This is a genomic window from Nitrosarchaeum sp. (genome assembly GCF_025699065.1).
Taxonomy (GTDB): Archaea; Thermoproteota; Nitrososphaeria; order Nitrososphaerales; family Nitrosopumilaceae; genus Nitrosarchaeum.
This window is the reverse complement of sequence record NZ_JAILWF010000007.1, coordinates 57,451-115,121: the sequence shown is the minus strand read 5'-3', so window position 1 is coordinate 115,121 and position 57,671 is coordinate 57,451. Positions and strand designations below refer to the sequence as shown.

Below are 57,671 nucleotides of genomic sequence, written 5' to 3'. Positions count from 1 at the left end.
TAATACTGCAAAAGCTATAATGACTGAAATTATGGAGATGATTCAGAATTGACAGATTTACGTAATTATCTTTCTTTGATAAAAAAAAGCGGCGAATTAAAAATCATTAAAAAAAAGGTATCAACAAAATATGAAATTGCAGGAATTACTGCAAAAGTTGATGGCTCTACTGCTATTTTATTTGAAAATATTGCGGAAAGTGACTTTAATTTAGTTGCCAATCTTGTTGGTACCAGAAAAAGATTTGCTCAGGCAATTGGAAGTACGGAAGAAAAAATTCATGAAAATATGATTTCTGCAATTAAAAAAGCAAAAAAACCAAAAGTTATTTCTTCAGGAAAATTCATGGAAAATAAATCAAAAAACATCTCTATTATGCCTATTGTTACGCATTTTGAAAAAGAATCAGGACCTTTCATCACTTCTTCTATTGTATATGTTAAGAATCCTGAAACTGGTGAGCAAAATTCATCTTTTCATAGATTGATGCCTATTGATAAAACTCATTTTTCAATTAGAATGGTAGAAGGAAGACATCTACACAGATGTTTTATTGATGCTAAGGAACATAATGAAGATCTGAAAGTTGCAGTAACTATAGGTGTACACCCCGCAATATCTATTGCAGGTGCATATCAAGCTGAATGGGGTAAAGATGAAATCGATATTGCAAATTCGCTTTTAGGTGGAAAACTTACATTAACTAAACTTCCTTACACTGGATTACATGTTCCTTCAGGAACTGAAATTGTAATGGAGGGAAAAATTCTACAAGATAAAACTCATCAAGAGTGGATGGTAGAAATGCTACAAACTTACGACCACCATAGATCTCAACCAATTTTTGAGTTAGAGTCTTTATACTATAGAAATAATCCTATTTTTCATGATGTTCTTTCAGGCTTCTCTGAACACCGATTACTGATGGGAATGCCAATTGAATCAAAATTAAATGGAGAACTAAAAAAATCATTTCCTCAAACTAAACAAGTATCTATGACAAATGGAGGATGTAACTGGTTACATGCAGTAGTTCAAATAAAAAAGAAAAAAGATTCTGATCCTAAAAAAATAATTAAAAAAACATTTGAATCTCATCGTTCATTAAAACAAGTAACAGTTGTAGATGAGGACATTAATCCTAATAATGCTGAATCTGTTGAATATGCAATGGCAACAAGATTTCAAGCTGACACAGATCTATTGATAATAAAAAATGTACGAGGATCCAGTCTAGATCCTTCTAGTGATCAAAAGAACTTAAAGACTGCAAAAATGGGTATAGATGCCACTAAATCCCTTTCAAAACGTCAAGAGGGATTTGAATTAGCAAAAATTCCAAAAATAAATAAAATTAAACTAAATAATTATTTCAAATAGTAATTCGTATAACTGATTAAATTAAATTAGATTAAATCTAATCTGCCTTATTGCAAAATAACCCTAAAAATGTACCCAAAAAAGAAAAGAGCCCTGAAGAATCTAGTGCGCATGTAATTGTTAGAATGTTTCCTTCAGATGCTAATCCAGCCGGAAATGTATTTGGGGGTGAAATTCTCAAACATATTGATATGGTTGCAGGGATTGTAGCACAAAGACATGCTCAATCAAATGCAGTAACTGTGAGTATGGATAGTGTAAATTTCATAAAACCAGTTTTTGTTGGTAATGTTTTAAAATTAAATGCAAGAATAAATTATGTTCATAACTCATCAATGGAAATTGAAGTAAAGGCAGAAGCAGAAGATATTGTAACTGGAATTAAGACCATTACTGGAACAGCTTTTGTAACTTTTGTTGCATTAGATAAAAATGGAAAACCTACCCACGCTCCAAAACTTTTACTTAAAACCGATGAAGATAGGCAAAAATTTGCAGAAGGGAAAATTAGAATGGAAGAGAGATTAAAAAATCGTAAAAAATCTAGCAAATAATTTTTAGGGAACAGTTTAAGTGTCTCAAAGACAAATATAGTTTATGACCTCTGAAGAAAAATCAAATCATTGGGATTCTCTTTGGCAAGAATATTCAAAATCTCTTGAAAATTGGAAAACCGTATTTGAACAAATACAAAAAGCAACAAATGAAATGCAAGCCAAATTTAATGAGGTTTGGGAAAAAGCAGCCAAAGAATCTAGTGTAGATACTATGAAGGCATTTGGTGAAAATTGGCAAAAATCACTTAATGAAGCTGGAATAAAATCTTTCAAAGAATTTGGAGAAGCTTGGCAAAAATCACTCAATGAAGCTAATGCATCTACATTCAAACAAGTTGCAGAAAATTGGCAACAAACTCTAAATTCGTCTGGGATGGAAAGTATGAAAGCTTATGGCGAGATGATGAAAAAATTTGCAGAAACTTGGAATACTATGTGGCCCAAATACAAATAATCCTTTGAATTAAGAGTTAATCCTATTTTATTTATCAGAAAAATATCTAACAAATTTTTATCGCTGCGACTTTAATAATTATGCCCATCTAGCTAATTCTTTAATTTTCTCTCTAGCCTCAAATACAATCTTTTTCAAAACAGAAATGTAAATTTTAGATGCATCTAAAATATCTACATTTTCATTTCCATCAATATCTAAAAATGTTGAAACATAAACTTGATTTTTATTTATAATTGATTCTTTGAAATTATTTCTTTTGTAATTAATTATTTCTAAAAATATTGGTAATTGCCTTCTAATTTCTATCTGCAGTTCCTCCTTTGATCCTATTTTTCCATCTTTCATATTACATATAATTTCCTGATTAGGATCATTGATGTATCTTTCCTTTGCACTAATCATTATCTTGACTTTCGGAAGTCTTTTACCGTCATTTTGAAACTTGCAGCATTTTTTAATAAAATTTGGATAACCACTTTGATGATATTCATCATACTTTTTTTCAAACCATATGCCAAAACTAAGTGCTTTTTGATCATTTTTTTTATTTGCTTTTTCTAAAAATGCATCTTTAGTATACTCATTAATGAATAATCCAAAATCTCTATTTGCCTCTTCAAAAATTCCATGATATGTATTATTTACTGAAAAAAGATATGAATTAAAATAATAATTTACATAGTATGGATCTGGTTCAAATTGTTTAATCTTTTTTAGAACGGATTCTAACTCTTTGATTTCTTTTTCTATATCCATTATATCTTGCCGGAATTAACTGCAAATTTTGATTGTTTTTTAAGATTTAGCGCAAGTTCTTTAAAGATTTCATTTACACTAACATCAACAAGATTAATTGTTGCGTTTTCAATCACTATCTGTTTTTCAAATTTTTCTTTAATTGCAAAAGATACTGATGACCAATGAAGTATTCCCTTTAATTGTTCTTCAACTGTAACATTTGTTGTTGGAAAATTAGCAGGAGAAAAAACAATTCCATTTGTCCACTGCATTGTTGGTATTGCTCCTCCTGATGATCTGGTACTAAATGCTATTTGCTTTACCCAGTCATCAAATTTATATTCAATAACCTCATGAATTACCAATTTTTTCCAAGGTTCTATTGAAATCTCCATTTACACTCAAATTCAATTAGACCAATTATAATCCTATTTTTTGTGGCTATCATATGTGTAAGTCATTATCTCATACACTCATGCCCCTAAATTCATCAATACTATCTATAATGTATGACTAGAGTCATGATAGTTGATGATTCTGAGGAATCACGTTCACTTCTTAAAGATTTTCTTTTAGCTCATAATCACACTGTTGTATCTGAAGCCAGCGATGGTATTGAAGCAATTGAAAAATATTATTCTAGTAAACCTGAACTTATTTTCTTAGATCTAGTAATGCCTAACCTTGATGGGTTAAGTGTTCTAAAAAAAATTCGATCTCAAGATCATTCTTCAAAAATTATTGTAATTACTGGAAATGATGATCAGGATATTTTTAATGAATGCACTAAGCTAGGAGTACTTGCATTTCTTGTAAAACCATTTAATCTAAATGATGTGCTAGATATCATTTATTTTTCAAATGAAATTACATTAATGAAATAATAAAAAAATAATTAATTTGAATTAAAAAATTTTAAAATTATGTATGGGTATTTTGCCAAGCTTGATTGAATTGTTTTATGGCTTCTTGATACGCTTTAATTGAGTCATCTCCAGATGTTTTTAGAAATTTTTCCCATTGCTCATTGAATTTTTTAATTGACTCAATATTTGTTTCTTTAAAAATATTTTCAATCATTTTGGTTTGTTGCTTAATGTATTCTGGACCAATTTCTTGCCAAGTATTTTCCCAACTAGAACTAACTTTTTTTAATAATTCTGTATCTGACTCTAATGCTCTTTGGCAGGCATCATGATATGTCATCAATGTATCGTTTGTAGCTTTTTGCCATTGGGCAAGTGATTCTTTCCATACACTTAATGCTGAATTGTATTCTTTCCAGGCTTTTTCAAATTCTGGTTTATTTGATTTAGTTTTTGTTTGTTTAATTGGTTTAGAAGTTGCTTTTTTTACTGGTTTATTTTTTGATTTAGTTTTTTTGTTTGTAGCCATAAAATATATTAAAAATAGTAGATGTTAAAGTTTTCAATTATTTTATAACGTGGAAATTATACCTAGTTTGTTTTTTCTTTAAATTCTGATGCCTTGCTAAAGTTTGGTGAGTGTTTTTCGTCCCTATTTTTGAATAAATTATAGTGATATTTACACAAGTTTCTGGTTTCTCTTAATCCTATTCTGATTGATTGTTCAGCTTTACTCTTACATTCTGTTATGCTGCATTTCAATATCCTCCATTGCTCATATTCACTAATAAAATTATATAATTATCATTGAAGCATAATTGTAAATTTATTTTTAAAAAATGAATTGTGTTCATTTAATATCAAGATATTCATGTTAACTTTTTATGATTGTATGATATCAAAAAATTATGTCCGAAGATGAGAAAGGGAAAAGATTTCTTGAGTTAATTGATCAACAAAATAATCTTCAATGGAGTATTGTTACAAAATTAACTACGTTGATTAAATCTAACTGGAATTCATCTAAATTACAACATGAAATTGAATTACTTGTTGAATCTCATTCTGAAATTACAAAAGAGCTAAATAGTTTAGATATCAATAACAGTATTTTATAATGCTGAATCTACCATTAGTGCAATAAACAAAACTGCCAGATATGGACTAGAAAACTTAAACAAAGTCCATGATGCTTTTTCCATTGGTTTTGCAATTACCCATGCTGATAATATTATCATTAAAGCGCCTGAAGCTATGGCAGTCCAAAGATAAACTGGACCTACCATTGGTTCTCCATTTTCTGTTGTTAAAAAGAATGGTGCAATTGAAAAAAGTACCATAACAAAAGTTGATCCTGCTATTGCTCTCGCTGATGTTTTTTCAGATTGTACAGCAGTCAACATTGGAACATTAACTTTATTGTAATCTTCTTTGAAATGTAAAGTCAAAGCCCAAATATGCATTGGAATCCAAATAAATACAAGGCCTGCCATTGCTAACCCCATTGTCCATAAATCTGTCATAGTTACTGCTACCCAACCAATCATTGGTGGAGAGCCACCGCATAAACCTCCTAAAATAATATTTGTTCTAGAGTTTCGTTTTAACATGTATGAATACACAAGAATATTGTTTAACAAACCAAATGCAATAAAGGCTGTTGCCCAAATTCCTTGTTCTAGAGTTGTTGTAAATGAAATTCCGAATGCTAATACAAGCGAGATTCCAGCTAATGCAAGTCCAAAATTTCTTGCTTTCTCTGCTGGATGAATTCTTTTTGAAGGAAGAGGTCTATTTTTTGTTCTCTCCATAATTGCATCTATATCCCTATCATGATAGTTAGTTAGCGTATTGGCTGCAGCAGATCCAGCAGCAACAGAAAATAACATCAATGCCCATGTAGGTAAAGAAATTTCAATTCCGTAAATATTGGATGCTGTTAAAGTAGCTCCAAATGCTGTAAAAACTAACAGATACCAAATTTTTGGTTTAGTTAATTCATAATATACTGCAACACGAGATTCAGATTTTTGCTTTTGCAATGTTAGTCGCTATCCTTTGATGACTTATATGGCATTGCTTTTGAACGTGACTTCATTTCTATAAATGATTCTGATGACTGTATTCCTTCAATACGTCCAATTTTTTCTGATACCATCTTATGCATTTGATCTAATGATTTTGCATACATAGTTACCAGAATATCAAATCTTCCTGTAACTTCGGCAACTTCTCTAACTCCTTCTATTTTAAACAATTCTTCAATTATGTGATCTCGTTTTTTGGTATCCATATTTATCCCAGTTAATGCCTTCACATTATAGCCAAGTTCTGTGTCATTTACGACAATTGTGAAACGCTCAATTAATTTACGTTTTATCAACCGTTTAATTCTAGAGTATACTACCGATGAATTAACATTGATTTTTTTTGATAATCTTGGAATTGAAATTGAAGCATCATTAGACAACTCGGATAAAATTTGCAAATCTAAATCATCAACTTTTACCATTTAAAACTCTCGAAACGATCTAGATTTCTGGTTCTTATAAAGTTATTATTGTAAAAATTTCAAAAAATACTCTAAATTTTACCTTTTTTGTAAAGCATCTCTGCTAATAAAACAGCTCCTTTTGCGGAACCCATTTTTTTATTATGTGAGAATAATACATACTTTAACCCATGATCAAATAATTCTTCTTTTTCAACTCTTCCAATTGTTGTAGTCATACCATCACCCACACTGCGTTCCATTCTTGGTTGAGGTCGTGTTGGATCTTCATGAAATGCATAATACTTTTCAGGAGATGAAGGAAGTCCTACTACAGTACTCTCATTATTAGCATCATCGTAAACTTGTTTGGCACTTTGTGAGTTAATCTCCTTTTCAGTTTCCACAAACACTGATTCTGTATGACCATCAATTACTGGAACTCTAGTACACGTACAACTGACTTTAATGTTAGCATCTTGAATTTTTCCGTTTATCAATTTACCTAGGATTTTTCTAGTTTCAATTCTTACTTTTTCTTCTTCTTTTGCAATGAATGGTATAATGTTATCTGTGATGTTCATTGCAGATACACCCGGAGCACGACCTGCACCAGATATTGCTTGCATTGAGGTCATCATCACTTTTTTTGCACCATATTTTTCATAAAGTGGTTTTAAAGTAATTGCTAAACCTGTAGTGGTACAATTTGGGAGAGGTGCAACCCAACCCTTCCAATTTCTATTCTTTTTTTGTATTTCTAATAATTCTGATTGTTCATCATTAATTCCAGGAATTAGAATTGGTACATCCTCTTCATAACGATAAGCTGAACTAGTTGAAATAACTGGTAATTCTGCTGCTATCTGAGTTTCAATATCTCTAGCTGCCTTTGATTCAACTGCTGAAAATACCAAGTCTAATTGAGTTAAATCTAACTCGCTAATATTTTTCACAGTCATTTCTTTTATGTATTCAGGAATTTGTCCGTCTACTTCCCATGAAATTATTCCACTATTGGGATCTCTAATTGCTTCAAGATATTTTTTTCCAGCAGATCGCTCAGATGCTGCTATTTGTGTAACTTGAAACCAAGGATGATTATTTAATGATAATACAAATTCTTGACCTACTGATCCTGTAACTCCTACAATTGCAACTCTTTTCTTATCCATGATCTAAAAATCTATTCATACAATTAATAATCGTTTTCTGAATTTAACCAAAACATACTATATTAGCACAGAATATTTCAAAATATGAGGCTTAATCCCTACATCTCTGAACATAAACGAATTCAACATGGTGGCCCATTTTCAATAAATAATCCTAATTCTGATATTGTGGATTTTAGCTCAAATATCAGCCCCCTTGGAATTCCTTCTATTGTTCGTAAAACAATAAAAAATCATATTGATTCAATACAAATCTATCCTGACTCCAATTCTAATCAACTTAGAAAAAATCTAGAACGTTATATCAAAATACCATCATCACAAATTGTTGTAGGAAATGGTGCTACAGAAATCATTTATAATTTCTGTAGAGCTTTTATATCTAATCAAACACCTGTTTTGATTCCAATTCCAACATTTGGTGAATATGAATCTGCAGCAAAACTATGTGGGGCAAAAATTACGTTTTTTAAAACAATGGATCTAGGAAAAAATATTGACAAATTTATTTCTAAAATTCCAAATAATGGATGTATCTTTATTTGTAATCCAAACAATCCAACTGGGAATCTACTATCAAAAAAAATATTACAAAAAATAATCATATTAGCAAATAAACAGAAAACTTTAGTTTTTGTAGATGAATGTTTTATTGAATTAGTCCCAGATTGTGATGAATCCGTAATTCATCTCATTAGAAAATATAACAATTTGTTTATTTTAAGATCTTTGACAAAATCATTTGCATTAGCTGGAATACGAATTGGTTATGGAATAGGTTCTAAACAAATGGCTTTGGTTTTAAATAAAATCAACATTCCTTGGAATATTTCTGGATTAGCACAACAAGCAGCATCTGCCGCTCTTTCGGATATTTCTTATTTAAATAAAGTTAAAAAACTAATCAAAAAAGAATCTTTGTATCTCATAAATAGTATTTCTAAACTAAAAAATTTTCAATGTATTGATACCTCTACAAATTTTATTTTAATAAAAACAAAAATAAAGTCAAATACGTTACAAAAAAAACTACTTGAAAAAAAAATTTTAGTTCGTGATTGTAGAACAATTCGGGGATTAAATAATAATTACATCCGAATTGCTGTAAAGACAAGACAAGAAAATCAAAAATTAATCAATGCTTTGGAGAGATTATGAAAACATTAATGATACAAGGTACATCATCTGGTTCTGGAAAAACTACACTTGTTACATCTCTATGTAGAATTTTTTCAGATAAGGGATTTTCAGTAGCCCCATTCAAGTCTCAAAATATGTCCAATTACGCATATAAAACAAATAATTTTGAAATATCTCGAGCTCAAGCAATCCAAGCAATAGCAGCTAGATGTGAGATTACACCTGATCTAAACCCAATTTTGTTGAAACCTCTAGGAAATTACTATAGTGATGTATACCTCAATGGAAAACGGTTTAAAAAAATGCATGCTTCAGAATATTATAAAAAATTTGTAACAACTAAAGGACTAATGATTGCTACCAAATCATTAAAACATCTTCAAAAAAATTATGATTTGATTATTTTGGAAGGAGCTGGTTCTCCTGCTGAAGTTAATTTACAAAAATTTGATATTGCAAATATGAAAATGGCAGAAATATCAAATTCTTCAGTATTATTGATTTCAGATATTGATAGAGGTGGTTCATTTGCTAGTATTGTAGGCACTATGGCTCTTTTAGAGAAAAAATATCAAAAGTTAGTCAAAGGTTTTGTATTTAATAAATTTCGAGGTGATATCAATATACTAAAACCAGGTTTCAAAAAAATTAAAGAAATGACAAATTGTCCTGTAATAGGGACTATACCTATGATTAACTTAGATTTACCTGAGGAAGATTCTTTGAATGTTAATGCCAAGAATATGACTTGGAATAAGAAAAATCTTGTTAAAATAGAAAATGAAATTGATAAACTTAGTAAATTAACAAAATCAAATTTGAATATTACTGAAATTGAGAGGATGATCAGTTGCTAACTGAATCAATTCTTATTGTATTTTTTGCACTCATATTAGATTTCACAGTGGGAGATCCAAGAAATAAATTTCACCCTACTGCTTGGATTGGATCATTAATTGCAAAATTAACCCCTCACGCAAAAAATTCATCAGAAAATTTAGAAAAACTCGGTGGTATTTTCATTATTTTAATTTCTATTGGAATATTAATTTCATTAATTATTTTTTTGGAAATTGGAATCAACTTAATTTCTATAGATCACATCTACATAATTATTTCAATAATTGTAGGTGGCGTATTGCTAAAATCAACTATTGCAATAAAAGGAATGGAAAAACATGCAATAGCAGTTGTTACTGCACTAGAGCAAGATAATATTTCTTCTGCTAGAGATAATTTATCAATGATTGTAAAGCGAAATACTAAGAATCTTGATAAAAATCACGTATATTCAGGCATACTAGAAAGTATTAGTGAAAATACGGTTGATGGTATAACTGGACCTCTTTTCTATTTTGCATTTTTTGGTTTGCCTGGTGCCTTTGCTTATCGGGTAGTTAATACCGCTGATTCTATGATTGGGTACAAGACAGATATCTTCAAAAATATTGGGTGGTTTGGAGCAAAATGTGATACAATTTTGAATTACATTCCATCAAGACTTACTGGATTTATCATGGTAATTAGTGCGATGATTTTAGGAAATAACTGGAAAAAATCTTTTGAAATAATGATTCGTGATGGAAAGAAAACTGAAAGTCCAAATGCTGGTTATCCAATGGCAGCTATTGCAGGAGCATTGGGAACAAAATTTGAAAAATTAGATCATTATTCATTAGGTGATGGAAGTATTTCATTTACTAGAGAACATGTCAGATCAGCAATTTTAATAATGAAAGTTACATCGATATTGTTTTGTGTAATGGTTGTAATTCCATTACTTTTACTTTTATCATATTTAGGTTGGTGGATTCATGCTTAAAGAAATTGGTTCTGTTTTTTCATTTCTAACTATCATTCCAATTGGCAATTCAAATCTCGAAACAATTGCAAAATACATGTATATTTTTCCAGTTGTAGGAATTGCAATTGGTTTAATTGTTGGATCAATAGGATTTGGGCTTTCATTATTTTTAGATCCATTGATAGTAAGTTTACTAGTTGTTACTTCATTTGCAATACTTACAGGCATACATCATACTGACGGTTTAGCAGATTTTGCTGACGGTTTAATGGTAAAAGGTACAAAAGAACAAAAACTTGCAGCAATGAAAGATCTCTCTACTGGCTCTGCAGGAATGGTGACAATAGTTTTGCATATTGTGGGATTGTTAATCGTGATATCATTATCTACTGGATACCAATTATTTTTAGCAATTTTACTAAGTGAAATCATTGCAAAATTTTCAATGGTTTTAATGGCAAGTATTGGAAAATCTGCCTCTCTAGGTTCCAATTCTCCTTTTATAGAGATGATGAAAAATAAAAATAAATTATTAGTATCTGCTATTATTACTTTAATCCCTATAATTTTGCTTGGTGGCCATACGGGTTTACTTGTATTTGGAATAGGCGTGACTTTAACTATGTTCCTAGTTATTTTGAGTACTCGTAGCTTTGGAGGAATCACTGGAGATGTTTTTGGAGCTACAAATGAATTGACACGACTAGCATCCCTTTTGGTATTTGTTTCAATATGATCGGTATTGTGATGGCAGGTGGCAAAGGAAGTAGAATGAGCTTAAGTGGAGAAAAACTCCTTCTAAAATATAAAAAACCAATGATACTTCATGTCCTTGATGCTTTAAGAGATTCTAACTGCTTTTCAAAAATACTGGCAATAACTAGCTTGAATTCCCCACAAACAAAGAAATTTTTAGAAGAAAACAATATTGAACTTTTTGATACTCCTGGAGATGGTTATGTAAATGATCTTAATTTAGTTCTTAAATCATTAAATGATTTTGTTTTGATTACATCAGCTGATTTACCATTTTTAGATGGTGATATTATTAAAAAAATCACAACTCAATGTAATTTAGAAAATGTTTGGACTGCAATCATTATTACAAAAAAATTTCTTGATTCTTTACATCTTTCATCTGATTATTGGTTTGAGTTTGAGAATCAGCAATGTTGTTATTCTGGAATTTCATTAGTAAATGCAAAAAAAATTTTAACTATGGAGAATATATCTGAAAAATTTATAATAATTGATGACAAAAGAATTGCTTTTAATCTAAATACAAAACAAGACTATGATCTACTCGGCACTGCCTGAGATCTTACCATTAATTTTTGCTTTAGAACCTGTTGGTTCTGCAATATTATTACCACAAGAATTGCATACGACAACTTGTGACGCATGAGAATATACGACTTGTAATTCACCGCATTCATTACAATTAACTTTCTGGAATTTACTTGATGGTTTTGGAATTTCAACGTGATCTTTTTTCATGCTGCCATCAACTCAAATTTTCTAATTCTAATACCTATTTTATTATATTTCTTTTTGCAAACTGTACATGTCATTATAGGAGTCACTTTCTTTGTAGTTTTTGCAGGTTTTGCAAGTTTTGGGAATTTTTGTCCACCATACCCTTGTTTACGCTCAGCGTGTCTACGTTCTCCTCTTGCTGAACCTCTCCTTTTTCCAGCTTTGTATATGGAGACCTTTTGTTCAGTATGTGTTTTACATTTTGCACAATACTTTCGCATAACCTTGGGTATGTTCATATGAAAAAAACCGCCTCAACGGTAATTTAAGCATTGAATCTATAATAGGTGCATAATCTAAGAAAATCTGTGACTTCGAGCCTAGCAAATTCGATTTCTTCATTAAATTCAGTAGCTATGGGCGACAAAAAAGCAGATCTTGTGTTAAAAAATTGTTCATTGGTGTCTGTTTATACTAGAGAAATTATTCCAAAAATACAGATCGCAATAATAGATGATCGTATAGCATATGTTGGACCAAATGCTGGACATGCAGTTGGATCAAAAACAACTATTATTGATATTGAAGAAAAATACGTAGGCCCAGGTTTTGCTGATCCGCACTTACACATAGATCAATTTGTTTTACCATCTGAACTTGCAAAAAAATCATTATTATGTGGTGTAACATCTCTTTTCTCAGATCCAATAGACATCGTTAGTGTGTCTGGATACAAAGGATTTCAAGAATTCCTAAAACTTGGCGAAAATTTACCAATTAGAATATTTCAAGTTGTTCCAGGAGGTCTACCAGTAGATAGAAAATTTAGTAATAGCAAAACTTTATCGTTACCACAAGAAAAATTAGCAGTCAAGCATCCTCATGTTTTAGGACTAGGAGAAGTTTTTTCATGGACCAAAGTAACTTTACGAGATTCTAAAACAATGAAATCTTTGAGTGCTATGTTGGAAGGTGATTGTATCATTAATGGACATACTGCTGGTGCAAGTGACAAAAAACTTAATGCATACGTTGCATCTGGAATTCTATCTTGTCATGAACCTATCAATTTTGATCAGGTTTTAGAAAGATTACGTCTAGGAATGTGGATTATGATTAGGGAAGGATCAATTAGACGTGACTTAAAAGAAATTATTCCACATGTTTTGTCTCATGGAATTAATCTGGATAGGCTGATGTTTTGTTCTGATGGACTTGATCCTACAGACTTGGTACAGTATGGCCATATTGATCATTGTGTAAGGGAATCCATCAAACTTGGCCTAAACCCCATTGATGCTATTTCAATGGCTTCAAAAAACTGCTTTGATTATTACAACATGAATAAAGACCTAGGTGGTATTGTTCCAGGAAAGCTTGCCGATATCTTAATTTTTGATGATTTAAAATCTGTCAAGCCTAACAAAGTCTTTGTAGGTGGAAAATTAGTTGTATCTAATGGCAGTATTGTTACTTCGGTAAAGAAAAAAATAATTCCTCCATGGATTAAAAAAACTATCAAATTAAAAAAACTCTCTCCCAAAGATTTTGTTATCAAGTCAAAAAAGAAAAGCGTTATCGCAAATACTATTTTTATGCAAACTGAAATTATAACAAAACCTGGTTCTGTTGAATTATTTACTGAAAATGGAAATATTTTAACCTCTTTGGATAAGGATGTCTGGAAAGTAGCTTCTTTTGATAGAATTCATGGAACTAACAAACATGTTATAGGATTTCTTGAAAATTTTGGAGCAGATATAGGTGCATTTGCATCTACTTGGAGTTTTCATGAAAATGACATGATTGTAATTGGTTCTAATGATTCTGATATGTCTATAGCAGCAAATATTCTTATCAAAAATCAAGGAGGACTTGTCGTAGTAAAATCTGGAAAAGTTGTTGCATCATTACCATTACAATTGGCAGGAATTATTTCTACTGAATCGTTTGAAAAAGTTTTAACTAATTTTCAGCAAATAAATAATTCTATAATAGATTCTGGATGTAAGTTTTCAAGACCACATTTGATCCCACTTTTCTTACCATTTCTTGCTCTTCCCTCCATTCGTATACTTTCTGGAGGTATTGTTGATGTAAAGAAACGATCTTACATTAACCCAATCTGCTAAGTAATGTTAAAAAGGGGGATCACGAGGATTGTAGTTTATCTAAATGGCATCAATTCAACAAACTCCAAATGGACCAGTTTTAGTTCTAAAAGAGAGTGCGTTACAACAAAAAGGTAAGGACGCTCAACACAACAATATTGCTGCTGCTAAACTAGTTGCTGAATTAGTTAGAAGTAGCTTAGGACCACGAGGCTTAGATAAGATGCTAGTTGATTCTTTAGGCGATGTAACTATTACTAATGATGGTGCAACCATCTTAAAAGAAATTGATGTTCAACATCCGGCTGCCAAAATGATGGTAGAAATTTCAAAAACAGTAGATAATGAAGTAGGAGATGGAACCACATCCTCTGTAGTTTTCGGGGGAGCTCTGTTAGCTAAAGCAGAAGAACTTCTCAAAAAAGAGATTCATCCTTCTGTAATCATTGAAGGTTATCAAGCAGCAGCAGAAAAGACATTGGAGATCTATTCTCAAATGGCAAAAAAAATCCTACCTGATGATAGAGAAACACTTCTCAAAATTGCAACAACCAGTATGCAGTCTAAATTAATCTCAGAAGATAGTGATGTTCTCTCTAAAATTGTAGTCGATGCAATCTTAAAAGTTGCAACAAAGAAGGCAGAGACATATTCAGTTGATCTTGAAAATATTAAAGTTGAAAAGAAAGCTGGTGGTTCTATTACAGATACTCAAATTATCAAAGGCATTGTTTTAGACAAAGAAGTAGTTCATAGTGGAATGCCAACCAAAGTTGAGAAAGCAAAGATTGCATTGTTGAATTCTGCCTTAGAAATTGAAAAGACTGAGATGAGTTCAGAAATTAGAATCACCGATCCAACACAAATGCAAATGTTTTTGGAAGAAGAAAATAGAATGCTCAAAACAATGGTTGACAAACTTCACAATGTTGGCGTTAATGTATTAATTTGTCAGAAAGGCATTGATGATATTGCACAACACTATTTAGCAAAATATGGCATCATGGCAGTTAGACGTGTTAAAGAAAGTGATATGATAAAACTTGGTAAAGCAACCGGTGGACGTGTTATTTCTAACCTCGATGATCTTACTGAAAAAGATCTTGGTACTGCAGATATTGCTCATCAAAAGAAAGTCGAATCTGATAAATGGGTATTTGTTGAAGGTTGTAAAAATCCACAATCTGTTACTTTGCTTATTCGGGGTGGTTCACAAAGAGTTATTGATGAAGTTGATCGTTCCATACATGACTCCTTAATGGTAGTAAAAGATGTAATTGAAAAACCAGAAATTGTTGCAGGTGGTGGAGCCCCAGAATCATATGCGGCATCTCAACTTAAAGAATGGGCCGATAGTTTTGATGGTAGAGAACAACTTGCAATCAAAAAATATGCTGAAGCCCTTGAAATTATTCCTCTTACAATAGCAGAAAATGCTGGAATGGATCCTATTGATACAATGGCTACATTAAGAGCAAAACAAAATCAAGGTCGTAAATGGACTGGAATTGATGCGAGAAATACAAAAATCGCTGATATGCTCTCTATAGATGTTGTAGAGCCACTTGCAGTAAAAGAACAAATAATTAAATCTGCAACAGAAGCAGCATGTATGATTCTCAGAATTGATGATGTTATTTCTGTTTCTGGTGCACGATAAACCAAATTAACAAATTTAGCTAAAACTTAAGCAATCCCAACTGTGTTGAATTATTGTTGTACAAACTAGGAATAGATCTTGGTGGTTCCAAAACAGAGGCAATTCTACTAGATGAAAATCTAAACATTATTCAAAGAAAACGAGTTCCAACCCCAAGAAATGATTATTCTCAAATTCTAGAAACAATCACTTCATTGAGTTCGGAACTTTTAACAAATGTGAAAAATTATTCTATAGGATTATGTTCCCCTGGTGCAATTTCAAAAAAAACCGGTTTAATAAAAAACAGTAATACTCAATGTCTTATTGGGAAATCACTCAAAGAGGATTTAGAAAAAAAATTAGGTCAAAAAATATCTATGGAAAACGATGCAAATTGTTTTGCAATGGCTGAATCTACATTAGGTGTTGCAAAAGAATTTGACGTAGTTTTTGGTATTATTATGGGGACTGGTGTAGGTGGAGGAATAGTTATCAATGGAAAGATTCACCAAGGTAGGACAAATATTGCAGGAGAATGGGGACATCATACATTACATCAAAATGGAAATAATTGTTATTGTGGAAAAAAAGGTTGTGTTGAGACATACATTAGTGGTCCAGCGTTAGAAAAACGATGGAAAGAACTTACTGGAAAATCACAAAACATACCTGAAATTTTACAAAATATCAATAATTCTAAACGATGGAAAGATGAGTTTTTGGAAAATTTTGGATTTGGATTGGCCAATGTTATTGATATTTTGGATCCTGATGTAATTGTCTTAGGAGGAGGCTTGTCTAATATTGATTTTTTATACACTGAAGGAAAAGAATCAGTATATCAGAAAGTTTTTTCAGATTTAGTTGATACGCCCATTTTACAAAACAAGTTGGGTGATTCTGCTGGAGTTTTTGGTGCAGCATTATTATAAAATTTTATAATCAATTCTTACATTTGATTATTTTTTAAATTGTATTCTTTTACAATTTTCCATTTTTTTATATCTGGAGAAAATTTTTGTATTGCTAGTTTGTTTACTTGAAATTCATTTTTAATATCCAATTTATTTATTATTTTTATTTTTTCTTCAATTGATAATATTTTATAAATTAGACTTATGTGTGGTTTGAACTCATATTTTGATACATTATCACAATATTTTTTAAAATTTTTATGAATTAATTCCATCTGCTCATTTGATTTTAATTCAATGAATACTGTCTTCCATATTTCCTCAGTCTGCAAAATTTCTGATTTTTTAACAAAAAATGAATTTTGATTTAAAATAACTTCTTTCGCAATTTTATCAATTTTATCAATTTCTATATCAGTTAATCCATAAACTGTAATGTGTGGTTCAAATTTTGGAGCCTGATATTTTTCTGATAGTTCATCAATTATATTTTTTAGAGACTCTCTATCGTTTTTCGAAAATGTAAACCAAATTGCATGCATAATTTTTCATATTTTATTTGGGGCAACCTTCCATTTTTGCAATAAAATAGCCATTTGTCATTATCTCAATTTCTATTTCTTCAGATACTGATTGTGTGTGGCAAAATCTACACTCTTTTGTTGTAACAACCGCATCTTTTTCTCCAATGCTATGTAGCCATTCTTTTGCAAACATGATTGCGTTTTCTATATTATTTTTGTCAGTTATTACATCAAAATGCATAGTGTGCCCATCTTTAGATTTGACATATGTATCAAATACATGAAAACTCATACCACTCTAAAAAAATTTGATTATTAATGGATTACTTTTGAAACAATTGAGTTGAATCTACATCCGAACCTATGCACATATCACTAAATTCATCTGGATTTAATGAGTAACATACTTTTGGCTCAAACCGTATGACTTGAACTTCTATTTTTTCACTCAATTTTTTTATTTTCTCTGATGAATTTTTTTCTAATATTTTCTTGATAATTGATTCTTTGATTTCTGATTTTGCTGGCTCATCTGTTATAAAATTTACAATCCCTCTAAATTGAAATCCTTTCAAATCTTCTTTATTAAAAACAGAGATAGTGACCCATGGATTTACTTGTATATTCTTGTAAGATTTATGTTTAAAAAAATCTAACCAATAGATAACATTTTCATCAACCCTAAAAAAAATTCTTGGAGAAATATTTGGTATATTATTTACTCCAGTAGTTCCTACTGCAAAAATTCCTTGTAACTCAATAAACTCTTTAATTTCACTTGGAATTACTATCATGAATTAATTATAATTATTTTATATTAAAAAGGTCTTTTGAACATCAAACTTGAGAATAATCTTGAGTTGGTTGAAAGCATGTGGTATTTTATTGTGGCTCAATTGTTGCAGGAGGTTTACTTGAAATAGCATATGTTACCCATGTTACATCTTCTACCTCATTTGTGATTCTATTGCTGATTTTTTCTAGTAATTCATGTGGTAATCTTGTCCAATCAGCTGTCATTGCATCAATAGAGTCTACTACTCTAATCATTACGATGTTTCCATATTTTCTCTCATCACCAACTACCCCTACTGCTTTATCGTCACCTACCGCTGCATATGCTTGCCAAACTTTGCCATAAAATCCAGATGCTATCAATTCATCTTCAACAATTTTACTTGCTACTTTTGATATTTGCAGCTTTTTTGGAGTAACTTCACCGATAATTCTTACAGCAAGCCCAGGTCCTGGAAATGGATGTCGCATGAAAAGTTTTTCTGGAACGCCTAAAATTTTAGCAATTTTTCTAACTTCGTCTTTGTATAACTCACGTAATGGTTCTAAAATTTCCAAATCAAGCCAATCTGGCAGCCCTCCAACATTATGATGAGATTTTATCACTGCAGCAGGACCTTTTGAAACTCCACTCTCTATTACATCTGGATATAACGTCCCTTGTGCAAGCCATTTGAAAGGCCCTTTATTTTTTGCAAAATCTGTAAAAACATTGATAAATTCTTCACCTATGATCTTCCTTTTTCTCTCAGGGTCTTCAATGCCTTTTAATTTACTTAAAAAATCTTGAACAGCATCAACCATTGTAAAATTTACATTAAAATTTTTTTCAAACATCTCTTTGATTTCTATCTCTTCGTTTAATCGTAATAGACCATTATTTACAAAAACACATTTTAGTCTATTGCCTATTGCCTTGTGAATAAGTAAAGCAGCTACTGTAGAATCTATTCCACCACTAACACCGCATAAAACATCTCCTTCGATTTTTGAAATTTTATTCACAGCAGAATCTATGAATCCCTCCATTGTCCAATCTTGTTTCGCTCCGCAAACTTTCAAAACAAAATTTTTGAGAATTTCAGTTCCTTGTTCTGTGTGAACCACCTCTGGATGAAATTGAATTCCATAGATTGATCTTTCATCTGAAGCAATTGCCGCAGCCTTTGCACTTTTGGTATGTCCTATTACTTTGAATCCTGGTGGTATTTGCTCTGCCTCATCGCCATGACTCATCCATGCTCTGACTGAACCTCCAATTCCGTTTAACAGATTTTTATCGTTATCAATTGTTAATAATGATGAACCGTATTCTTTGTTAGCCCTTTTTACCTTTCCTCCAAACTTATTTACAATTAATTGATGTCCATAACATATTCCTAGTAATGGAAGATTCATGTCAAAAATTTTATTTTCAGGAACTGGAGCATCAGAGTTATAGACACTTGATGGACCCCCAGAAAAAATTATTCCTTTAGGATTGTGCTTTTGTAATTCTTCAAGACTGATATCAAAGGGGACTAGCTCTGCATACACTGAAAATTCTCTTATTCTTCTGCAAATCAAATGACTATATTGAGATCCAAAATCTAAAACTATTATCTTATCCATAAAATCACTTTTTGATTTTTTCAAGCATTCGTGTAAGTGACCATCCTGCAGTGTTAATTATTTCATTTACTCTTTCTTTTTGTCTATAATTTTTAATGATTATTTCTCGTATATCTGAACCATTTTTGTTAATAATATAATCAATAACTGATTCTTTCTGAATTTTACCGTTTTCTGCTTCAACAGAATCTTTTCGTTTCATTTCTCCAATGATTCTATCGATAAAAAATGATTTGAAAGGTGGAGTATCTGCATTTATTTCCATATTTTCTGCTAAAATTATTGAAACTTGATCAGGAGTGATGTAAGCATTTGCAATAATCTTACCATCACTTCCACTAGTTATTGGAATTGTATTTTTTTCTAATTTTTCAGTAGGCTCAATATGGGTATTTTTTGATGATTCAGATGGTTTTGTTTGTTTAATGGCAGAAGCTTTCGTAAAACTAGATTCTTTTAATATTGAATCTAAAATTGCCAAATTTTTCTGTAATGTTTCAATAGCATTCTGATGCTTATCCATTTGTTTGACGATGTTGTCTCTCATGGCAATAATGTCTTGTATTTGTTCATCTGAAAACTTCATAATTTCTTTGATATGTATATGGGTATTAAATGCATTCTAGGTAATTATAATATCAAGTTCATCATATGATATTTTTTGAAATCCATTAATTTGGCTTGATGTTGTAAATAACTGCGATCTTGAATTTTCTGATAGCCATTCCAAAAGCAATCTAGCTCTTCTTAATTTCTTTAATTTGATTTGTCTTTCTGATGCTTTTGTTTGAGAATATTTTCCAATTTTATTTCCAAAATCCATTCCAAATAATATAATTTTCTTTGCTTCAAAATGATTTGCAAGAAAAACACTCCTATCTCCATCAGTAAAGCCACCAAAATTTTGTATTTTTTTAAATGGGCTTGTTTGTGTTGTTCCAATACAATTTTTAAAATTTTCAGCAAGTTGTAATTTACTAATGTTATCACCATGTGCATGAACCACAAAAATTGAATCTGTTTTACCAATTTTTTTCAAAGAATATTCATCTCCATCCAAGTCTGTTACAACAATGTGTGGTTTGATTCCATTCTCTATCAATGGCTTTACTGCGCTATCGGCTACAATTTTTACAACTTTTTTAAATTTTTTTAATTTTGGTATGGCTAATGACAATGAAGGTCCAGCACCTATTACAAATACAGTTTTACCGGATATTTCATCTCTAATTTTTTTATTAGAAATATTTTTCCTTAAAATTGAATCTAAAATTATTGCTGATTCTCTATCTTGTTCTTTACTATATTTGAATTCTTTTCGAATCGTTGCATATTTTTCATTCCACCCGGCAATCACCATATGACTCAAATTGACATGGTTTATGATAAATCATGTGACTAAGCTTGGAAATATAGGCATAGGAGGGAAGAATCCGGTCCGAATAATGGCAATTTTAAACACTAGTCCTGAGTCATTTTACAAAAAATCAATTAAAGTAACAAAACAACAGATTGCAAATACAATAAAACAGATGGAAATTGATGGTGCAGATTTTATTGATGTTGGAGGAATGTCCACTGCACCATATCTTTCAACATTAATATCTGAAAAATTAGAAACCAAAAGAATTCTAGATGCAATTAAAGTTATTCAAAATGTATCTAATCTGCCAATATCGGTTGATACATGTAGGGCTAATGTTGCCAAGTCTGTTTTAGAATATGGAATTGAAATAATTAATGATATTTCTGGTTTAAAGTATGATGATCAAATGATTAATGTGATCGAAAATTATTCTCCATCACTTGTTTTATGTGCCTTTGATTCAAAAACAGTATCTGGAGATCCTCAATCAACTAAAAATCTTTTAAAAGATAGTATTCTACTTGCAAAAACTGCTGGTATTCCGTCAAGTAAGATTGTTTTAGATCCTGCTATCGGTTTTTTTAGAAAATCTGGTAGTGGATCCTTTTTTACAAAAATTAGATCTGATTGGATAGAGAGAGATCTCTCAATTATTCAAAAATTAAAATCTATTAAGATGGGGTATCCAATTTTGATCTCAGTTTCAAACAAATCATTTATTGGAAAACTTTTGGGTAAGAAAAACACATTCGATCGATTAAATGGTTCTCTTGTAGCAGAAGCCATTTCTGTTCTAAATGGTGCTAATATTATTCGTACTCATAATGTGGCAGAAACAAAAGATGCCATTACCATTGCATCAAAACTGTCTAGGTGACACAAAGGCTTATAATCCATCTTAGACCATCTTTACAAGGTTTCATTGGAATTCAAAGAAGGATTAACTTTTGATGATGTTCTTCTCGTACCCAAATATTCAGACATCACTAGCAGATCTCAAACGGATTTAAAAACAAAATTATCACGTAATATTTCAATTAATATTCCATTTGTTAGTGCAAATATGGATACGGTAACTGAATCTGCTATGGCAGTTGCTATGGCCAGAGCTGGAGGAATAGGAATCATTCATAGGTTTTTGACAATTAAAGAACAAGCAAATGAAGTTCTAAAAGTAAAGCGTTCAGGAAGCGTAATGATTGAAAATCCATATGTAATTAATCACGATAAAACTATTCAAGACGCAATAAATTATGCTGAAGAAAAAGAAATTTCTGGTCTTTTAGTCATTGACTCAAATTCCAAATTGGTTGGAATAGTTACAGATAGGGATCTTTTGTTTGAAACCGACACTACTCATCTTATCAAAGATGTTATGACCAAAGATGTTGTAACTGCTAAACTAGGTGTAAGCTTGGATGAAGCAAAGAAAATTTTACATCAACATAGAATTGAAAAATTACCAATAATTGATGAAAATGGTTCGATTAAAGGTTTGATTACAAGCAAAGACATTACAAATATTGAAGATTATCCTTCTGCATCAAAAGATAAGAAAGGAAGGCCTCTTGTTGGTGCTGCAGTAGGTGTAAAAGGCGATTTTATGGAAAGATCAGAATCTCTACTAGAGGCAGGTGCAGATGTACTAGTTGTTGATATTGCACATGGTCATAGTGAAAATGCAATAAGCACAATTCGTAACATCAAAAAGGCATTTCCTAAATGTGAATTAATTGCTGGAAATATTGCAACTGCACAAGGTGCTGAGGATCTAATTAAGGCTGGAGTAGATGCAGTAAAGGTCGGTGTAGGGTCTGGCTCAATTTGTATTACTAGGGTAATTACTGGTTCTGGAGTGCCACAATTAACTGCAGTAATGGATTGTGCAAAGATTGGAAAAGATTATGGCATCCCAATTATTTCTGATGGTGGCACTAGAACATCGGGTGATGCTACAAAAGCATTAGCTGCAGGTGCATCTTCTGTAATGGTGGGAAGTATGCTTGGAGGTACAGATGAATCTCCTGGTACTGTATTGACTAAAAATGGCAAACGATTCAAGATATATCGCGGAATGGCTTCACTTGGAGCTTCATTAGGGAGAAAATCAAAAGAAACAGGTTCAATTTCACTTGATGAAGATCTTAATGATTATGTTGCAGAAGGAGTTGAAGCAATGGTTCCATACAAAGGAACAGTGACAGATATTTTAAAACAATTAACTGGTGGCGTTCGTTCTGGTCTGAGTTACTGTGGTGCACACACAATTCCACAAATGCAAGCAAATGCAGAATTTATCAAAATGTCTAGAGCTGGATTTGCTGAAAGTCAACCACATGACGTATCTCTAATGTAATTGATTTTTTTTAAATCTAATGCTAAATTAAAAAAATAAATATGAAAAAGGATCAAAAAATATTATCCTAATTTGTAGAGTTTTTTCAAAGCTTGTTTTGCATATGCCTCTGCGTAAATTTTCTTATATGCCTTAACTTCTTCTTTTTTTATTCCATCAAAGATATTATGTTTGATGTTTTGTGAATCCATTGTTGGTATCTTATCTTTTATTTTTACACCGAACGATTTTGGTTTTAATTTTTCAGAATTATCAGCTTTTACTGGGTAAGCATGTGCCTCTTGTAATGCTGGAGCAATTAAACCAGTTACCAAGATAGCCATTAAGGATATTCCTAATATTGTTTTCATTCTTTTCAAATACACCTCCTCTTATTTTGATAAGCATAATCATATTCTTCATCCATAACTAGACATGATAATCCCATCAAGTCTGGATTAATTTTTACTTCACTAGTTAGAAGAGCGTGTTTGGGCTCTCTTCTAACTAGGATTGATGACATGTATGGCTCTATGACGGTTTTGCACTGGGTTGCAGTTTGCATGATTTAGTTATGTCTGAAAGATATTTGTCCATGTCTTTCTTTTTGTGGCATGCTAAAAATTGATTCTCCATTCCGGTAATTTTTTAAACTGCATTTCAAATCATTCATTTGTGCTATCCAAAAGAACTATCATTGGAATTATTGTCGGAAGTACCATTATTGGAATTGGGATTTATTCTTTAATTTCTGATATTGGATTGAAAACAATTGAGGTTAATGAAACGTTTGGAGTAGGCGAAACTACCTCATACCAAATTCGTGCAAGTGATCATGCCAAACAACATATGAAAATTATAGGTGAAAAATTTGATATTTCATTAGCTAGTCCTGGTTTAGGCCTTCAGATTCCAAAAACATCTCATACTAAAGAAGTTACTTTAGATTGGGTCCATCTTGAAGATGGCGTAACTGTAATACATCTTCAAAATACCGGTTCTTCTGAATTAAAAGTAGAAGCAACGTTAGAAATAACAACAGATCCTATTTTGTTTACATACCACATTATTGTTATCACTTCTGGAATGGTAATTATTGGATTTAGTATGGGTTTTACTTTAAGAAAGCCCAAAGGATTCTAGTTTAACTTTGCAGAAGGATAAGATCCAAGTATTTTCATAAATAATGTTTCATCTTTGATTTTTACTAACATCTCTGTAATCTTTGGATTTTTTGCATGTCCTTCAAAATCCACGTAGAAATTATATTCCCATGTATTTGCTTTGGTAGGCCGTGATTCAATTTTTGTTAAATTAACATTATAATTGTAAAATTTTTCTATAATTCTATGCAGAGATCCAGGTTCATGTTTTATTGAAAAAATTATTGATGTCTTGTCTTTTCCAGTTTCTTCCTTATTGTTTTTTGATAATATCAGAAATCTGGTATAATTATTCAAATTATTTGCAATGTTTTCTGATATTACAGGCATATTGTAAATTTTAGATGCATCTTTGCTTGCAATACAGGCTATGTTTTTTTTATTCAATTCTTTGATTATCTTTACACTTCCTGCAGTATCATACGAAGGTACTGTCTTCATGTTGTGCTTTTCGATAAAATTCCTGCACTGTCCCAATGCTTGTGGATGAGAGTAAACAGTATCTATCTCTTCTAATGAACCACTTCCTATCAAGCAGTGTTCAATTCTATGATAGATTTCGCCAATGGCATTAAGTGATGTTGAATACAGTAAATCATAACTTTCTCCAATACTTCCTTCCAATGAATTTTCTACTGGTAAAATAGAATACTCTGTTTTGTCTTGTATTGTATTTTCTAAAACTTTTGCAAAGGTTGGAAGGGGTACTACATTAATCTCTGTGTTGAAAAATGCCTTAGCTGCTGCTTCACTATATGCCCCTCGTTCACCTTGGAACGAAACACTTGTCATTTCTTACTCTCTCAGCTTTACGAAATCACTATTACCATAATTTGTTGAAAGTTTTCTTTCATCAATCCAAGAACATTCTGTACATTTTATGGCATCGCGCATCTGGACTACTTTTTTACCACATTTTCTACATTTTGTAAATAATACCCCTAAATGTGGTTCCTCAATTGAAGCATGAATTGTACCATTTAGATGATTCAAAATTTTTAGTGTAACAATATCGTTTACCAAAGCAACATTCTTTTTTCTAAGATTTCTAGTTGAGCAAATACATTCAACTTTAGAAGTCGTTGGTTTACCATTAATGTAATCAATTGATACTGCGATCATAGAAGACATTACTGCAGCTACTGTTCCTATTATGATGTCTCCCACTTTAGGAATTGATATTATTTTTGGATGTTTTATGTTTGCAACTCTAGCTTCTTTGTCCAGTTCTGTCTTACCTACAGTTGATGCACGTACCATATCCCCGTCATCAAAAGTATTGTAACCTGTTTCATATTCTTCAATAGATGCTATTTTGTCTCCTGGAAGTGCAGCAATTTCAGACATGTTGTATTTTTTGGAGTTATGATTATAATTGTTTGTGGTTTGAGCCTAATTTGACAAATCATATAACCGGAAAAAGTTTGCAATAATCATGAAAGCCCTAGTATATGATAATTATACTACAGATGATGATTTTTCAAAAATTTTAAAAATTAAAGATATTCCTGAACCTATTCCAAAACCAAACGAAGTTGTTTTCAAAGTAAAATGTGCCTCTTTGAATTATGATGATATTTGGGGGATGAGAGGAAAACCTTTAGCTGTACCATTGCCTCACATTTCTGGTACTGATGCTGCAGGAGAAGTAATTGCAATAGGTGAAGATGTAAAAAATATCAAAATTGGTGATAGAGTCGTATCTCATGGAAATATGTCATGTAGAGTTTGTAAATTATGTACAAGTGGAAGAGAATATGATTGCAAAAAGAGAAAAATTTGGGGATTTGAAACTGGTCCACTTTGGGGTGGATACTGTGAAGTTACACATTTGCCAGAAGTAAATGTTGTAAAAATACCTGATAATGTAACGTATGAATCCGCAGCTGCAGCTTCTATGACTTTACTTACATCGTGGCATATGTTAGTTGGTAGAGCAAAGATTCAACCTGGACAATTGGTGTTGGTTATGGGTGGCAGTTCAGGTGTTGGAAATTATGGAATTCAGATAGCTAAATTATTTGGTTGTACTGTAATTGCAACTGCTAGTCCTGACAAATTAAATCAATTATTAGAACTAGGTGCTGATTATGCAGTCGATCATAGAAAAGAAGATTGGCATAAAGAAGTTCGCGAGATCGCTAAAAAGATTATCAAACCATTTGGTGATGTTCAAGGACTAGATGTAATTTTTGAGCATATTGGTGGTTCACATTGGAATAAAGAATTAACTTTGTTAAAGTATGGTGCAACAATTGTTACAACCGGAGCAACAACTGGATATGATGCTAAAACCGATTTACGACATATTTTTTTCAAAGGAATTAATATTTTGGGCTCAACTCAGGGAACTAGATCTGAATTAGAACAGGCTCTATATTGGATGTCACAGGGAAAAATAAAGTCAATTATTGACTCTGTTTATACATTTGAGCAAGCTGCAGAAGCACATACTAAAATGTTAACTGGCAAAGGCCTCTTTGGTAAAATCTTAATGAAACCATAATTTAGAGTCAATTATGACTGGTAATCCAAAAATTGATTCGCTTCTTGATGAAGCCAACAGATTATTTTTAAAAGGAAAATTACAAGAAGCAATTGTTTATTATGATAAAATTTTAAGTGAGGATTCAAATCATATTGCATCGCTTAACAATAAGGGATACGCACTAAATAAATTAAAAAATTATGACGGTGCAATTCAATGTTATGATATTGCATTAAAATTAGATCCGAATGATCTATCTGTTTTAGTAAACAAAATATCTTCCTTAAGAAAAAAAGGCGTATTTACTGATGCATTAATTTATTGCAATACTATTTTGAAAAATAATCCTAAATACAACATTGTTCTATATCACAAAGAAAGAATTTTATTTTCATTAAATAGTTTTGAGGAATCAATTCAATGTTGTGATATCATTTTAGAGGATTATCCTAATAATGGCGATGTTTTATTTGACAAATCTTGTAATCTTACAATGCTTTCACGGTTAGACGATTCACTTGATACTCTTGAAAAAGCAATTTCACAAGGTATCCAATATAAAATCAAAGCAAAAAAAACTAAATCTTTTGAAAATTTAATGGGAAATCAAAAATTTCTAAAATTGATATCCTAATTTTAAAGCCAATGAGGAATCTCTAGATACTCATCGATATTTTCATGTCTTAATATTTTTAAAAGTGCATTTGCCTGTGGTGTTGAAAGAACAGGCTTGTCAAATTGATTATCTGTAGAAATTCTAGGACATGCTACTTGAATAAACGCATCAATTCCTTTTAGATTTTTTAATCTCTCATTTGTGATGTCTGTTAATGCAAATAATTGAACAGTTTTTCCTTCTTTTTCTAATTCTTTTTTAAATTTTAAAGCAAATACTTTGGATAACTGTCCTTCTTTGAGACCTATGATTATTCCAAAGGACTGAGCATCAGCAGCTTTGTATATTGCAAGCGTAGCTTTCTTTTTTAATTTTTGAGCAAATTCGGTTACTTCTCGTACTTCGTTAAAGTATGGATCTAAAACATAAGTTGGCTTGTTAGTTGATAGAGCAATTCCAGCTGCATGAAAATTGCTTTGTCCTAAGAATACATATGCATCAACTTTGTCTTTTAGTTCTGTAGCTGGATAAAATTCACATCCAAATACTTGTCCATCATTTAACTGTCCTTTTCCTTTTCCAATTTTCACTTGAACTCCACCATTAGTCAAAATTTCATTTACTCTATCCATTTGATGTAAGTGCTGACTATCAGTTACCAATGATATTTGCTTTCCCTTAAGAATATCAACACATTTTTTGGCAACACTATCAAACTCAACATCATCAAATGCATTAATTAGAATAAGATTTTTCTCAATTGATTCAGTGTTTATTGTATGTCCAATGTTAAATTGAATTTCAGCTCCTAATACTTTGGAACCATTTGAATTTAGATCACATGTTCCCCAAGTTGTATCAGCTAACACATATGCAGGAATCCCAAACCGTCTTGTAATACTCATGGCAGTTTCTTGTACTTGAGGAAGAATTCCATCTGGACCATTTAGAGACACTGAGGCAGGTTTCTTTGTTTCAATTTCTTTGAAGATACGCTCTTCATCTATTACAATCAATTCCAGCTAAAAATATGGCGTTATTAATTTAAACCAATTGTACCTTCCAACAACTAAAAATGTCTGAAATTCTATTATTTGTTTATGACTGATACCCAAGTACTCAATATTGGTTTTGATGATACAGATTCTCCAAAAGGAATGTGCACAACTTTTCTTGCCTACAAAATTGTTGATTTGCTAAAAAAACAAGATATTGAATTTCTAGATTTTCCAAAATTAATTAGATTTAATCCAAACATTCCGTGGAAAACAAGAGGAAATGGTGCAGTTTCTATGAAAATAAGAACAAAAAATCCTTCAAAAATTAAAAATCAGATTAAAAAACTCGTAGAAAAATACTCTGATATAAAAAACGGTGCAAATCCTGGGTTGGTTTTTTATGAGAACAAAGAAGTTCCAGAACAGTTTTCTAAATTTAGTAAATTAGCTTTATGGCAATTGATAAACAGAAATTATGCAAAAAAATTTGCCAGAAAAAATAATGTGGAATTTTTTTATCAAGGAAATGGTCAAGGTCTTGTAGGTGCTATTGGAGCAATTGGATATGATTTTAAAGATCACACGTTGGAGCTATTAAGCTATAGAAAAAATTCTAAATTTGGAAAAGAAAGAAGTCTTTCTGCAAAAAGTGTTAAAACAATGCAGGAAAAAACATTACCGTTTACATTTAACAGCTTTGATAATAGAAAAGAGCGAGTTTTAATTACTCCTCATGGTCCTGATCCTGTTTTTTATGGAGTACGTGGTGAAAATATAGATTCATTATTACGTGCAACTAAAATTTTGAAAACAAGTGAAAAACTATCTGGTCATATGATATTCAAATCAAATCAAGGAACTGGGGATCATTTAAAAAATGAACTAAATCCAAAAAACATTAAACCATATGCTTCTGGAAAAATTACTGGTATTGTATCTGATGAACCAAAAATTGTAAAAGGTGGTCATGTTTTTTTCTCTATTAATTCAGATGGATACGAATTACGTTGTGCTGTGTACAAACCTACTGGAATAACATATGTTGCATCAAGTTTGATCAAAGGAGACAAAGTTTGTGTTGGTGGTGGTATTAGAAAGGCATCAAAAAATTATCCAAGGATTCTAAATCTTGAATTCATTGATATAATTCAACTTAGAAAAAATATGATAAAATCTAATCCAATTTGTAAAAAATGTAATAAAAAGATGAAATCAAAAGGAAAAAATCAAGGTTTTCAATGTATAAAATGTGGTAAAAAATCTGAAAATAAAATAACTATAGAAATTCCAAGAAAAATCAAAAAACAACTGTACATTCCAATAGTTTCTGCACATAGACATCTTAGTAGACCATTACAAAGAATTGGTAGAATTAACAAGGAATCAAGATTTGATGAATCATCTTCATGGTTTTGTGTATATGACAACTAAGTAGCGGGGAGTAGATTTGAACTACTGAACTGCGGGTTATGAGCCCGCCGGGATGACCTAGCCCTAAAGAGTCTGGCTTCCCCACCCCGCTGAACATGAATGAGCACGAGCCGTATATACGCTTTATCAAATTCTTGAAAGTAATTAATAGGATTTCAATTGAATGATTTTTTGTGGACAAAAAACTAAGAATTGCAGGAATTATAGCTGCATTATCGTTTTCAATATTTTATTTGACATTCTCTTCTAATTCACCACCAATTCCAGAACCACTTTCACCAATTCCTGAAAATAATTCTGTAGATATTTTGGCAGAAAATCTTGATGAACCACGTTCAATTGCAATATCTGGTGACAGAATTTTTGTAACAGAAAAAGATGGATTAATTAGAGTTATCCAAAATAATACACTGCTTGATGAACCGCTTGCTGCATTACGTCCAGCAAAAGTATTTGATGGTGGATTGCTAGGGCTTGCACTTCATCCTGATTTTTTAAACAATCATCTAATCTATGTTTTTTTAACATATGAAGAAAATGGAGAACTGTGGAACAAAATACTCCAAATCACTGAATCCAAAAATAAACTAGTTGACGCAAAAACTATCTTTGATAAAATACCTGGCTCTGTATTTACAAATGGAGGTTTTTTAAAATTTGGTCCTGACAAAAAATTGTATGTAGGTACTGGAACCGTTTCTGAGTCTTCGCATCTGCCACAAAATCTTGATTCTTTATCGGGAAAAATTTTACGACTAAATGATGATGGTACAATCCCAGATGACAATCCATTTTCAAATTCTCCTGTTTATTCTTTAGGTCATAGGAATCCACAGGGAATGACATGGGATGATAAGGGTCAAATGTATTTGTCGGAACTTGGACCCGAAAAGAACGACGAAATTAATCTCATTAAACCAGGAAAAAATTATGGTTGGCCTGAGCAACAGTGTTCAGATAATGGTAAATATGAAAATGCAATAATGTGTTATGATCCAAGCATTGAGCCTGGTGGTATATTGTATTATTCAGGCGATAAGATATCTCTAGAGGCTGATTTTGTCATGGCTTCCCTGAGAGCAACCAACCTATATCAGCTAGATTTTTCTGAAGGTCTTTCATCCCAAAAAACCATACTAAGTGGGGTTGGACGTATACGTGATGTAGTGCAAAGCCATGATGGTAGTCTTTATGTAATTACTTCAAATACTGATGGTAAAGGTTTTCCAGATAGTATGGATGATAAATTATTGAGGATAAAAAAATGAGTGATTCATCAATTTCAAAATTTTTTGAAAAGACACGAAAAGAAAGATTAGATATAGTTGGCAATTTTGCAGATTTGACTACTGAAGAGTTAGAAATTTTACAAAACAATGATGGCGGTATCTCTTTTGAAAAAGCTGATAAAATGATAGAAAATGCTATTGGCACTTTTTCCTTACCATTAGGAATTGCAACTAGTTTTAAAATTAATGGAAAAGACTATCTTGTTCCGATGGTTATTGAAGAGCCATCTGTTATTGCTGCTGCTTCAAAAGGTGCCAAAATTGCAAGAATAAAGGGTGGATTCAAGGCAACATCTGAAGAGTCTTACAGTATAGGCCAAATCCAAATATTAGATGTTGATATTGACTTAGCAATTAAAAAAATACAAGAGACTACCCAAGAGATTACCACTCTTGCAAATTCAAAGAGTAACACACTATCTAAAATGAATAAAGGTGCAAAGAAAGTATCTTGTAAAACAATTGACACTGATTTTGGAAAAATGTTGATTGTTGAGTTGTTAATTGATGTAGGTGATGCAATGGGTGCCAATGTTACAAATACAATGTGCGAAGCTGTTTCACCATTATTAGAAAAAATAACTGGTGGTAGAACACTTCTTCGTATATTATCAAATTATTCTACTCGTAGAATTGCAAAGGCTACAGCAGTTTTTGATAAAAATGAAATTGGAGGAGAAGGTGTAGTTGATGATATTGTATTAGCATATCAGTTTGCCAATAATGATGTTTATCGAGCTGTAACTCATAATAAAGGAATAATGAATGGCATCATTGCTGTTGCAAATGCAACTGGTCAAGATAGCAGAGCAATTGAGGCAGCTGCAAATGCATATGCTTCACGATCAGGCTCATACCGATCTCTTAGTAATTGGACTAAAGATAGTGATGGAAATCTGATTGGTTCATTAGAACTTCCGTTATCCGTTGGAACTGTTGGTGGAATTGCAAATGTTCATCCAATTGCAAAAATTTGTATGAAAATTCTTAAAGTTAAATCAGCACAGGAGCTTGCATGTATAATGGCTGCAACAGGTCTTGCCCAAAATTATAGTGCAATTAGAGCTCTATCTGCAGAAGGAATCCAAAAGGGTCACATGAGATTACATGCTAGAAACTTGGCAGCAGCTGCGGGTGCAAAACCAGAACAAATTGATAAAATTGTTCAGAAAATGATTGAACAAAAACAAATCTCGATTGATAAAGCCAAAGAAATACTACAAAATCTGAATTAGATTATAATTCTTTTAAAACTTTTAAAAATTTCTCATCTTTCCAAATAATCTGTTCTGGATAGCAATTTAGCATCTTACCGTTTGTAATATTATAAAATTCCCAATTTTTACATTCTTTGTCATACTCATATGGATGTGTATTTTCAAATTCCCAATCAAAACCGTTTTTGATATCTTCATCTGGATAATTATGACCTCTAATTAACGAAATTGTATTATCTTCAAAATTTGTTGATATCTCAGCATACAACGCATTAGGATATAGATAAATTACATTTGGATGTGATGTTATAGAATCAAACATATTTTTTGTTACATATTCGTTATGTAACAATATGATCTTATCATATTTTTTTAATATGTCTGGATTTTTATCCAATTCAATATCTGTAATTGAATCGTATCCCAATAATTCTAAAATTTTAACAGCATTTGCACTTGATTGCTCTCTCAACTCATCAATTGATACAATTTTTGTTGTCAGACAAGTATTGCAATAACCACTGTAAAAATCATAAAAACCATTTTTTGAATATGCACTTGCAGTATATACTGGTATGATGACTAGAGGTTTATTTTTTTCATCATAAACTCCAATTTCAGAATAAGTTTCTGATAAATTTGGTTTTAATTTGAAAGTACCTTTCAATGGTATTTGTCTTCCATCTATGTTTACAATATCTTTTGGATATACAAAAACATCAAACAACATTCCATCACTCCATTTTATTAATTCTGAATTTATTGGATCGGAGTTATTTTGTATATCCTGCTTTGGCATGTCTTGAATGTTAAATCCAAAATAAAATACTGATACAATAACTACTAATGCTATCGAACCTAAAATGACTGGTTTTACAAATTTCATAGATATAATTTTAAAAATAAATGAAGTTATTATATACTAAGTTTAGAGACATATAAGAAATGTCTCAGATTCGTTTTGCTATACCAAAAGGAAGCCTTGAAGAAGCTACTTTCAAACTTCTTGAAAGGTCTTGGACCAAAGTAAATAGAAAAGATAGGACTTATCGAGTATATCTTGATGATCCAAATATTATAGTAAAGATGCTAAGACCACAAGAGATACCAACACTTGTATCTGAAGGATTGTATGACGTTGGTATCACCGGAAAGGATTGGGTGGGTGAAACTAGTGCTGATGTTGAAGCCATTTTGGATTTAGAATATGGAAAAATACGACTAGTTGTTGCATTTCCTGATAAATACAAGTACAAAAATCTTGATGAAATGATTGCTGATTATGCAAAAAAGAAAAAAACACTTCGTATATCTTCTGAATATCTGACGACTGCATCCAAATTTCTAAAACAATGTAAATCCTATAAAAAATATTATGGCTCAAAAGATCCGTTAATTGTTACTCCATGGCTTCGACTTGGTACAAACAAAAATGTTCAAATCCATTTATCATTTGGTGCAACAGAAGCAAAGCCACCTGAAGACGTTGATGCAATTATGGATGTTACTGAGACTGGAACTACACTAAAACAAAATAAATTAAAAATTGTTGATGAAATTCTAACATCGTCTGCACACTTGATTGTTAATAAAAAATCTCTAAGAGATCCACAAAAACGTGAGAAAATATTTGATATTGTAACTCTTATGCGTGGTGCAGTACATGGGAGAAAATATTTACACATTTATCTTAATGTGGAAGAACAGAATCTCAAAAAACTCTTACAACAAATACCTTCTCTTAAAAAACCAACAATAAGTCCACTTAGTGAAGAAGGATGGTTTGGAATTAATACAGTGATTCTTAAAGAAGATTTTCACAAATTAATTCCAAAACTACGAAAAATTGCACAAGGACTAGTTGTTCATGAACCAAGACAAATTCTAGAGCTAGAGGAGATTAAGCGTGATGAAGAAAATTGATGAAAATAATTCGAGTAACTAATGTTGAAAAATTTTCAGCTCAAATATTGCCAAAACAGCCTCAAAAAAATAGGTCCATAGTTGAATCTATATTAAAAAATGTACAAAAAAATGGAGATTCAGCAATAAGAAAGTATGAAAAACAATTCGGCGGAGCTAAAATCACTTCACTACGTTTATCCCAAAATGAAATTAACAACGCTTTTTCCAAAGTATCTGAAAAAGAAATAAATGCAATACGACAAGCTAAACTGAGATTAGAGAAAACTGAGTCTATTGTAAAATCAATTCTAAAAAACAAAACTATCTATGCTGATGGAATCAAAATATCAAAGAAATTCATTCCCATCCAAAGTGTTGGATGTTATATTCCTGGTGGTTTAGCAAGATATCCCAGCTCTGTTATAATGTCTGTTATTCCTGCAAAAATTGCTGGTGTTAAAAGAATAGTAGTTGTATCTCCTCCAAATTCTGATGGGAATGTTGATCCTCTTACTGTTGTAACTGCAAAAATTTGTGGCGCAACTGAAATTTATCGCATTGGAGGCGCTCAGGCAATTGCTGCTTTGTCATATGGCACAAAATCAATCATTAAAGTAGATAAAATAGTTGGGCCTGGTGGGGCATTTGTAACACTTGCAAAATCTATGATTAGTGATAGGACATCCATTGACATGCTTGCAGGTCCTACTGAATTAGGAATTATTGCAGATGTAACTGCAAATCCAAAATATATTGCACTAGATCTCATTTCTCAATCAGAACATAGTAATGATACATTTTGTTATTTGATAACAAATTCAGAAAAACTTGCAAAATCCGTAAATAAAATCATCACAGAATTGATCACTAAAATTAAGCGAAGTGATTATGTTAAAATCAGTCTTAAAGAAAATGGCTTTATTGCAATATGTAAAAATAATTCCGAGATGATAAAACTAGCAAATGAATTGGCTCCTGAACATTTGCAAATTATGACAAAGAATCCTAGTTCTTTTGCATCAAAAATCACTTCTTCTGGACTAATATTGCTAGGACATGATACTCCATCATCTGCAAGTGACTATCTTTTAGGCTCAAATCATATCTTGCCTACAAACAAATTTGGTAAAACAAGAGGTTCATTATCTGTTTTAGATTTTATCAAGATTAACACTGAAGTATCTACATCAAAGTCAGTTTTATCCAAAATTTCAGAACCTATGAAATTATTTACAGAAGCAGAAGGACTTCCAAATCACTATGAAGCTATTCGAGGTAGAATATAATGAAGCAAGATTGGATTGGAAAAAAGATTAAAGAATTAAGCTCTCTTAGTGGATATCAAAAACCTGAGATACATCCTGATGCTCTTAAACTTGATTCTAATGAAAATTATGTCATATCAAAACAATTTCAACAAGATCTAATTACTAACGCTAAAAAAAATTGTGATATACGTGAATATCCGTTGGGAGGAGTAGACCGTCTAATTAATCAACTATCAAAATTTCTTAAAATACATTCATCTATGATTGGTGTTGGAAATGGTTCTGATCAAATACTTGATTTGATCCTTTCAAATTTTGCATCAAAGCAAACCAAAGTAATTACATCTAATCCAACATTTGGATTTTTTGAAGAACGATGTAAATTGTATTCTATTCCAGTTACTGCAATACCTTTTTCCAATACTATGACGCTAGACATCAATGATTTTCTTAAATTATCCAAAAGTGCTGATATCCTATATCTTGATTCTCCAAACAATCCAACAGGATTTCAATTTCAAAAAAACGATCTACAAAAATTAGTCAAATCATTTGATGGACTAATAATAATCGATGAAGCTTATGGGGAATTTGGTGATTTCTCATTATCCAGTATGGTAAAAAATCAAGATAATTTGATTGTAGTTCAAACATTATCAAAATCATTTGGTTTGGCTGGATTAAGATTAGGATATTTTATTGCAAACAAAAAACTCACTGATGTTTTTAATCGTGTTCTGCAATACCCCTATCCCGTAAGTACACTGACAATAGAATCTGCAATTATAGCATTAGAGCAATCGAGTCAAATGAAAGAAGCTGTACAAATAATCAAAGATGAGAGAAAAAGAATAATTGAAAACCTCAAAAAATATGAGGCATTTGAGGTCTTTGATTCTAAGGCTAATTTTGTCTTATTTGACGCTCATGGATCTCACAAAAGAGTTTACAATGCACTTGCAGAGCAAGGCATATCGATTAGAACACTAGGAAAAATTGGAAAACATGATGGGTGTCTTAGAGTTACAGTTGGAACAAAGGAGATGAACTCTAAATTTTTACTTGCAATTCGAGATCTGTTAGGATGACATTAACAAAAAAACAATCAGGAATATATATTGATGATTCTATTTTAGACGATCTCATTTCAACAGATGGAATAATATTTGATTGTGATGGAGTTTTAATTAATATTACAAAATCATATGATCTTGCAATAGATAAAACTGTACAATATATTTTAGAAAATTTTTCTCAAAATAGAAATAACATTAGAATTGATTCTAAAATTATTGATGGATTCAAATCATGTGGAGGATTTAACGATGAAGTTGATTTGACATATGCCTCAATTCTTTCTCTAGTAGCTGCTACAAAATTAAAAAAAGATCAACATGAATTTATTTTTGACGTAATATCTAATGCTGATTCCTCAGGAATATCGTCTGTTGAGAAATATGTTGAAAAACTTGTAGACATTCGTGATATTAAAAATAAATTAGCATATCCTGGAACTCATCAAGATAATCCATTATACAAAATATTTGATCAAATCTTTTATGGTCCTGAATTGTATTTGAAGCTTTTCAAACAACACTCTCAATTTTTTGAATCTGGATTGATAGAAAACGATGTTGTTATACTTGATCAATTATTAATTAAACAACTAAAAAATAAATTTACAAAAAAACCTTCAATTGTTACTGGAAGGGGAAAAGAATCCGTTAAGCATTCACTTAAGACACTTTTGGATGAATTTGATCAAAAAAATTCTGTATTTTTAGAAGATGAGCCAAGAGAACTTGCAAAACCTAACCCTGAGTCTTTAATACGTTCAATTAAAGGAATGAATTCTAAATGTTGTATTTATGTTGGAGATTCTATGGAGGATTTTATTATGGCTAAAAAAGCAACAGAGCAAGGCTATAAAGTTATTTTTTGTGGAATTATCGGTACTAGCAAAAATCCACAAGAAAAATTGAAATTATTTGAGAATAATGGTGCAATGTTGGTAATAGAGTCTATTCATTTACTTCCGAAGGTATTAAATTTAGAATAATACAAAGTACATCTCCTGTGAAAAATATGAAACCACGAAAAAGTTCCATAAATCGTTCTACAAAAGAAACCACAGTATCTGTATCTGTGAATTTGGATGGAACTGGAAAAACTAGTGTTCAAACTGGGATTAGTTTTCTTGATCATCTGATTACTGCTTTTGGTAAGCACGGAATGATTGATTTGAAAGTTAATGCAAAATCAAATGATAAAATCGAGCATCATCTAATTGAGGATACTGCAATTACAATAGGTTTAGCAATTGACAAAGCTTTAGGTGCAAGGAGTGGAATAACTCGATTTAGCTATGCATCAGTACCTATGGATGAATCTTTAGCAGAAGCTTCAATTGATCTAGTTAAAAGACCATTTTGGAAACTAGTACTATCAATTAAGCGAAATACAATTGAAGGTATATCAAAAGAAGATTTAGAACACTTTTTCCAATCTCTTTTGCAAAATCTAAACATCTGTGTTCACCTTACTGTAAAGTATGGGGATAATGATCATCACAAAGTTGAAGCTGCAATCAAATCATTGGCAGTTGCATTTAGAGAAGCCTCCTCATATGATAAAAAACAAAAAGGAATTCCAAGTACTAAAGGTTCAATGTAATGGTTAATTTAGCAATATTTGATTATGGAGCTGGAAATATTTTCAGCCTAAAAAACTCACTTGAAAAAGCAGGGGCTAACGTAGATGTTATCACTACTTTTGACAAGCCTAACATTTACTCTGGGCTTTTACTTCCTGGAGTGGGAAATTTTGATCCTGCAATCAAAAGTATCTCTAAATCAAAAACTAATTTTCATGAGTATGTCAAAGACAATACTCCTGTTTTAGGAATTTGTCTTGGTATGGAAATGTTTTTTGAAAAAAGTGAAGAAGGAAATGAAAAGGGATTAGGTGTAATTGAAGGAGACGTCATCGTACTTCCAGACTCTATGAAAGTCCCACATATGGGGTGGAACAATTTGGAAATTAAAAAATCTGGAAAAATCCTTGAAGGAATTAAAAATGAATCTTGGGTTTATTTTGTACACTCGTATAGAGTAAACCCAATTAATTATGATGCTATTATTGCAGAATCTGATTATGGAATTAAGGTACCTGCAGTTATTGAACAAGATATTTTTTTCGGGACACAATTTCACCCAGAAAAATCTGGTAATGTAGGAAAAATTATGATTCAAAATTTTTTAAATGTGTGCAAAAAATGAAAGTTATTCCTGCAATTGATCTAATGAATGGCCAAGTAGTAAGACTCTACAAAGGTGATCCTAAACAAAAAACTGTGTATAGTGATAATCCTGTTGAAGTAGCAAAAAAGTGGGAAGCAAACGGTGCTGATATGCTTCATTTAGTAGATCTTGATGCAACTCTTGGTATTGGCTCAAATCTATCAATGATTAAGAAAATTCTTGATCAGATTTCAATTCCAATTCAAGTGGCTGGTGGACTACGAGATGAATCTACTATTACTGACATCTCAAAAATTTGTGATAGAGTTGTTTTAGGTACATTGGCATTTAAAGATAAATCAGTACTTAAAAAATTATTATTAAATTTAGGTTCTAAAAAAATTGTAATTTCAACTGATCATCTTAATGGTGAAATAGTTATACATGGATGGCAAAAGCAAACCGGAATAACATTAATTGATGCTATGAAAGAATTTTTATCAATGGGATTCTCTGAATTTTTATTAACAAATGTTAGTAAAGATGGAACACTTGATGGTCCTGATTTAGAATTTTTATCTCAAGCATGTCGATTAAATAATGCGCATGTAATTGCAAGTGGTGGAATTTCAAATATTAAAGATGTTCAAAATGTAAAACAAGAAAATGCATTTGGCGTAATTTTAGGTAAGGCGCTTTATGAGAATAAAATATCGATTCAGGAGGCAAAACAAATAGCATGACTCTGACAAAGAGAATCATTCCATGTCTTGATGTAAAAAATGGACGAGTTGTAAAGGGTCTTCATTTTGAATCTATCAAAGATGCTGGAGATCCTGTTGAATTGGCTGAAAAATATAGTAACGAGGGCGCAGATGAACTAGTTTTTTTAGATATTACGGCATCTGACGAACAAAGAAAAACAATCAAGGATTTGGTTCGAAAAGTTGCATCTGTAATTGATATCCCATTTACAGTTGGAGGTGGGGTAAAATCATTAGAAGATGCAAGAAATATTTTGCTTAATGGTGCCGATAAAGTTGGTATCAACACAGGCGCAATAAAAAATCCTAATGTTATTTCTGAATTAATGCAACTATTTGGGAGACAATGTGTTGTAGTTGCCATCGATGCTAAAAGAAACTATGATCTTAAACAAGATAAGAATATTTTTTCTGAAAATGGAAAAAAATTCTGGTTTGAAGTCTTCATTTATGGTGGAAAAGAAGCAACTGGTGTTGATGTTCTTGAATGGGCAAAAAAAATAGAAAAACTTGGTGCAGGCGAAATACTTCTAACTAGTATTGATAAGGATGGAACCAAAGACGGTTATGATCTCATTCTAACTAGGGAGATTGTAAACTCTGTATCTATTCCAGTAATAGCCTCAGGAGGATGTGGTAAGCCTGATGATATGGTCAATGTATTCAAGGAATCAAACGCTGATGCTGCATTGGCTGCTTCAATATTTCATTATCAAACACATGGTGTAAATGGAGTTAAAAAATATCTTAAAGACAAGCAAATTCCTGTAAGATTATAAGCAATACTTTATGATTTTAAATGATGAGAAAATCTGTTGAAGATATTGATTTTACAAAAAGTGATGGATTAATTCCCGTCATTGTTCAGGATGCAAATACAAAAGATGTTTTAACATTAGCTTACTCAAATAAAGAATCATTGGAACTAACTAAAAAAACTGGTAACTCTTGGTTTTGGAGTCGTTCTAGAAATAAACTCTGGATGAAAGGCGAAGAATCTGGAAATACGCAAAAAGTAAAAGAAATTCTTGTAGATTGTGATTCTGATGCAGTTATTTATCTTGTAGAGCCATTAGGACCTGCATGTCATACTGGCGAGAAAGTTTGCTTTCACAACAATTTAGACAAATAATCTAACATACAGGTTCTATGTTTGTTCCTGGAACAACTTCGTCTGTAATTTCAAAATATAGATTTGGATAATCTGTTCCTCTAAAAACTACTGCCCATTTTCCCATCAGATCATCTATTGAACATATCTCTTTAGTTTTTGAAATTTGTGGTTCTACATAATAGTTGAACACATCTTTTTTCATACCATCAAATGGTATTGTCATGTATACGGAATAATGTGTATCATTTAATGGTCTCATAAATGCAATTTGTCCTTTTTCATTTTCAGTTATTCCTCCAATTACTAGGAAAATTTTTTCACCTATAGCATACTTGCTTCGGTCAATCTGAAATGGTCCCGAAGTTATCCATTCTCTGGGTTTAGGTGAATATTCATTTTCTAAATTGATTTTTTCTACATCGTCTATCTTTTCTTCAATCTCTGGAGTTTCAGTTTCTGCAACCACTTCTTTATCTAACGTATCTTCAACTTCTATTGAATCTGATTTTAATTCAGATCCCAAACTGATAGATAAAATAATTATTGCAATACTTACACCAAGTATACCTGCTACAATTACTTCTTTTTTCATGGTTTTTCATTTCTAAAAATATCTAAAAACCTTCCTCATAATTGTTAATTCATTCATATTTTTTGTAAATCTTCAAAATTTTACCTAATTTTTAAAATATGACTGTGTTTTCATTATATTTTTTACTCAATAAAGTTAAGTATTACTTAACTTGATATTAGGATTTTTTATGTATGGTATCAAAGGAGAAATTGATCTTGGCTAGAACATCACTACAATGCAGAGAATGCAAAAAACAATACGATACTGCTTTCAAGTATATCTGCGATGACTGTTTTGGACCACTTGATGTAAAATATGATTTTCCTACAGTTACAAAAAATACCTTTATGAATCGTGAGCATAATTATTGGCGATATTTTGAATTATTGCCAATAGAAAACAAATCTAATATTATCAGTATTGGCGCGGGAATGACACCTCTTATCAAAGCTGATAATCTTGGAAAAAAATTAGGATTAAACAATCTATACATCAAAAATGATTCTGTAAATCCAACATTTTCATTTAAGGATAGGCCTGCAGGAGTTGCAATATCAAAAGCAAAAGAATTTGGACTATCTGCTGTTGGTTGTGCATCCACTGGTAACTTGGCATCTGCAACTGCAGCACATGCAGCAAAAGCTGGATTGCCATGTCATGTATTTGCACCAAGTAATATTGAGATGGCAAAAATTGCACAGGCGTTATCTTATGGTGCAAACTACATTGCAGTAGATGGAACTTATGATGATGCAAATAGAATAGCTGCACAGATTGGTGACAGTAAAGGAATAGGAATTGTAAATATTAACATGCGTTCTCATTACGTCGAAGGATCTAAAACACTTGCATATGAAGTTGCAGAACAACTTGACTGGCAAGTCCCTGATCAACTTATAGTTCCTGTAGGAAGTGGTGCAATGCTTAATGCAATTTGTAAAGGATTTGAAGAATTACAAACAGTTTCATTGTTAAATGATGTGTCAAATATGCATATGATAGCAGCACAACCACACGGATGCGCCCCTATTGTGGATGCATTCAAGAAAAACAGCAAAGAAGTAATCCCAGTCGAAAATCCAGATACTATTGCAAAGAGTTTAGCAATAGGTGATCCTGGAGATGGTAGATATGTTTTGAAACGATTAGCACAGTACAATGGGTTTGCCGAAGAATGTAACAACAAAGAAATTTTAGATGCTATTTTACTTTTGGCAAGAACTGAGGGAATATTTACAGAACCTGCAGGTGGTGTATCTGTAGCTGTGCTTCAAAAAATGATTGACCAAGGAAAGATTGACAAAAATGATTCTGTAGTGTGTTATGTCACTGGAAATGGATTAAAAGCCACTGAGGCAATAATGGAAGTATTACAAAAACCCAAAGTAATGAAGGCAAATATTGCAGAAATATCGGCGGTAGTAAACTAGATGGCAAACATCACATTTACAATTCCATCAGTGCTAAATCAAGGCGGTGGAGAAAAAAAAACAGAGATTTTAGCTGATTCTCTTACTGATGCGTTTGTAAAAATATCTCAAATCATGGGTGATGACTTTAAGAGACGAGTTTTAGAAAGCGATGGAACTCCACGTTCTCTGATTAATATTTACATTAACGGAAAAAACGCAAAATTTTCTGATGGAATGAACACTGTTCTAAATAACGGAGATGAAGTCTATATTCTCCCTGCAGTAGCTGGCGGCTCTGATGAATTATCTGCAAAAGAACTAGATAGATTTTCAAGACAAGTTATGCTTGAAGAAATTGGTTACACAGGACAACTAAAACTAAAAAATTCCAAAGTATGTGTTATAGGAGTTGGAGGATTAGGAAATCCAATTACATCAAGACTAGCTGCCATGGGTGTTGGTACTCTGAGAATTGTTGATAGAGATGTAATCGAATTATCTAATTTACATAGGCAAACAATGTTTGATGAGTCTGACGTTGGTCAAGTAAAAGTTGAAGTTGCAGCTAAAAAATTACAGAAAATAAATCCTGATTGTAAAATAGAATCCTTGGCAGTCTCAATAAACGATTACACCGCATTTGAAGTTGTAGAAGGATGTGATGTTGTAATTGATGCACTTGATAGTGTTAATGCAAGATATGCTCTAAATAACGCATGTGTAAAGTTTGGAATTCCTTTTGTTACTGGTGCAGCAGTAGGAGTATCAGGACAAGCGTTTACAATTTTACCAAAAGAATCTGCATGTTATTATTGCATGTTTCCTGAACTAAATGAAGATACAATGCCGACTTGTAGTATTGAAGGAGTTCATCCGTCCATACTTTCTATTGTTGGTGGAATAGAAGTATCAGAAGCTGTAAAAATCATTACTGGAAAAAAACCTAGTCTGTCACAACGAATTCTTCACATTGATTTAGAAAATCTTGATTTTACCAGCACAAAAACATTTAGAGCTGAAGAATGTCCAATTTGTGGAACTGGAAAAATTACATCTGTGCCAAAACAAGAATTAATTTTAGAAGAACTGTGTGGAAGAAATCGTGGAAAGCGAACTTATTCTATAACTCCAACTTCGACATTTGATATTGATACAAACATCGTTTCTAACATTGCAAAAAAACAAGGATTCATAGTAGAAAATCTTGGTGACCTGGGATTGTCATTGAGAACAAATGATCTATCTGTTAGTTTTATGAAAAAAGGCTCGGCAGTAATTGTTGGTTCAAAAGATGAGAGTGATGCTATTTTGTTATACAAAAACTTGCTTGGTAGAGAAAATACAAAAACTAGCCTATAAAAATTTCATAAATTATAATAAAAAGATACAAAATATATCGATCATATCATAGAAAAAAGTTAAAAGTATAATTCTTATATCAAATATGTGTGATAATTTTATAAAATCTAATAATATGATAAAAAAATCTCAAAAAATTGTCTAATTGTGGACAATTCGTCCATTAGCCTTATATACAAATTTTAAAGAGAAAAACCAATAACATGAATAACGAAATAGGACGAAAAATAACTAGTCTTACATTAATGACAATTATGTTAGCCGGTGGTTTGACATTTGCTGCTCCATCTATGATGCCAGTAGCACATGCAGCCAACGCTAACCTATTTGTTTCCGCAGAAAACTCGCAGTTCAATAATTACATGTCAGGTCCTCAAGTAATTGAGGTCGTGGTAATAGATTCTGATATTAATGATACTGATCAGGGTAAAGGTGAACCAAACGTAACTGTCAACGGCAAGAAACTTAGAATGGTTCAAGCCGTAGATGGTAATTGGTATGGTTACTTTGCAGATAGAAACATGGCATCAATTGCTGATTCTACATCAACAGTTAAAAGTGAAGGTTTGGACTTTGGTACATTATGTGCTACAGGTACAACAACCGAAACCGCAGTTGGTATAACAATCAGTGATACAGTTGGTATTGCACTTCCACTAGCTGGTATAGGTGGTCAAAATGGTTCATCAACAGGTGGAGCGTTGACTACACAATGTACTGCAACTAATAACAACTCAACAGGTATCATGAATGTGGTAAGAGAACCAAAAAGCATCAATGTTCAACTAACAGGAGATACCGCAGGTCAAATTGGTCTGGGTACTGGTGCTAGTGATACAAATGATGCAACACTCTGGCCATTTGTTCAACTCTATTCTCTAAGTGCAGGTGGCAACGTTATAGTCAAATATAACAAAGGTGGTGGTGCTCAAACAACAACACTTACTTTTGATACAGTTGACCAATTTGCCGGTGTATCTTTAGATAGAACAACCTATACGCAAACATCCCAAGTTCATGTAACAGTAACAGATCTATGGTTAAACGTTGACCCAACAGACGAAGACTCTTGGACATTTGGTACAAGTACTAATGCAACTAGCAAAGGAACATACTACCAAGTATTCAATGAGAACGGCGATCTAGATGGTGCAGCTAAAGCAGGCGGTGTGATTAACATTGACTCATCTTTAGGTTCCCTCATGTGTGAGGATAACTGTAGATTACTTGTCAATCTTAACAAACAAGGCTCTGCTAACCGAGTGCTTACACTCCAAGATAATGATGATACCCAAATAGCACGAACTGGCACTGGTAACACTATCGGTGCAAACAATGCAACAGCATTTTCAGTTAGTGGTGTTGGTGGTACACAAAAATTGGGTGCAGGTTCTGTTCCAGTAACACTTACTGAACAAGGTCCAAACAGTGGTATATTTGGTACATATGATGAATCAGATGCCTCTGTTTTGAAGATCACCAGCAATGCAGCAAGGGGAACCTCTGCAACTGTTGATTATAATGCGACCCCACGAACAATTCTTGTAGGATTTGGATTTGCAACAGTCGATATTCAACCAACAGATGCCGAATGGACCTCTGGTGAAGAGATTCCAGTAGTCATCGTTGATAGTGATGCTAACAAAAACAGTAGAGCAGATGAAGACCTAGATTTCTTTGATCCAAATGTATCATTGATTCCAGCCTTAACAACTGGTGATCCATTTACACTTGGTGAAAGCGGTGTAGGAACAGATAACACACAAAAGGCTATCTGGACTAAATTTACTGTAATTGGAGGCTTAGCAAGAATGGATGGCGGTCAAAACACAACTTCTACAATTAACGTGCAGAAGTTCAGTGAACGAGCTATCTTGAGCAATTCTACTGGCAACAGCATAGGTACAGCCAATGCTCTTGTTGTAGATTTGAGATCAACTATTGGTGAATTAAGACAAACTATCAGAAATCCAGATTCAGGTAATATTTTCCATGGATTTAACTTCTTAAACTTAGATCTTAGAAGCATAAATTCAACAAGTACATTTGATGTCTATTTGCTAAACAGCACATCAGCAAATGGAGATATTATTAACGCAACTGGTAGAGTTTCTACAGGTGTAGGTGCATTAAAAATTGCTTCAGGCGTTAGCCCACAAAGCTTAACACTGTTGAATTCAACTGCAACAAACACTGAAATTTTCAAAGGCTCAATTGCAACTAACAAAGTTGGATTGGCATTTGTAAATGTAGGAGGCAACCTTGCCCTATCTGGAACAAATACCCCTGATGCAATTGCCGCAGACTTCATTTCCTATGGTTTCTTAAATGACGGATTGCAAGCAAATCAAAGAATTGCTAACCAAATAGTCAGAATAGAAGCCGAGGAAACTGGTGATAACACAAGTACCTTTGAAGGTAGCTTGGAGTTTATCATGCTTAATCAGCTAAACATCTTGGATAGAAACACTTACCTAGACCTAACATTAATTGCCGATGATCCAAACTTCATCGTGCATGATGACTTGGATGATGAAGATTCTCCAAGAGTCAACTATAATGACTTAGGTGCAGATGGTGTAACAACTCAAGTCGCTGATCAACAAGCAGCCCCAGCTCACTCCGGTGTTGTATCTATGGATGCAAGTTCATACAAGAATGCTGACACAGTAACAATTACACTACAAGACTTAGATCTAAACGTCGATTCTGATTTAGTTGATATCTATACCGTAGTATCCCAAGCAGGCAGTTTGAAAGATGTTGTTGGAACCAACTCCACATCGATTGCATTGTCTACTGGTGATGATCTTGGTAGATTACTAGATATCACATTTGATGATCAAAAATGGACTACACCAACTGGTGCTTGTTTAACAAGCTTAACCAATGCAGGTATAACTGATACAGGTCTCGGAGCAACTGGATTTACTCTAGTTGAAACCGGAGCTGAAACAGGCATATTTGTTGGTGACTTCCAAATCCCAGCAGCATGGTGTAGATCAGGTGCAACAGCATCTGAATCTGTCACCGGTCTCGATATTGAAGTCAACTATGTTGACTTTAGAGATGCATCTGGTGAGACCATCGAAGTAGGTGACGGTGCAGGCGTTCGCGCTAACACTGGATCCGTCAGTCTTGACAGAACCGTTTATCCAGTACCATGGGGAGTCCCAACTGACTTCGGTGGTGCAGGTACAAAGACTACACCTGATGGAAGAGCTTTATTCCCAATCCATCAAACTGGAATGAATACAGCAGGTACTACACGTAGTAGTGCAGGCCTACAATCAGGTGAATTCTTAGGTAACGGTGATCTTATAGTTCACGTCAGAGTTAATGATCCAGACTTCAATACATCCGCAAATGGTGAAGATATTATCGGTCAAAATACTACATCATCAACAGCACCAGTAGGTTTAGTGAAAGTCTCTGTAATTAGAGGATCTTCATCAATCATACTTGGTTATGCTGGTGGTCCAGCAATATTGGCTGGTACAATTGATACCGATAAAACTTACCTTAATGGAACAAGACAATTTGGCCCAATGGTCGAAATTGCCCCAGATGCAGGTATATTTGAATCTGATATTACCATTAGATACACCGATGGTCCAGCAAGTTCAGTCTGTACAGATGACACAACTGTATGGACCAATATTGCTGGTGGTACAAGCACCGCAGAAACAGCCAGATTTGACAAAGCAGCAACATCAGGTGATTACTGTATCTTACAAGGAGATATTCTCCAAGTAGAATACACTGATCCAGCTGATGCAAGCGGTGATGTCAATACTGTAACTGATTCTGCTACCTTTGACCTAAGAAACGGTGTATTACAATCTGATAAATCAGTGTACATTATTGGATCCGATATGATCTTGACCCTCATTGAGCCAGACTTCGATTTGGACAATCAACAGGCTGAGACATATGACTTGGACTTAATTGAATGGGACTCTGACGCCGCAACCGTCACCATGGGTGACGCTGACGGCCAAGCAGCCGCATTTGACCCAGAACCATCTAACTTTAGAGAAACAGGTGACAGCACTGGAATATTCCAGATTGTTGTCGAAATTCCATCTGAAATAGATGGTGATGGCCTAGAAAGAGGAGAAGAAATTGTCCTTGAGTACAGTGATTGGGGTCCATCCGGATCTGACTTCGTAGGTGACGAAGATGAAGATGTCAACTTGACAATCTTTACTTCAAACTTCGGAGCAACTGTAGAGCTTGACCAAAAAGTTTACACATGGACTGACAAAGTATACATTACTATCGTAGCTCCAGATCACAACTTCGACAGCAACCTAGTCGATGAGATTGGTGACACTGATTCTGACCCAATAAAGGTCTCAACCAGAGGTAACAAACTCAACAACTACAAGCTAGTCGAAACTGGTACTGACACAGGCATTTTCACTGGTGAGGTAATTCTTACCGGCTTTACACATAATGCTGATGGCGATACCACAACTGGTGATAGCAATGGTAACGATGTAGTATCCAGTTCTCCTTCTGGCAGTGGTCCAACAGATGGATTCTTGCCAGCTGACGATGATGACGGCATTACAATCTCCTTTGAATTCTCAGAGGATGAGACTATTGTCGGCTCAGCATTAATCAGATGGAATATTGGTGAGGTTCAGTGGCTTGAAGCAAGCTACCCAGCAAGCGGTACAGGTGTTGTAAGAGTAATTGATCCAGATATGAACTTAAACCCAGAAGCAGTTGATAATTTCAACACTGACGTGTGGTCTGACTCCGATGCCGGAGGTATTGATCTAACTGTAACTGAGACTAATGAGGCAACCGGAATATTCGAAGGTACTGTGTTCTTCACAACTACTGACGAATCATCTGGTCACAGACTCAGAGTCGCAGAAGGTGACACAGTCACTGCAGAATATTCAGACAATACATTACCTAATCCATACACAACAGCAGATGAACTTGATATTACTGCCACTTCGCTAATCGGTACAGTTGTACCACCTCTTGAGAGAGCACCAGCTGCTAACTTGAGAGTTGTTGACGCATTCGGTAACAGCTTAAGCACTGTTAACGTCGATCAACAGGTGCAAATAACTGCCGACCTAGCAAATGGTCAGGATAGAGAGCAAGCATTTGCCTACTTGGTACAGATTCAGGATGGTAACGGTGTTACAGTCTCACTAGCTTGGATTACAGGTTCATTATCCGCTGGTCAATCATTCAGCCCTGCTTTATCATGGATCCCAACTGACGCTGGCACTTATACTGCCACTGCATTTGTCTGGGAATCTGTTGATAATCCAACGGCATTATCACCACCAGTAACTACGACAATAATCGTAAAGTAAGAAACTAGTTCACATTTTCCTTTTTTTCTTTTTTTTGAATCAACACTTAACGTAAGTTGTAGATCATTTTTCCAGAAGCAATATCTAGGAGATATTATCCAATTATTTTAAATTGAAATCACAAATTTTGTTATTGTCTTTTATTATATTATTGATTATTCCTGTAAATAATGCATATTCTGAATTAAAATTATTTACAACCAATCAAGTATATTCAGAAGGAGAACCTCTTTTTGTGTATGGTAATGGCAAACCAAATGAAACCTTGATAATTAGATTATTTTCACCAGATGACACTATTGTCGGATTTGATCAATTAATTACTGATGATGACGGTTCTTTTAATCATGTGTTATTAATATGGCCCAAACCGACTTCCAGCTTTCCATTTGGCACATATACTATAGAGGCAATTAGTACTGAACAAAACGGAATCTCTCAAAAACTAGATGTAAAATTTACATCTACAACAGACTTGATGGAGATACCAATAGAGCGACATATACTTACATCTGTATTTGCTCCAGAAACTGCAGCAATCAATAATCCTTTTAGACTATTTGTACAAACTACAAGTGATGGATTGTTAATCGGTGATGATCCAAAAGACCTGCTTCAAACAACGCATATTCATTTGCCTTCTGGAAAAGTAGAAACAATATCCAACGCATTTTCAACACTTCATCAGGGATTATACTATCTAGATTATACTCCAAAAGAAGAAGGAACATATGTTTTTCATGTCGTATCATTTAATCAAGGAACAATATCTCATGCGTCAGTAGCAACTAATGTCCTAAGCCAGGATTTGGGTGGAATCTCAAATCAAATAATAGAACTAAATTCAGTTCTAAAAGAAACATCAGATGAATTAGATGTATTAAAATCAGAAATTGAAGGATTTGGTTCAACTTTGGAGGGGGCTAGCACTAATATTGATGCAAGCGTAACTTCTGTATCAAATTCTGTATCTAACATTGAAGAGGCATCGTCTCAACTAAACTCGCTATTTTTCCCAATTGTGGCATCAATTGGAATCATTGTGGCACTTCAAATTGCAATACTTGCCAGAAGAAGATAGTTATAATGCAAGAACGGAAAAATTTTATCATAATGCCCAAAGCGGCGATTCTTTTTTGTGTTATTCTTGTTTCAGGAATGTTTGTAAATTCTTATGCATATGTAGGTGGAGATATTCCTCTTGAAAATAAAATATCAATAAACAATTCTATTTTATTTGATTCTGATATTGTAAAAATAGATTCAGATTTTTTTAAACAAAATAATTTTAAGCGGTACATTATTTTTGGAACAGGTCCTGATGGGTCCAATTTTTTAAAAAACAATTCTCTTTATGGGATTGAATCTAGGGGGGGATTTTTTTATATTGCAGTACTTCCAGAGAATTCCATTTCAAATTTCGTTTCTAAAGGGTATAATGTAATTGAAGATCTCAAGCTAGACTTTCACTCTAATACATCTATTCCTGATGCATCAAGAATTGGAGAAATAACTGGATCTACTTTGGTACAAACAAAATACAATGTTAATGGACAAGGAATTAAAATAGGAATAGTAGATACAGGTGTTGATTTTTCAAATCTCGACATTCGAAGTTCCTTAGCTAGAGACAAAAACAATCATCCCATCATGCTTGATGCTGATGGACAGGGAATAGTCCTTACAAATTCAACTTTTTTTGCATTCATTGACAAGGATGGAATCATTCGAAACAACACAAAACCACTTCCAGAAGGAATGACTTCATCTGTTTATCAAACAAGAGATGGAATTTTTTTAAACATCTCTCAAAATGGTAAAGGAACAAAAATTCCAATTTACAACTCTTTTTTTCCACAATCTGGAAACGCTCCAATCTTTAGTGGAACATTAGATACTGATATGAAAATTGGTAGTGATAATAGAAATTATATCAAATCAAAAAGTGGAATTTACCACTTTGGAGTAATGTATCAGGGCGGTTTGGAAGGATCATTAGCAAGAATACAAGTAGTACCTATACTTGTAGTCGATTCTAATATTGCTGGAGTTTATGACACTATAATTCCTGATATGAGTACATCTTGGGAAGATTATACTAGATTTGATTTAAAATCAGGAGAGAGACCGAAATATGATTTTGATTTTACTGATGAAAAACCTATAGTTTTAGGAAGCGGAAATGAGTTTCTTGTTTATGATTCAAATGGTGATGGTAAAGCAGATTATAGTGCAGGAACAGTCGGTGCTCAAGTACTAGATGTTTATGGTGTAATTCAAAACAAAACATCCGATATTGATAAAACGCTAAATGCAATTAACGGTACTTTACTGCCTGCATTCGATTCCAAAGGAATGTTTTTTGGAGTGATGACGGATTTTGCAGGACATGGAACATCAAGTACCGCTTCAATTACATCAAAAGGCAATCAGACATATGACATTTACAACAATACAAATAAGTTTACAATCACTGGAGTTGCACCAGGTGCAAAAATTGTACCTGTAAAATCATTGTGGGTAGGCGATACTGTTTATGCATGGCTGTGGTTATCTGGTTTTGACAGTAATGATCATAGCTGGAATTTTACTGGAAAACCAAGAGTAGATATAATTTCAAACAGTTGGGGCATCTCAAACTTTCCATCATTTAATTCTGCACCTGGAATGGATATACTATCTGTGATACTAAGCATACTTGCTACTCCTCATTCACTTGATGATAATTATCCGGGAATAACAATTGTATCTAGTGCTGGAAATTCTGGACATGGATATGGAACAATTGGAATGCCAAACTCGTCTCCATTTGGAATAGCCGTAGGAGCTACTACAAACAATGTCTTTGTTGGATATGGTCCGTTTAAAGATCAACCTAGATTTGGTAATAATGCTTCTCATTTTAATGACGTAGTAGATTTTTCAAGCAGAGGACCCGGAATTATAGGTGATCCAAAACCTGACTTGATGAGTATCGGTGCACATGGTTTTACCCCATCAAATGTTATTAAAACAAAAAAAGATTCAAGGGATGAATCTTTTTCATTATTTGGAGGAACTAGTATGGCCGCACCTCTAGTTTCTGGAAGTGCAGCACTTCTGATGGAAGGACTAAACAAACAATCAGAAGCATATGATTCTTTTACAATCAAAAATATCTTAATGTCTACTGCTAAAGATCTTCAAAATGATCCATTTACTCAAGGAGCTGGGTTGGTAGATGCAAGTGCTGCATTAAGTTTTGTAAACGGTGAAGATGGAAAATTTATTGTTTACAATGACGCATCATACAATAACATCAAAGAAATTTTAAAACTCCCACTTGAAACAATTAACCCTGTATTTCTTGGATTTAAGAAATTTGAATTTCCAACAAAAACCATGCCTATGACAAGTTGGTTTGCAGGCCAATTACATCCTGGTGAATCTAGTAAAACAACTTTCACAATTGAAAATCCAACTGATAAGCCAATTCAAATATCTATCAAACCAACAACGATATCTCTGATCAAAAATACTCTATATGATGGAGAAACTAAAGTACAACAAAAAGATCCTATACTAAACAAATCAGATGCATTTATTCCAAATTACATCAAACTATCTGATATCAAAAACCCTAAAGAGTTAGGCGATCTTTTTGATGATAATTTAATTCCAGCAGAATCATCATTAATGATATTAAATCTTAATTTTCCATTTGATAATTTCATGAACAAAACAGATACTCTATATGCTAATGACATGAAGATCTCTTCATTATATCTTTATGATTGGATTGATAACAACAATGATACTAAAATATCTAGCAATGAATTATCAATGGTTAGCAGAGCTGGATCATGGGGAACAGTTCAAGAACTTAGGATCTCTGATCCAAATGAAAAATTTAATGGAACACCGTTAGTTGGTGTATATCCTACTCCAACTAGATACTCTTACTATCTAGGTGATACAAAACAAAATTCAACTTCAATGGAATATACATTATCTGCAAGCTATTATCAAAAAGATAAATGGCCTGTGATTTGGCCAGAGTTTGAAACAATTACTGTTCCTGCAAATGATGTTGTAAAATTAAATGTCTCATTAATTGCGCCAAATGATTTTCAATCTGGTAACTATCAGGGATTCATATCATTTGAAGGAACAAATCATACTGTAAATGCCCCGATATCATTTGTTGTTAAGGAACCAGTCAATCAAAAAGATTCGCTTGTATTAATTGATGGAAAGCAAAGTGATGATATTCTTTATGGTAATGGTTATGTCAAAGGCGCATTTGATATGACAAATAGATACATGGCAGGTGATTGGAGACAATATTATTTTGATGTAGGTGATGACTCGATAAATTCTGCAGCAATAGAATTATCTTGGAAATCTGATGACACAAACTTGTCTGTATTTGTTATCGATCCTAAAGGAAGAATAATTCAATCCAATATGCCATCTGGCGTATTTGGTCATTTTCTTGGCTGGCCTTCACTTGATTGGTTAGGTAATTCTGTTTTTAGTCAAGGTGGTGGATTCTATCCAGTAAAAAACAAAGATAATAATTCTACTGTACTTTATGTTCCAATAAATCAAACAGGCACATATTCTCTTTTAGCTCATACTACATTATTTGGTGGAGATGAAACTACAGAGTCAGTTACACTTGCAGCTAAATTTTCAAATATTTCTTCAAAAAACCAACCATCCCAAATTCAATTAAATAATACAGAAATTATATCAACTCTCAAAAACGAAACTAATTCTGAATTTACTGATCAAGTAATCACAAATAATTCTCAAACCATAACAAATAATTCTCAAACCATCACATATGGTGATAATAATTCATCATTTAATGTTGGATTATCTATTGGCATTGGAGTTGGAATTGCGATCGGAGTTGTTCTATTTTTGATTCTTAGACAAAAACCAACAAATTATTGAATAAGGTTTATAAGCAATTTGGCGAGTACGACAGCTTGAATGTCTGAGCAGGGGACAAAAAAGTCTGGCGGATTATCTAGAAGAGATTTTCTAAAGTTGATGGGAGCTGCAGGCACTGGGTTGGCTTTTGCTCCTTTTGTTCCATTTGGGAATTTCATGCCAAATCCTTCACAGGCAACTCTAGAAAAAGTTAAAGTCATTTTACCTGATGGCACCCAAGCAAACGTTAGAACATTTCCACTTAACCATGCTGAAGTAATTACATATCCTAGTACTGGTGATCCTGCACTTGATGCAGAAGCATTTAGAAAATGGCAATTCATTAGATTGCCAAAAGAACTTGGAGGAGAACAACAAAATGTTTCAGCTTTTAGGGCATACAGTATGGTGTGTCTTCATCTTTGGTGTTTATGGAAATATTGGCCTGAAGAAGGACGAAAGAGAGGAGAATGCCCTTGTCATGGAAGTATGTATGATCCTACAACAGGAACTGCATTTGCTGGACCAGCATCATTACAAGCTGCACCATCAGATACATTGCCAGAATTAAATTTTGAAGTTGATGCAGATGGCTTTTTATGGGTTTTACCACCAACATGGGGTGTGAATGACAATGGAGTAATTGGATATGGCCGTTTCGCTTCATAGACGTACTGGCGCAGTTGCCTTTTTTTACTGGCTCTGGGATGGATTAGACAGAACAATCTTTACTGCAATTAAATTTTCATTTCCTGCTAGGTTTGTAAGTCCATTTGGATTTTTGGGGATGCTTACATTTGTTGTATTTGTAATTCTTGGAATTTCAGGTGCACTTCTAATGTTTTACTACCAACCAATGTTGGATAGAGCATGGGATAGTGTAAAGTTCATCAATGATGAAGTCCCATTTGGTTTTCACATTAGAAATATTCATTATCATGGATCCAACGCAATGGTGCTTTTAGCAATTTTACATATGTATTATCAATACTTTAGTGGAAGATACAAAATTAGAAATGAAATTTTATGGGCAACTGGTGTAATTCTTGGAACAGTTACAATTCTAGAAGCTTTTACTGGTTATGATGTAATATTTAGTGAAAGAGCAGAACTTGCAATTAGTATAGCTGCATCTCTTACCACATCAATTCCGATAGCAGGACCAACAATTCGTGATGCAATGTTTGGTAGTGGGTTTTCAGACTTTGTGTTACGATTTTATGCACAACATGTGTTTCTCTTACCTCTTGTAATGCTTGGATTGATGGCTGTGCACTTTCCAAGGTTTCTTGTGTTTGATGTACCAATGGTTATGGCAATTGGTGGTGCAATTCTGGTAACTGGCGGTGTATTTCCAATTGATCTAGGATTCAAGTTTGAACCCACGGTTCCGCCCGGAATCACTGTCCCTGAATGGTATTTGACAGGTCTCTATGCATTTTTGAGAACTCAGTATGACAAGTTTGTTACAGGTGTTTTATGGCCTGGACTTTTCATTGCGTCATTTTTACTGATTCCATTTATTGATAGATATAAAAAATTCTCTTGGAAAGATCGTCCAATAATTACTGCATTTGGTATTACTGGAATAGCTCAAATCATGGTCACAACATATTGGGGATTTTATATTCCATCTGATACTACTATTCCTCTAGTAGAGCGTTTGGTAATTGATCCAGTGTTTCTATATACCGTAATGATATTATTAGTTCCACTAGGATTTGGATTCTCATATATGATGATTAAACTTGCAAAAGAATCTGAAAGAAAAGCCAAACTTGCAAAAGACAAGGGTCCAAAGAAAGTGGCAACAATTAATCTCTCACAAAAATGGATTAATTGGCTAATTGTTGCACTGTTGGCATTTCAAGTATTTCTAAACATTGCAGCATATAATGCAGCCTTGACAGGAATGAAAAATATCTCGTTATTTTTCATAGGAATTATCTTGATAGTGTTTGCTGGGTTCTTCCATCTATACAGATATGGATTAAACCAAGCAAAGAATGCACCTCCACCACCACCTGTACCTGTACATGAAGAAAAACCACAGGAGCTACCACAATCAGTTCCAAGTGGAAAACTTCCAGAAGAAAAGTCAATAGACGATAGCAAAAAAGAAACAAAAGAAATTGCTCCACAAATTACACCGCCAAAAGTTCAAGCTGATTTAGGAGTTGGTACTAATACAATTCCAGATTTAGGTTCTTCAGATCTAAAAAAACCCTAGTCTTTCAAAATTCTAAAAAAGCTTTATAAGAACTCTAAAGACCTACAAAAATCGTTGAGTGCAACATCAAGTCATGCATATGGCATTGGAGTTATGGCAATAATTATTGGTGTATCTGTAGGGGTTGTGTTTTACACATCATTTTATCTTCCAGAATCTTTATTGAAACCGTCTGTAGATGAGCATATTTTACATCCAGTTTCTGAAACAATCATTGAAATAATTGAAGGCTCTGCTAGCTCTGCTCAACAGGATAATTATGTACCAAAATTAGTAAACATACAGCTAGGAATAGATAATCATGTTGTTTGGAAAAATATTGATACAACTGCACATACAGTAACTCCAGATCATAGAACTGAAGACTCTTACAGTGGTGTTTTTGGTTCACAAGGTGTTATAAAACCTGGATATGATTACGAGTTTCTTTTCACAGAGCCTGCAATAATAGAATATCACTGTGAACCACATCCCTGGATGAAAGGTAAACTGGAAATTACAAAACAAAGATTCTAGATAGAGTATTTTGCAAATATTATCTTACTTTCAATTTCTTTGTGTTGTTCAATAATTGATGCTCTGAATTTTACCTCGTGTATCTTTTTTGGTTCAAACTCTATCACTGCTGTGAAATCTGCTTTATTTTCAGGCATAACGTCTTTGCTAATGAATAATCGTGCAACGTTTTGTGATATTTTTTTTCCATTATATGACTTGTAGATAATGTGTTCATTTGAATCTAAAATCTGTGTATTGATTACTACTCCATCATATCTGCCTGGATATGATACAAAAATTGCCCCATTTATCTCGGACTTTGGATGAATCTCTTTGGGATTCAACTCAAATTCAATATCTTTCACGTAAAGAACCTATTTGAGTCTGCATAAATAATTTTGTTAAAACGGGCCGGAAGGGCTTCGATCCCTTGACCACTGGATTAGAAGTCCAGCACTC

General features: G+C 32.8%; 61 protein-coding genes and 2 tRNA genes (2 of these 63 only partly in view). 39 read left to right on the top strand and 24 right to left on the bottom strand.

Annotated elements, in window-relative coordinates; all coding sequences use genetic code 11:
* The 4 genes in view from K5782_RS08785 to K5782_RS08770 are tightly spaced (at most 50 nt apart) and all read left to right on the top strand, a layout consistent with a single transcriptional unit that may run on beyond the window.
* Nucleotides 1-52: the 3' portion of a proteasome assembly chaperone 4 gene (locus K5782_RS08785; protein WP_297465872.1), read on the top strand. Its footprint begins 287 nt before the window's first position; only the last 52 of its 339 coding nucleotides appear in the window; its start codon lies off the left edge, out of view; its stop codon occupies nucleotides 50-52.
* On the top strand, nucleotides 49-1,380 hold the full coding sequence (locus K5782_RS08780; protein WP_297465870.1) for a UbiD family decarboxylase: 1,332 nt from the start codon (nucleotides 49-51) through the stop codon (nucleotides 1,378-1,380). The genes K5782_RS08785 and K5782_RS08780 overlap by 4 nt, the downstream gene beginning before the upstream one ends.
* A 50-nt stretch (nucleotides 1,381-1,430) precedes the next feature.
* Nucleotides 1,431-1,934: an acyl-CoA thioesterase gene (locus tag K5782_RS08775; protein WP_297465868.1), complete on the top strand. Its 504-nt coding sequence runs from the start codon at nucleotides 1,431-1,433 to the stop codon at nucleotides 1,932-1,934.
* 43 nt (nucleotides 1,935-1,977) lie between these two features.
* On the top strand, nucleotides 1,978-2,391 hold the full coding sequence (locus K5782_RS08770; RefSeq protein WP_007551457.1) for a hypothetical protein: 414 nt from the start codon (nucleotides 1,978-1,980) through the stop codon (nucleotides 2,389-2,391).
* Nucleotides 2,392-2,469: 78 nt separating this feature from the next.
* Here the strand turns inward: K5782_RS08770 and K5782_RS08765 are convergent, their stop codons facing one another.
* Nucleotides 2,470-3,150 carry a hypothetical protein gene (locus K5782_RS08765; RefSeq protein WP_297465865.1) on the bottom strand — a complete coding sequence of 227 codons (681 nt, stop codon included), beginning with the start codon at nucleotides 3,148-3,150 and terminating at the stop codon, nucleotides 2,470-2,472.
* The gene (locus K5782_RS08760; protein WP_297465863.1) at nucleotides 3,150-3,527 is read right to left on the bottom strand and encodes a hypothetical protein; all 378 of its coding nucleotides are present in this window, start codon (nucleotides 3,525-3,527) and stop codon (nucleotides 3,150-3,152) included. The genes K5782_RS08765 and K5782_RS08760 overlap by 1 nt, the downstream gene beginning before the upstream one ends.
* A 114-nt stretch (nucleotides 3,528-3,641) precedes the next feature.
* Here K5782_RS08760 and K5782_RS08755 point away from each other — a divergent pair, with 114 nt between their 5' ends.
* A complete protein-coding gene (locus K5782_RS08755) occupies nucleotides 3,642-4,016 on the top strand; it encodes a response regulator (RefSeq protein ID WP_297465861.1) in 375 nt (124 codons plus the stop codon).
* 37 nt (nucleotides 4,017-4,053) lie between these two features.
* Here K5782_RS08755 and K5782_RS08750 read toward each other — a convergent pair whose 3' ends face one another.
* Nucleotides 4,054-4,527 (bottom strand): hypothetical protein, encoded by a 474-nt coding sequence (locus K5782_RS08750; protein ID WP_297465860.1) that lies wholly within the window; start codon nucleotides 4,525-4,527, stop codon nucleotides 4,054-4,056.
* 379 nt (nucleotides 4,528-4,906) lie between these two features.
* On the opposite strand from K5782_RS08750, the gene K5782_RS08745 reads away from it, so the two are divergent.
* On the top strand, nucleotides 4,907-5,116 hold the full coding sequence (locus K5782_RS08745; protein WP_297465858.1) for a hypothetical protein: 210 nt from the start codon (nucleotides 4,907-4,909) through the stop codon (nucleotides 5,114-5,116).
* Here the strand turns inward: K5782_RS08745 and K5782_RS08740 are convergent.
* The 3 genes from K5782_RS08740 to asd form a co-directional block, all read right to left on the bottom strand.
* Nucleotides 5,111-6,040, bottom strand: a complete 930-nt coding sequence (locus tag K5782_RS08740; protein WP_297465856.1) for a heme o synthase — start codon at nucleotides 6,038-6,040, stop codon at nucleotides 5,111-5,113. The genes K5782_RS08745 and K5782_RS08740 overlap by 6 nt on opposite strands.
* A 2-nt stretch (nucleotides 6,041-6,042) precedes the next feature.
* Nucleotides 6,043-6,510 carry an Lrp/AsnC family transcriptional regulator gene (locus K5782_RS08735; RefSeq protein WP_297465854.1) on the bottom strand — a complete coding sequence of 156 codons (468 nt, stop codon included), beginning with the start codon at nucleotides 6,508-6,510 and terminating at the stop codon, nucleotides 6,043-6,045.
* A 71-nt stretch (nucleotides 6,511-6,581) separates the two neighbouring features.
* Nucleotides 6,582-7,664 carry an aspartate-semialdehyde dehydrogenase gene (gene asd / locus K5782_RS08730; protein ID WP_297465852.1) on the bottom strand — a complete coding sequence of 361 codons (1,083 nt, stop codon included), beginning with the start codon at nucleotides 7,662-7,664 and terminating at the stop codon, nucleotides 6,582-6,584.
* An 84-nt stretch (nucleotides 7,665-7,748) separates the two neighbouring features.
* Between asd and hisC (K5782_RS08725) the strand changes: the two genes are divergently transcribed.
* From hisC (K5782_RS08725) to K5782_RS08705, 5 genes are read left to right on the top strand one after another with little or no spacing between them, the layout of a single operon-like run.
* The gene (hisC, locus tag K5782_RS08725; protein WP_297465849.1) at nucleotides 7,749-8,822 is read left to right on the top strand and encodes a histidinol-phosphate transaminase; all 1,074 of its coding nucleotides are present in this window, start codon (nucleotides 7,749-7,751) and stop codon (nucleotides 8,820-8,822) included.
* Complete coding sequence (locus K5782_RS08720) at nucleotides 8,819-9,661, top strand: cobyric acid synthase (protein ID WP_297465846.1); 843 nt, start codon at nucleotides 8,819-8,821, stop codon at nucleotides 9,659-9,661. Before hisC (K5782_RS08725) ends, K5782_RS08720 begins: the two co-directional genes overlap by 4 nt.
* Nucleotides 9,655-10,626, top strand: a complete 972-nt coding sequence (locus K5782_RS08715; protein WP_297465844.1) for a cobalamin biosynthesis protein — start codon at nucleotides 9,655-9,657, stop codon at nucleotides 10,624-10,626. The genes K5782_RS08720 and K5782_RS08715 overlap by 7 nt, the downstream gene beginning before the upstream one ends.
* Complete coding sequence (gene cobS / locus K5782_RS08710; RefSeq protein ID WP_297465842.1) at nucleotides 10,619-11,344, top strand: adenosylcobinamide-GDP ribazoletransferase; 726 nt, start codon at nucleotides 10,619-10,621, stop codon at nucleotides 11,342-11,344. The genes K5782_RS08715 and cobS overlap by 8 nt, the downstream gene beginning before the upstream one ends.
* Complete coding sequence (locus K5782_RS08705; RefSeq protein ID WP_297465841.1) at nucleotides 11,341-11,925, top strand: NTP transferase domain-containing protein; 585 nt, start codon at nucleotides 11,341-11,343, stop codon at nucleotides 11,923-11,925. Before cobS ends, K5782_RS08705 begins: the two co-directional genes overlap by 4 nt.
* Here the strand turns inward: K5782_RS08705 and K5782_RS08700 are convergent.
* Both K5782_RS08700 and K5782_RS08695 read right to left on the bottom strand, forming a co-directional pair.
* Nucleotides 11,908-12,105 carry a 30S ribosomal protein S27e gene (locus K5782_RS08700; protein ID WP_007551438.1) on the bottom strand — a complete coding sequence of 66 codons (198 nt, stop codon included), beginning with the start codon at nucleotides 12,103-12,105 and terminating at the stop codon, nucleotides 11,908-11,910. The genes K5782_RS08705 and K5782_RS08700 overlap by 18 nt on opposite strands.
* Nucleotides 12,102-12,383: a 50S ribosomal protein L44e gene (locus K5782_RS08695; protein ID WP_297465838.1), complete on the bottom strand. Its 282-nt coding sequence runs from the start codon at nucleotides 12,381-12,383 to the stop codon at nucleotides 12,102-12,104. The genes K5782_RS08700 and K5782_RS08695 overlap by 4 nt, the downstream gene beginning before the upstream one ends.
* 117 nt (nucleotides 12,384-12,500) lie before the next feature.
* Between K5782_RS08695 and K5782_RS08690 the strand changes: the two genes are divergently transcribed.
* The 3 genes from K5782_RS08690 to K5782_RS08680 are packed head-to-tail and all read left to right on the top strand — an operon-like array spanning nucleotide 12,501 to nucleotide 16,769.
* Complete coding sequence (locus K5782_RS08690; protein WP_297465885.1) at nucleotides 12,501-14,216, top strand: adenine deaminase C-terminal domain-containing protein; 1,716 nt, start codon at nucleotides 12,501-12,503, stop codon at nucleotides 14,214-14,216.
* Nucleotides 14,217-14,259: 43 nt separating this feature from the next.
* Entirely contained in the window at nucleotides 14,260-15,855 is a 1,596-nt protein-coding gene (gene thsB, locus K5782_RS08685) for a thermosome subunit beta (RefSeq protein ID WP_297465836.1), read from the top strand.
* 56 nt (nucleotides 15,856-15,911) lie between these two features.
* Nucleotides 15,912-16,769 (top strand): ROK family protein, encoded by an 858-nt coding sequence (locus K5782_RS08680; RefSeq protein WP_297465883.1) that lies wholly within the window; start codon nucleotides 15,912-15,914, stop codon nucleotides 16,767-16,769.
* Nucleotides 16,770-16,786: 17 nt separating this feature from the next.
* On the opposite strand, the gene K5782_RS08675 is transcribed toward K5782_RS08680, so the two are convergent.
* The 6 genes from K5782_RS08675 to K5782_RS08650 all read right to left on the bottom strand — a co-directional run bounded on the left by K5782_RS08675 (nucleotide 16,787) and on the right by K5782_RS08650 (nucleotide 21,041).
* Complete coding sequence (locus K5782_RS08675; RefSeq protein ID WP_297465834.1) at nucleotides 16,787-17,293, bottom strand: hydrolase; 507 nt, start codon at nucleotides 17,291-17,293, stop codon at nucleotides 16,787-16,789.
* 13 nt (nucleotides 17,294-17,306) lie between these two features.
* Nucleotides 17,307-17,567, bottom strand: coding sequence for a DUF2024 family protein (locus tag K5782_RS08670; RefSeq protein ID WP_297465832.1), 261 nt, complete (start codon nucleotides 17,565-17,567; stop codon nucleotides 17,307-17,309).
* A 31-nt stretch (nucleotides 17,568-17,598) separates the two neighbouring features.
* On the bottom strand, nucleotides 17,599-18,069 hold the full coding sequence (locus tag K5782_RS08665) for a pyridoxamine 5'-phosphate oxidase family protein (protein ID WP_297465830.1): 471 nt from the start codon (nucleotides 18,067-18,069) through the stop codon (nucleotides 17,599-17,601).
* A gap of 88 nt (nucleotides 18,070-18,157) precedes the next feature.
* On the bottom strand, nucleotides 18,158-19,681 hold the full coding sequence (gene guaA / locus K5782_RS08660) for a glutamine-hydrolyzing GMP synthase (protein WP_297465827.1): 1,524 nt from the start codon (nucleotides 19,679-19,681) through the stop codon (nucleotides 18,158-18,160).
* 4 nt (nucleotides 19,682-19,685) lie between these two features.
* A complete protein-coding gene (locus K5782_RS08655) occupies nucleotides 19,686-20,267 on the bottom strand; it encodes a hypothetical protein (protein WP_297465825.1) in 582 nt (193 codons plus the stop codon).
* 36 nt (nucleotides 20,268-20,303) lie between these two features.
* On the bottom strand, nucleotides 20,304-21,041 hold the full coding sequence (locus tag K5782_RS08650; protein ID WP_297465823.1) for a 6-hydroxymethylpterin diphosphokinase MptE-like protein: 738 nt from the start codon (nucleotides 21,039-21,041) through the stop codon (nucleotides 20,304-20,306).
* A gap of 34 nt (nucleotides 21,042-21,075) precedes the next feature.
* Between K5782_RS08650 and folP the strand changes: the two genes are divergently transcribed.
* Complete coding sequence (folP, locus tag K5782_RS08645) at nucleotides 21,076-21,924, top strand: dihydropteroate synthase (RefSeq protein ID WP_297465821.1); 849 nt, start codon at nucleotides 21,076-21,078, stop codon at nucleotides 21,922-21,924.
* 45 nt (nucleotides 21,925-21,969) lie between these two features.
* Nucleotides 21,970-23,403: an IMP dehydrogenase gene (gene guaB / locus K5782_RS08640; protein WP_297465819.1), complete on the top strand. Its 1,434-nt coding sequence runs from the start codon at nucleotides 21,970-21,972 to the stop codon at nucleotides 23,401-23,403.
* 62 nt (nucleotides 23,404-23,465) lie between these two features.
* Here guaB and K5782_RS08635 read toward each other — a convergent pair whose 3' ends face one another.
* Complete coding sequence (locus K5782_RS08635) at nucleotides 23,466-23,753, bottom strand: hypothetical protein (protein WP_297465882.1); 288 nt, start codon at nucleotides 23,751-23,753, stop codon at nucleotides 23,466-23,468.
* A 5-nt stretch (nucleotides 23,754-23,758) separates the two neighbouring features.
* On the bottom strand, nucleotides 23,759-23,947 hold the full coding sequence (locus K5782_RS08630) for a hypothetical protein (RefSeq protein ID WP_297465816.1): 189 nt from the start codon (nucleotides 23,945-23,947) through the stop codon (nucleotides 23,759-23,761).
* 110 nt (nucleotides 23,948-24,057) lie between these two features.
* Here K5782_RS08630 and K5782_RS08625 point away from each other — a divergent pair, with 110 nt between their 5' ends.
* Nucleotides 24,058-24,525 carry a hypothetical protein gene (locus K5782_RS08625; protein ID WP_297465814.1) on the top strand — a complete coding sequence of 156 codons (468 nt, stop codon included), beginning with the start codon at nucleotides 24,058-24,060 and terminating at the stop codon, nucleotides 24,523-24,525.
* On the opposite strand, the gene pheA is transcribed toward K5782_RS08625, so the two are convergent.
* Together pheA and K5782_RS08615 are read right to left on the bottom strand one after the other, a co-directional pair.
* Nucleotides 24,522-25,337, bottom strand: coding sequence for a prephenate dehydratase (gene pheA / locus K5782_RS08620; RefSeq protein WP_297465812.1), 816 nt, complete (start codon nucleotides 25,335-25,337; stop codon nucleotides 24,522-24,524). The two genes, K5782_RS08625 and pheA, sit on opposite strands and share 4 nt — an antisense overlap.
* Nucleotides 25,338-25,340: 3 nt before the next feature.
* Nucleotides 25,341-25,892, bottom strand: a complete 552-nt coding sequence (locus K5782_RS08615) for an exosome complex RNA-binding protein Csl4 (RefSeq protein WP_297465810.1) — start codon at nucleotides 25,890-25,892, stop codon at nucleotides 25,341-25,343.
* Nucleotides 25,893-25,980: 88 nt separating this feature from the next.
* Here K5782_RS08615 and K5782_RS08610 point away from each other — a divergent pair, with 88 nt between their 5' ends.
* A complete protein-coding gene (locus K5782_RS08610; RefSeq protein WP_297465809.1) occupies nucleotides 25,981-27,051 on the top strand; it encodes a zinc-binding dehydrogenase in 1,071 nt (356 codons plus the stop codon).
* A gap of 13 nt (nucleotides 27,052-27,064) precedes the next feature.
* A complete protein-coding gene (locus K5782_RS08605; protein ID WP_297465807.1) occupies nucleotides 27,065-27,667 on the top strand; it encodes a tetratricopeptide repeat protein in 603 nt (200 codons plus the stop codon).
* 2 nt (nucleotides 27,668-27,669) lie between these two features.
* On the opposite strand, the gene dph2 is transcribed toward K5782_RS08605, so the two are convergent.
* Complete coding sequence (gene dph2 / locus K5782_RS08600; protein WP_297465804.1) at nucleotides 27,670-28,665, bottom strand: diphthamide biosynthesis enzyme Dph2; 996 nt, start codon at nucleotides 28,663-28,665, stop codon at nucleotides 27,670-27,672.
* An 84-nt stretch (nucleotides 28,666-28,749) separates the two neighbouring features.
* On the opposite strand from dph2, the gene K5782_RS08595 reads away from it, so the two are divergent.
* Nucleotides 28,750-30,078: a tRNA(Ile)(2)-agmatinylcytidine synthase gene (locus K5782_RS08595; RefSeq protein ID WP_297465802.1), complete on the top strand. Its 1,329-nt coding sequence runs from the start codon at nucleotides 28,750-28,752 to the stop codon at nucleotides 30,076-30,078.
* A gap of 1 nt (nucleotide 30,079) precedes the next feature.
* Here the strand turns inward: K5782_RS08595 and K5782_RS08590 are convergent.
* Nucleotides 30,080-30,169 (bottom strand) — tRNA-Met (locus K5782_RS08590).
* A gap of 82 nt (nucleotides 30,170-30,251) precedes the next feature.
* Between K5782_RS08590 and K5782_RS08585 the strand changes: the two genes are divergently transcribed.
* Both K5782_RS08585 and K5782_RS08580 read left to right on the top strand, forming a co-directional pair.
* Nucleotides 30,252-31,346 (top strand): PQQ-dependent sugar dehydrogenase, encoded by a 1,095-nt coding sequence (locus K5782_RS08585; RefSeq protein WP_297465800.1) that lies wholly within the window; start codon nucleotides 30,252-30,254, stop codon nucleotides 31,344-31,346.
* Complete coding sequence (locus K5782_RS08580) at nucleotides 31,343-32,602, top strand: hydroxymethylglutaryl-CoA reductase, degradative (RefSeq protein WP_297465798.1); 1,260 nt, start codon at nucleotides 31,343-31,345, stop codon at nucleotides 32,600-32,602. Before K5782_RS08585 ends, K5782_RS08580 begins: the two co-directional genes overlap by 4 nt.
* A 1-nt stretch (nucleotide 32,603) precedes the next feature.
* Here the strand turns inward: K5782_RS08580 and K5782_RS08575 are convergent, their stop codons facing one another.
* Nucleotides 32,604-33,470, bottom strand: coding sequence for a hypothetical protein (locus tag K5782_RS08575; RefSeq protein WP_297465796.1), 867 nt, complete (start codon nucleotides 33,468-33,470; stop codon nucleotides 32,604-32,606).
* Between the two features lie 59 nt (nucleotides 33,471-33,529).
* Between K5782_RS08575 and hisG the strand changes: the two genes are divergently transcribed.
* Genes hisG through hisI form a run of 9 tightly spaced genes read left to right on the top strand, consistent with a single transcriptional unit; the run spans nucleotide 33,530 to nucleotide 40,892 of the window.
* On the top strand, nucleotides 33,530-34,507 hold the full coding sequence (gene hisG / locus K5782_RS08570; protein ID WP_297465794.1) for an ATP phosphoribosyltransferase: 978 nt from the start codon (nucleotides 33,530-33,532) through the stop codon (nucleotides 34,505-34,507).
* Nucleotides 34,507-35,775 carry a histidinol dehydrogenase gene (hisD, locus tag K5782_RS08565; protein ID WP_297465792.1) on the top strand — a complete coding sequence of 423 codons (1,269 nt, stop codon included), beginning with the start codon at nucleotides 34,507-34,509 and terminating at the stop codon, nucleotides 35,773-35,775. The genes hisG and hisD overlap by 1 nt, the downstream gene beginning before the upstream one ends.
* Nucleotides 35,775-36,845 (top strand): histidinol-phosphate transaminase, encoded by a 1,071-nt coding sequence (gene hisC, locus K5782_RS08560; protein WP_297465790.1) that lies wholly within the window; start codon nucleotides 35,775-35,777, stop codon nucleotides 36,843-36,845. Before hisD ends, hisC (K5782_RS08560) begins: the two co-directional genes overlap by 1 nt.
* Complete coding sequence (locus K5782_RS08555; RefSeq protein ID WP_297465789.1) at nucleotides 36,842-37,816, top strand: HAD-IA family hydrolase; 975 nt, start codon at nucleotides 36,842-36,844, stop codon at nucleotides 37,814-37,816. Before hisC (K5782_RS08560) ends, K5782_RS08555 begins: the two co-directional genes overlap by 4 nt.
* 26 nt (nucleotides 37,817-37,842) lie before the next feature.
* On the top strand, nucleotides 37,843-38,430 hold the full coding sequence (gene hisB / locus K5782_RS08550; protein WP_297465787.1) for an imidazoleglycerol-phosphate dehydratase HisB: 588 nt from the start codon (nucleotides 37,843-37,845) through the stop codon (nucleotides 38,428-38,430).
* Nucleotides 38,430-39,035 (top strand): imidazole glycerol phosphate synthase subunit HisH, encoded by a 606-nt coding sequence (gene hisH, locus K5782_RS08545; RefSeq protein WP_297465785.1) that lies wholly within the window; start codon nucleotides 38,430-38,432, stop codon nucleotides 39,033-39,035. The genes hisB and hisH overlap by 1 nt, the downstream gene beginning before the upstream one ends.
* The gene (gene hisA, locus K5782_RS08540; RefSeq protein ID WP_297465880.1) at nucleotides 39,032-39,739 is read left to right on the top strand and encodes a 1-(5-phosphoribosyl)-5-[(5-phosphoribosylamino)methylideneamino]imidazole-4-carboxamide isomerase; all 708 of its coding nucleotides are present in this window, start codon (nucleotides 39,032-39,034) and stop codon (nucleotides 39,737-39,739) included. The genes hisH and hisA overlap by 4 nt, the downstream gene beginning before the upstream one ends.
* The gene (gene hisF / locus K5782_RS08535; protein ID WP_297465783.1) at nucleotides 39,736-40,539 is read left to right on the top strand and encodes an imidazole glycerol phosphate synthase subunit HisF; all 804 of its coding nucleotides are present in this window, start codon (nucleotides 39,736-39,738) and stop codon (nucleotides 40,537-40,539) included. Before hisA ends, hisF begins: the two co-directional genes overlap by 4 nt.
* A 23-nt stretch (nucleotides 40,540-40,562) precedes the next feature.
* On the top strand, nucleotides 40,563-40,892 hold the full coding sequence (gene hisI / locus K5782_RS08530) for a phosphoribosyl-AMP cyclohydrolase (RefSeq protein WP_297465781.1): 330 nt from the start codon (nucleotides 40,563-40,565) through the stop codon (nucleotides 40,890-40,892).
* A gap of 1 nt (nucleotide 40,893) precedes the next feature.
* Here hisI and K5782_RS08525 read toward each other — a convergent pair whose 3' ends face one another.
* Nucleotides 40,894-41,466, bottom strand: a complete 573-nt coding sequence (locus tag K5782_RS08525; protein WP_297465779.1) for a hypothetical protein — start codon at nucleotides 41,464-41,466, stop codon at nucleotides 40,894-40,896.
* A gap of 197 nt (nucleotides 41,467-41,663) precedes the next feature.
* Between K5782_RS08525 and K5782_RS08520 the strand changes: the two genes are divergently transcribed.
* The 8 genes from K5782_RS08520 to K5782_RS08485 all read left to right on the top strand — a co-directional run bounded on the left by K5782_RS08520 (nucleotide 41,664) and on the right by K5782_RS08485 (nucleotide 57,230).
* Nucleotides 41,664-42,878 carry a threonine synthase gene (locus tag K5782_RS08520; RefSeq protein ID WP_297465777.1) on the top strand — a complete coding sequence of 405 codons (1,215 nt, stop codon included), beginning with the start codon at nucleotides 41,664-41,666 and terminating at the stop codon, nucleotides 42,876-42,878.
* Nucleotides 42,879-44,219, top strand: a complete 1,341-nt coding sequence (locus K5782_RS08515; RefSeq protein ID WP_297465776.1) for a ThiF family adenylyltransferase — start codon at nucleotides 42,879-42,881, stop codon at nucleotides 44,217-44,219.
* Nucleotides 44,220-44,422: 203 nt separating this feature from the next.
* On the top strand, nucleotides 44,423-49,564 hold the full coding sequence (locus K5782_RS08510; protein ID WP_297465774.1) for a hypothetical protein: 5,142 nt from the start codon (nucleotides 44,423-44,425) through the stop codon (nucleotides 49,562-49,564).
* A gap of 112 nt (nucleotides 49,565-49,676) precedes the next feature.
* A complete protein-coding gene (locus K5782_RS08505; RefSeq protein WP_297465771.1) occupies nucleotides 49,677-50,645 on the top strand; it encodes a methyl-accepting chemotaxis protein in 969 nt (322 codons plus the stop codon).
* Nucleotides 50,646-50,677: 32 nt separating this feature from the next.
* Complete coding sequence (locus K5782_RS08500) at nucleotides 50,678-54,505, top strand: S8 family serine peptidase (protein WP_297465878.1); 3,828 nt, start codon at nucleotides 50,678-50,680, stop codon at nucleotides 54,503-54,505.
* A 39-nt stretch (nucleotides 54,506-54,544) separates the two neighbouring features.
* Complete coding sequence (locus tag K5782_RS08495; protein WP_297465769.1) at nucleotides 54,545-55,153, top strand: twin-arginine translocation signal domain-containing protein; 609 nt, start codon at nucleotides 54,545-54,547, stop codon at nucleotides 55,151-55,153.
* Nucleotides 55,134-56,714, top strand: a complete 1,581-nt coding sequence (locus K5782_RS08490; RefSeq protein WP_297465767.1) for a cytochrome b N-terminal domain-containing protein — start codon at nucleotides 55,134-55,136, stop codon at nucleotides 56,712-56,714. The genes K5782_RS08495 and K5782_RS08490 overlap by 20 nt, the downstream gene beginning before the upstream one ends.
* Nucleotides 56,715-56,768: 54 nt before the next feature.
* Complete coding sequence (locus K5782_RS08485) at nucleotides 56,769-57,230, top strand: plastocyanin/azurin family copper-binding protein (RefSeq protein WP_297465765.1); 462 nt, start codon at nucleotides 56,769-56,771, stop codon at nucleotides 57,228-57,230.
* Here K5782_RS08485 and K5782_RS08480 read toward each other — a convergent pair.
* Entirely contained in the window at nucleotides 57,227-57,577 is a 351-nt protein-coding gene (locus K5782_RS08480; RefSeq protein WP_297465764.1) for a hypothetical protein, read from the bottom strand. The two genes, K5782_RS08485 and K5782_RS08480, sit on opposite strands and share 4 nt — an antisense overlap.
* A gap of 42 nt (nucleotides 57,578-57,619) precedes the next feature.
* Nucleotides 57,620-57,671, bottom strand: a tRNA-Arg gene (locus K5782_RS08475) (it continues 23 nt past the right edge of the window).

Coding starts and splice junctions, on each gene's coding strand:
- K5782_RS08770 (WP_007551457.1), top strand. CDS start 1,978: ATGACCTCTGAAGAAAAATCAAATCATTGGGATTCTCTTTGGCAAGAA.
- K5782_RS08765 (WP_297465865.1), bottom strand. CDS start 3,150: ATGGATATAGAAAAAGAAATCAAAGAGTTAGAATCCGTTCTAAAAAAG.
- K5782_RS08760 (WP_297465863.1), bottom strand. CDS start 3,527: ATGGAGATTTCAATAGAACCTTGGAAAAAATTGGTAATTCATGAGGTT.
- K5782_RS08755 (WP_297465861.1), top strand. CDS start 3,642: ATGACTAGAGTCATGATAGTTGATGATTCTGAGGAATCACGTTCACTT.
- K5782_RS08750 (WP_297465860.1), bottom strand. CDS start 4,527: ATGGCTACAAACAAAAAAACTAAATCAAAAAATAAACCAGTAAAAAAA.
- K5782_RS08745 (WP_297465858.1), top strand. CDS start 4,907: ATGTCCGAAGATGAGAAAGGGAAAAGATTTCTTGAGTTAATTGATCAA.
- K5782_RS08735 (WP_297465854.1), bottom strand. CDS start 6,510: ATGGTAAAAGTTGATGATTTAGATTTGCAAATTTTATCCGAGTTGTCT.
- asd (WP_297465852.1), bottom strand. CDS start 7,664: ATGGATAAGAAAAGAGTTGCAATTGTAGGAGTTACAGGATCAGTAGGT.
- hisC (WP_297465849.1), top strand. CDS start 7,749: ATGAGGCTTAATCCCTACATCTCTGAACATAAACGAATTCAACATGGT.
- K5782_RS08720 (WP_297465846.1), top strand. CDS start 8,819: ATGAAAACATTAATGATACAAGGTACATCATCTGGTTCTGGAAAAACT.
- cobS (WP_297465842.1), top strand. CDS start 10,619: ATGCTTAAAGAAATTGGTTCTGTTTTTTCATTTCTAACTATCATTCCA.
- K5782_RS08705 (WP_297465841.1), top strand. CDS start 11,341: ATGATCGGTATTGTGATGGCAGGTGGCAAAGGAAGTAGAATGAGCTTA.
- K5782_RS08700 (WP_007551438.1), bottom strand. CDS start 12,105: ATGAAAAAAGATCACGTTGAAATTCCAAAACCATCAAGTAAATTCCAG.
- K5782_RS08695 (WP_297465838.1), bottom strand. CDS start 12,383: ATGAACATACCCAAGGTTATGCGAAAGTATTGTGCAAAATGTAAAACA.
- K5782_RS08690 (WP_297465885.1), top strand. CDS start 12,501: ATGGGCGACAAAAAAGCAGATCTTGTGTTAAAAAATTGTTCATTGGTG.
- thsB (WP_297465836.1), top strand. CDS start 14,260: ATGGCATCAATTCAACAAACTCCAAATGGACCAGTTTTAGTTCTAAAA.
- K5782_RS08675 (WP_297465834.1), bottom strand. CDS start 17,293: ATGCATGCAATTTGGTTTACATTTTCGAAAAACGATAGAGAGTCTCTA.
- K5782_RS08670 (WP_297465832.1), bottom strand. CDS start 17,567: ATGAGTTTTCATGTATTTGATACATATGTCAAATCTAAAGATGGGCAC.
- K5782_RS08665 (WP_297465830.1), bottom strand. CDS start 18,069: ATGATAGTAATTCCAAGTGAAATTAAAGAGTTTATTGAGTTACAAGGA.
- guaA (WP_297465827.1), bottom strand. CDS start 19,681: ATGGATAAGATAATAGTTTTAGATTTTGGATCTCAATATAGTCATTTG.
- K5782_RS08655 (WP_297465825.1), bottom strand. CDS start 20,267: ATGAAGTTTTCAGATGAACAAATACAAGACATTATTGCCATGAGAGAC.
- K5782_RS08650 (WP_297465823.1), bottom strand. CDS start 21,041: ATGGTGATTGCCGGGTGGAATGAAAAATATGCAACGATTCGAAAAGAA.
- K5782_RS08635 (WP_297465882.1), bottom strand. CDS start 23,753: ATGAAAACAATATTAGGAATATCCTTAATGGCTATCTTGGTAACTGGT.
- K5782_RS08630 (WP_297465816.1), bottom strand. CDS start 23,947: ATGCAAACTGCAACCCAGTGCAAAACCGTCATAGAGCCATACATGTCA.
- pheA (WP_297465812.1), bottom strand. CDS start 25,337: ATGACAAGTGTTTCGTTCCAAGGTGAACGAGGGGCATATAGTGAAGCA.
- K5782_RS08615 (WP_297465810.1), bottom strand. CDS start 25,892: ATGTCTGAAATTGCTGCACTTCCAGGAGACAAAATAGCATCTATTGAA.
- K5782_RS08610 (WP_297465809.1), top strand. CDS start 25,981: ATGAAAGCCCTAGTATATGATAATTATACTACAGATGATGATTTTTCA.
- K5782_RS08605 (WP_297465807.1), top strand. CDS start 27,065: ATGACTGGTAATCCAAAAATTGATTCGCTTCTTGATGAAGCCAACAGA.
- K5782_RS08595 (WP_297465802.1), top strand. CDS start 28,750: ATGACTGATACCCAAGTACTCAATATTGGTTTTGATGATACAGATTCT.
- K5782_RS08580 (WP_297465798.1), top strand. CDS start 31,343: ATGAGTGATTCATCAATTTCAAAATTTTTTGAAAAGACACGAAAAGAA.
- K5782_RS08575 (WP_297465796.1), bottom strand. CDS start 33,470: ATGAAATTTGTAAAACCAGTCATTTTAGGTTCGATAGCATTAGTAGTT.
- hisG (WP_297465794.1), top strand. CDS start 33,530: ATGTCTCAGATTCGTTTTGCTATACCAAAAGGAAGCCTTGAAGAAGCT.
- hisD (WP_297465792.1), top strand. CDS start 34,507: ATGAAAATAATTCGAGTAACTAATGTTGAAAAATTTTCAGCTCAAATA.
- hisC (WP_297465790.1), top strand. CDS start 35,775: ATGAAGCAAGATTGGATTGGAAAAAAGATTAAAGAATTAAGCTCTCTT.
- K5782_RS08555 (WP_297465789.1), top strand. CDS start 36,842: ATGACATTAACAAAAAAACAATCAGGAATATATATTGATGATTCTATT.
- hisB (WP_297465787.1), top strand. CDS start 37,843: ATGAAACCACGAAAAAGTTCCATAAATCGTTCTACAAAAGAAACCACA.
- hisH (WP_297465785.1), top strand. CDS start 38,430: ATGGTTAATTTAGCAATATTTGATTATGGAGCTGGAAATATTTTCAGC.
- hisA (WP_297465880.1), top strand. CDS start 39,032: ATGAAAGTTATTCCTGCAATTGATCTAATGAATGGCCAAGTAGTAAGA.
- hisF (WP_297465783.1), top strand. CDS start 39,736: ATGACTCTGACAAAGAGAATCATTCCATGTCTTGATGTAAAAAATGGA.
- hisI (WP_297465781.1), top strand. CDS start 40,563: ATGAGAAAATCTGTTGAAGATATTGATTTTACAAAAAGTGATGGATTA.
- K5782_RS08525 (WP_297465779.1), bottom strand. CDS start 41,466: ATGAAAAAAGAAGTAATTGTAGCAGGTATACTTGGTGTAAGTATTGCA.
- K5782_RS08515 (WP_297465776.1), top strand. CDS start 42,879: ATGGCAAACATCACATTTACAATTCCATCAGTGCTAAATCAAGGCGGT.
- K5782_RS08510 (WP_297465774.1), top strand. CDS start 44,423: ATGAATAACGAAATAGGACGAAAAATAACTAGTCTTACATTAATGACA.
- K5782_RS08500 (WP_297465878.1), top strand. CDS start 50,678: ATGCCCAAAGCGGCGATTCTTTTTTGTGTTATTCTTGTTTCAGGAATG.
- K5782_RS08495 (WP_297465769.1), top strand. CDS start 54,545: ATGTCTGAGCAGGGGACAAAAAAGTCTGGCGGATTATCTAGAAGAGAT.
- K5782_RS08490 (WP_297465767.1), top strand. CDS start 55,134: ATGGCCGTTTCGCTTCATAGACGTACTGGCGCAGTTGCCTTTTTTTAC.